This is a genomic window from Ruegeria sp. AB8, from assembly GCF_056542605.1.
Map to the genome: position 1 here is coordinate 56,508 of NZ_JBQGAB010000007.1, position 55,284 is coordinate 111,791.

Here is a 55,284-nt window from a genome sequence, read left to right on the forward strand (position 1 = left end):
GACCGACGGACAAACTGACGAGCGTCTCGCACGGCTGGCGATCCGCACTTCCGAGGAATGCCTGCCTTGGATGGAAGAACACGGGGTCCGGTTCCAGCCGTCGCTTTCGGGGACCCTGTCGCTGGCGCGAACCAATGCGTTTTTCATGGGTGGTGGCAAGTCCCTGGTCAATGCGTATTACAGGACTGCGGCAGGGCTGGGCGTTGAAGTGTTGTACGAGGCTGCCGTCACCCATCTGGAACTGAATAGCGACAGGGTCGAATGGGTCGACTATACCTGCGAGGGGCAGTCCCACCGCATCGCACCGAAGGCGATCATTGTTGCCTCGGGCGGGTTTCAGGCCGACACCGATTGGCTGACCCGTGCCTGGGGACCGGCGGCGCAAAACTTCCTGATCCGTGGTACGCCCTATAACCGCGGTGTGGTGCTGGCCGATCTGCTGGATCAGGGTGTCGATAGCGTCGGCGACCCGACCCAATGCCACGCCGTTGCGATCGACGGACGCGCGCCCAAGTTTGACGGTGGCATTGTCACCCGTCTTGACTGCGTGCCGTTCTCCATCGTCGTGAACAAGAACGCCGAGCGGTTCTATGACGAGGGCGAGGATGTCTGGCCCAAGCGCTACGCGATCTGGGGTCGTCTGGTGGCGGCCCAGCCGGAACAGGTGGGCTACGTGATCATCGACGCCAAATCGCTGAACCTGTTCATGCCGTCTGTTTTCCCGCCGCTTCAGGCTGATACTCTGGATGAACTGGCCGACATAATGGACTTGCCTGCCGGAAAGCTGAAGGCAACGGTCGCCGAATTCAATGCCGCCTGTGGCGACGGCAGCGGCTTCCATCCAACCGAGCTGGACGGAGTTTCCACATCCGGCCTGACACCACCAAAGACAAACTGGGCCCGCCCAATCTCGGAACCGCCGTTCTATGGCTACTCGCTGCGCACCGGTGTGACCTTCACCTATCTGGGGCTCAAGGTCGACGAGACGGCACAGTGTTCAACCCCTAACGGCAAGATCAGGAACCTTTGGGCGGCCGGAGAAACCATGGCGGGATCGATCCTGGGGCAGGGGTATCTGGCCGGGTTCGGCATGACCATTGGAACGGTGTTCGGACGCATAGCAGGACGTGAGGCCGCCGCTCATGCAAACTGAACTGATACAGGATGCCCGCCGTCAGGCCGAGATTTGCAATGCCTGCCGGTATTGCGAGGGTTACTGCTCGGTTTTCCCGTCATTGCACGCCGAGCGCGCGTTCTCGGATGGCGACATCACCCAACTCGCCAACCTCTGTCACAATTGCAGGGGTTGCTATTATGCCTGCCAGTACACCGCCCCGCACGAGTTTGATCTGAACCTGCCTGCTGCTTTGGCCGAGGTGCGCCGTGACAGTTGGGAAAGCTTCGCCTGGCCCCAGCCTTTGGCGCGTCGCTTCCACACCCAAGGAGGGGCAATTGTGCTTGCGCTGGTCCTCGGTTTTGCCGCGCTGTTTTGGGCGGTCCGGGCAATCGGGTCTTCTGGCGGCGACGGTTTCTATGCGGCTCTTTCCCACAAAGCGATGGTGGCGATCTTTATGCCCGCCTTCCTGCTGCCGCTGTTCAGCATCGCCATCAGCTTGCGCCGCTATTGGCGTGCGGTTGACGGAAAACCGATCCAATGGGCCGATCTGACGGCAGCGTTCAAACGCGCCGGAACGATGCAGGATCTTGCCGCCGGCCACGGCGAAGGCTGCAATTTCGAAGATGAAGACCGGTTCAGCCAGGCCCGCCGACACGTGCATCAGGCGATCATGTATGGGTTCCTGCTTTGCTTTGCCTCAACCTCGGTTGCGACAGTGATGCATTACGGCTTTGGCCTGCATGCACCCTACGGATTCTGGTCATTACCCAAGCTGCTTGGCGTCTCAGGCGGTATCCTGTTGACCATCGGCTGTGGCGGCATGGTCATGTTGAAGCAGAAATCCGATCGTGACCTTGGCGACACCTCCGCGTGGGGCGGAGAAATGGGCTTTATCCTGTTGCTGGGGTTTGTTGGCCTCAGCGGCCTTGTCCTTTACGTGCTCGGCTCGACCACAGTGATGCCCGCACTTCTGGCCATCCATCTGGGGTCGGTTCTGACCTTCTTCCTGCTGATGCCCTATACCAAGATGGCACATGGGTTCTATCGCCTCGCCGCACTTATCAGAGATGCACAGAGGAAGCGCGGCACATAAATGGTTCGCACCAGCCGCTGCTTGCGCCCTGGATCGAAGGTGGAAAGGGTCCGGTCAGCGGGCTCTGGTCCTGAACAGGAGCAGGAACACGAACGCCGATCCGATTGAGGTTGTCACGATCCCGACAGGCAATTCCTGCGGGGCCAGCAACAAACGGCTGATAATATCCGAGCCCGTCAGCAATGCCGCGCCGACGAGAGCTGCGGTCGGCAGCAGATGGCCATGCAGCGGCCCCGCGATTCCGCGGGCGATGTGGGGGACCATCAGACCGACGAAACCGATGACACCGGCGACCGAGACGAACACCGCCGTTGCCAGCGCCGCAACAAAGAACATGCTGAACCGCAGTCCGCGCACGGGTACGCCGAGGGTGGAGGCAGTAAGATCGCCGGTCAGCAGCGCGTCGAGCCAGCGGCTGCGGTAGAGAGAAAAGCTCAGGATCAGAAGCAGGCCTGCGCAGACCAGCGGAAACGTCTCCCAGCGGGCCAGGCCCAGACCGCCCAGCATCCAGAAAATCACGGAATGCGCGGCGCGGCTGTCGCCTGCAAAAATCAGGTAGTTGGTGATGGCCGAGAACAGGAACGAAACCGCAAGCCCGGCCAGGATCAGTTTTTCGGGCGCGCTTGTGCGTAAACCGTGAACCAGCGCCAGCACGATGCCCGACGCCACAAGCCCGCCGCAGAACGCGGCCAACGGCAGGGTCCAAAAGCCCAGCACGTCGCCGGTCACGGTGATCACAAACACGGCGCCGGCCGCCGCACCCGAGGACAGGCCGAACAGGAACGGATCAGCAAGATCGTTGCGCGTTGTGGTTTGCAGGACCACGCCGACGATGCCCAACCCGGCGCCGATTACGGCCGCGAACAGGGCGCGCGGCAGGCGCAAATCAAACACGATCCGGTGCAAAGGCGACATGTCCCCGTCACTCAGACCGGTTCCCAGCAAGACAGCGGTGAACGTGTCGGAAACCGGAATGGATGTGGTGCCGTAGATGGTTGAGATCAGCAAAAGGGCGGCCAGAACGACCGCCCCCAGCAGAAGTGTCAGGCCGAGTCGGCCCATATCAGTTGAGATCCGGATGCATGGCCTGCGCCATTTTCAGGATCGCCTCGATATTTGCCGGTCCCGGGGTCAGTTCCTCGTACCGCAGGCCAATCCAGGCTTCATTCTTGACAGCATCTGTCTGGGACATAACCGGATGCTCCTGCAGAAATTTGAAGGTATCCTCGGCGCCGTTGCCGGTTTGGTAATCCAGCAGCACCAGAAATTCGGGGTTGGCGGCCGCTACCGTTTCCCACGAGGTGCGGCCCCAGCTTGTATCCATGTCATGGGTCACGTTTTCACCGCCCGCTGCGGAAATTATCGCATCGGGAATGGCAAACTTGCCCGCGGTGAAGGGCGCATCAGCCGGACCATCCAACAGGAAAACGCGCGGTTTGGGCAGATCGGCGGTCCGGGTTTCGATCTCGGTCAGTTCTTCTTTCCAACCATCAACCAGTTCCTTCGCCTTGTCTTCGACCTGCATGACCTCGCCCAGTCGCAGAACGTCATCAAACAGCAGGTTCATGCTGGCTTCGGGGCGGTCCTTGTCCAGATGCACGCAGCTTTCGGACAGGATCAAGGTTTTGATGCCAAAGGGTTCCAGCGTGTCAGGTGTCACGTCTCCGCCCGGCTTCATCCCGTAATACCAGCCCGCGAAGAACATGTCGGGTTCGACGGCCACAAGGTTCTCGACCGTTGGGTATTTGGGCGCAAGCTCGGGAATATCGCCGCGCAGCGTATCGAATTCCGGGCTGGTTTTGTACCATCCGGTGATGCCGGTCAGCCCGACGATCTTGTCTTGCAGACCCAGCGCAAAGGCCATGTCGGTCATGTTCATATCGTGCACGACAATCCGCTCGGGTGCAGTTTCAAAAACTAGCGACTTGCCGCAATTGTCGACGGCAATTTCTTGTGCCGACGCACCGCCTGCCAGGGCTGTGGTCAGGACCACCGACCAGATCTGTTTCATTCAAAGATGCTCCTAGGGTTAGTTTGAGACCGAGGTTTTTCGGATATCCAGCGCCGGAATCACGCGGCCCTCATGGTGAAAGCACAGGTAGTCGACGCCAAAGGTTTCCCGGACCCGGTCCGAGGTCAGCACATCGGCCACGGGACCAAAGCCCGTGAGCCGCGCGGATTTCATCATGGCCACGTGAGTGGCGAATTCGGGGATCATGACGAGGTCGTGGACGATCATGACCACCGTTATGCCCAACTCGGCAACGAGCGACAGCATCCGCCCCTTGGCGTCGGGGTCCAGATGGTTTGTCGGTTCGTCCAAAAACAATAGTGAAGGGTTCTGTGCCAGAGCACGCGCGATATGCGCGCGTTGACGTTCGCCCCCGGAAAGTACGCCCATTCGTTTTTCCGCCAGATCACTCAGACCTGTCAGGTTCAAAACCCTGTCCAGTTCGGCGGCGTGGCCCTCTTTCGACCGGTCAGCCCGGATCGGGATTCGCCCCAAGGCCACATATTCCCGCAAAGACAATCTGCTATCCGGCAGCTCGTGCTGGCTGACAACAGCGATCATTCGGGCGCGCTGGTTGGCGGGCATGTGTTTCAGGCTGCGCCCATTGATCAAAACGTCGCCCAGCGCCAGTTCGGCTGTGCCGCACAACAGGTTCAGAAGCGTCGTCTTCCCGGCCCCGTTCGGCCCGGCAATTGCAAGGATGGCACCTTCTTCCAGTTCGAAAGACGCCGCTTGCAGCAGTACATCACCATTCAGCGCATAGTACTCGACGTCACGCACGGCAAGAAATGCAGAGGTCGTCATGAATGCTCCTCCAAAGTCATTCGGGGCAAACGGGAAAGGGTTTTGTCAAAAAGCGCGCTCGGCCTGTCGGACGCGCAGGTCCATCCATCGGCACTGTTCTGATATTGCAACGCGAATTCGGCCAAGGCCGCGATGTCATGCGGGGTCCGGATGTCGCCGAACAGGTATTGGGCTTTGCCGGCGGCCTGAAACCCAACAGTTGTCGGCTGCGCACACCCGGCCATGCAATCGACCGTGCGAATGGCAAACGCGGACGGCAGCGCATCTGACAAAGAAGAGCGTATTTTGTCCGCAGACAAATCACCGTTGCATGTCGAACAGATCAGAAGAACATGATCAGTGGCGTCTGACATGGTCCGCTCCACTTGTTGCCAAGCGCGGACAGAAGGTGCTGATCATGTAAACACGTGACTGACGTGCCATCTAAGCCTCCTTCCAGGGCGCCCCGCCCCGGGTTGGTTGAACATTGATGGCAGGTCTCCTGACTCGCGGGTCCTTGCTTGGCCTTCCTTCCCGGCCCATTCGGCCAGTGGGTGTTTGGCGTCGCTCACCGCTTACAGTTGCGGGGGCAGTTACGGACTTGGCCCACTGGGCCGCACCGTATTCCCTTTTCATCCCTCGGGTCTTCCTTCGGGAACCATCTTCTAGCTAAGTGCCTCAGACCCGGGCATGCGTCAATACAGAATTGTTGCCAGGACACTCTGTTCGGCGGCGGAGCGGCATCCATCGGTAACTGCCCGGGTGCCTCGCGTTCAGCGTGCCGGTTCAATTCTCCAGCAGTTTCAGAACCTGTTCGCGCTCGGACAAGACCAGCAACAGGGCAAGATCGCCCGGTTCGATCTGATCCAGTATTGTCCTGCTCGCCTCGACCGGGGAAGGCGCGCTCAGGATCTGCTCATCCCGAAGACCGTTGTTCATTGCCGCCTGCTTAATCAGCTTTGGAATCTCACCAAGGTTGCGTCCCCGCAGATAACCCTCAAGCTCGGCAGCGACGATCACATCCGGCTGGAACCGCAATGCCGTTTGCGTGACATCGATGATGTCCTGATCGGACCGGTCCCCGGCATGGCTTAGCAGTATGAAGCGGCGCTTTGCCGGAAGTCCGGACAAAGCCTCGCACACCGCTGCGACCGAATGTGGGTTATGCGCAAAATCGACAAAGACGCGGGCGCCGCTATGGGAAAACTCGTTGCACCGGCCCGGATTATCTTTGGCGTCTGGCTTGAAACCGGACAATCCCGTGCGAATGGCCTGCATCGGGATATCCAGTGCGCAGGCCAGACACAGCGCAGTCATTGCGTTGAGGATATTGTACCTGGCAGCCCCACCCATAGCGAGCGGTACATCGTGAACCGAAATCACCGGTTGTTCCGTGGAGCCATCGAAGAACACGATCATCTCGTCCCGCAGGAAGGCACAACAATGTCCTTGCTCGCGGGATTGTTGGATCAGTGCGTTTTTCTGGTCCAGCGAGAACCACCAGATCCTGCAGGACGTGTTCAGCGCCTCATCCCGGACAAAGGGGTCATCCGCGTTCAGGGCCAGAACGCCATCTTTCTTAAGGGTGCGATGCACGGCGAACTTGGCCTGCGCCAACTCCGGAACCGTGTTGACGCCGTACTGACCCAGATGATCATTGGCGACATTTGTGACAGCCGCAGCCGAGGCGGCATGGGTTGGAAGACCCCGGCGCAGGATTCCGCCACGGGCAACCTCCAGACAGGCGACTTCAAGCCGCCGGTCGCGCAGCAGCATGCGCGCTCCGCCGGGGCCGGAATAATCACCACGGTCGAGGATGTCGTCGCCGACGCGGACAAACTCGGTCGAGGTCAGCCCGGCAACCTTGCCCGCCGCCCGGGCGATCGCCTCAAGCAGCCGGGTCGTTGTGGTCTTGCCATTGGTTCCGGTGATGAAGGCGACGGGGATGTTGTGCAAGGCGTCCCACTCGACTTCATCAGGCGCAGGCAGAGCGTTCCAGGCCCAGGTCCGGCTTCCGACCCCGTGGCCGATCGAAATCTCGTCGTCGTCACACAGGATATCGACGCCCCGCGCCGACGCCGCCTGGATCAGGGCGATCAGGGCCGGATTTGCCTCTTTGGCCATGACGTCGCGGACGTTGGCGATCATCTTGTCGAAATCGCCGGGTGTTTCCCCGACCAGCGCCGCGGCACAGAAATGCCATGCGGTCTGGACCGCAAAGATCGCTGAATATAGCTGATCCATCGGCGCTGAAATCGCAAGGTTCACGCCGCCGGTGAATACCCGATATGTCAGCTTTTCTTGGTGCCAGCCGAGCGCATCCAGCACACGACGTGCATGATGCTGCCACAGCTCAATGACACGCGAAGACTGCTCTTGGTCAAAAAAGACGTCCATGATTGCGCCCGGGTGATCCCAGAGCAACCCGGGCCCGGTCAGCCGGCGCGCATCGTCTACCCGAAACGCGCCACTGGTCGCGCTGGGGATGGTCAGCGCGGTCTCAAGCTCTTCAATTCTGTCCATTCCGGTGCCCTCGGCTCAATCCGCGTCTTCGCTGATTTCGCGGGCCAGACGCACGCCGCGCTCGTCCCGGATCAGGGCCTGATCGCTATCGAACATGTCCTCGAAAGAGGTCTCAACAGGGGCAGGCTTGGCGATCGCTTCAGCTTCGGGCGCGTCGCCATCCGAATTGAAGTAGATGATCTGTTTCCAGCAGCGGGTGGTGTCGTCGCCGAATATCACCAGCAGATCGCCGGGAGCTGCCATTTCAAGACCCGCCGTCACCGCTTCGACCTCATCAGGGATGATTGTGATCGCCTCATCCGGCGTGCCGCCTGCAATCAACGCCTGCCGCAGCATCTGAGGAATTTCGTCATGCCCGCGTCCGCGACGGCGGTCGTCAGCCTTGCAGATGAAGTGGTCAAAATGACCGGCCAGCGCCGCGCCCGCATCCTCGACGTCCTCGTCACGACGGTCACCGGGCATCGATACGACGCACAGCCTGCGGCCCTTGATCTCTAGCTGGTCGGCCAGCGCCGCCATTGCCTTCAGGGCGGCGGGGTTGTGGCCATAATCCAGGATTACCTTGAACGGATGTTCGTCATAAACGTTCATCCGCCCCGGTGCCTGGAAATAGCTGGTGTCAAAGGTCCGCAGCCCGTGGCGGATATTGTCCAGATCAACGCCAAAACTATAGGCCATGGCTGCAGCAAACATGGCGTTCTGCACGTTGAAGATCGCCTTGCCTTCCAGTGTCGCCGGGATCAGGTGCGACCAGAGCACGGGGATATGCAGGCCATTGTCGTAGATGGTCAGCATGTCGCCGTTCATGCCTTTTTCCAGCACGATGGCCTTGCCGCCTTCCTTGATATGTTCTTTCACAAGACTGTGGCCGGGATTGGTCGTGACATAGAAGATCTGACTTGCCCCGGCATAATCCGCCATCTTCAGGCAGTTGATGTCGTCGGCATTCAGAACGGCCGTATCCGTGGCGCTTTCCACCACGACGCGTTTGACCACGGCAAGCTCTTCGACCGTGTTGATGCCACCCAGCCCCAGATGGTCGGCCGATACGTTCAGACAGGCGGCAACGTTCGAGCTTTGATAGCCCAGGCCCGAACGCACCAGCCCGCCACGCGCGGTCTCCATCACGGCGAAATCGACCATCGGATCGCGCAGCACGATCTGGGCCGACTTGGGCCCGGTCATGTCGCCCTTGACGCTCAGCTTGCCATCCACATAGACCCCGTCAGTCGAGGTCATGCCAACGGTCTTGCCGCTGGTTTTCATGATATGGTTCAACATCCGCGATGTTGTGGTTTTCCCGTTGGTTCCCGTGATTGCCGCAATGGGGATGCGTGTCTTGTCCCCGACCGGGAACAGCATGTCGATCACCCGACCGGCAACATCGCGCGGTTGGCCTTCGGACGGAGCTACGTGCATCCGGAATCCGGGGGCTGCGTTCACCTCGACAATCGCGCCGCCGATATCCTTGTAGGACTTGGTGATGTCGTCGATCAGAAAATCGACGCCGCCTACATCCAGCCCAACCGCCATGATGGCGCGTTCAGCCATGTCGCGGTTGTCGGGATGAACCACATCGGTCAGGTCGATGGCCGTGCCGCCTGTGGACAGGTTCGCGGTAGAGCGCAAATAGAAAACCTCTCCTTCCGGCAAAACGGTTTCTTCGGTCACACCGGCGTTTTCCATCAGGCGTTTGGCCTGATTGTCGATTTCCAGCATGGTCAGCACTTTTTCGTGCCCGATGCCCCGGCGCGGATCCTGGTTAACGATAGCGACCAGTTCCGCAATCGTATGCTTGCCATCCCCCATCACATGACCCGGAACCCGTTTGGCGACGGCGACCAGCTTGTTGTTCACCACCAGCATCCGGTGATCAAATCCTGTAATGAAGCTTTCAACCAGAATGGCGCGGCTTCGCGAGTGTTCCTTGGCCTCAGCAAAACCGGCCTCGACCTCGGATTCCGAGTTCAGATTGATCGATACTCCGCGGCCGTGATTGGCATTCAGCGGTTTGACCACCACCGGAAATCCGATCCGGCCAGCTGCTTTCGCGGCTTCGCGGGCCGAATAGACCATGCGCTGTTGCGGCACCGGCAGGCCCAGATCGTTCAGCAGATTGTGGGTATCTTCCTTGTCGCAGGAAATCTCGACCGAGATATGTTTGGTCTCGGACGTGATGGTCGCCTGAATACGGCGCTGATACTTGCCATGCCCGAACTGAACCAGCGATCCTTCGTTCAGGCGGATCCATGGAATGTCACGTTCTTCGGCGGCCTTGACCAACGACCCGGTCGAGGGACCGAATTCCTTGCGCTGGGCACGCAGAACAAAGCTGCGCAACTCGTCGTCCCAATCGAAATCGGGATCGAAATCATAGTCCAGGGCTTCCTTGAGGTTTTGCGGCAGCAGGTGCATCAGCAGGCGCATGGCCAGTTTCCCGGCATCAAGTCCCACGTCGCGCTGGCGGTATTCGTAGACCATATTGTACTGGCCGGGTTCGCCCGTGCCCCGCGTCCGGCCAAATGTCACATCCGTGCCGGCCACGTTCTGAACCTCGATGGCACAATGTTCCAGCACGTGACCCAGCCAGGTGCCTTCATCCTCGCGCAGACGGCGGATAAAGCCGCCGGGCTCGCGGTAGGAACAGCCATGCTCGGCAAGGCCGGGGAGGGCCGCGACCAATGCGTCGATGAATTCGGGGCCTATTCGGGCCGAGGGCCAATCTTCCAACAATCCCAGATCAATGACGTGTCGAATAACCGGAAAACTTGCCCAGACGTTGGGACCGACGAAGACATTGGTAGAGATTATTTTCATAAGGCTCCTCGTTTATTAATTGTTCATTTCCCCCCGGAGGCGTCCTCATCGCCGGACAAATCGGGCAAGGTGCAGAACGCCATATGCTCATCTGGCGGAAAGGCCTGGCGAGCCATCAGGTCATAACGGCACCCTTCGCCCAGAACGTCAAGCCGAAGACCCAAAAGGCTCAGTGCTTCGCCCCGGCGTGCATCCCACATCGACGAATGCGTCAGATGGCTGGCATCCACGACCGTGACCGTGCCGCTGCCAACAACCTCAAGGACGTTGTCGGGGCCGATAAAGGCGGCGGTGTCCTCGTCAATTCCAAGGCCGATCAGAAAAGGGTTGAAAGATGAGGCGGTTAGCAAACGCCCCAGCCGGTTGCGCTGGGTAAAATGCTGGTCGATGATCACCGCGTTGGTCAGGCCCATGCCCGGTGCAAGCGTGATGTTGCCTTCGGCGGGGGCCGAGTTGCTGCTGCCTCCGGCGACCATATGTTCGGACATGATCGACGCCCCGGCAGAGGTTCCGGCAACCGGCACGCCCGCCGCATTCCGGCGGCGGATTTTCTGCGCTACCAGCGTTCCGCCGAGAATCGCGGACAGGCGCAACTGGTTGCCACCAGTCATGAAAATGCCGGTCGCCCGGTCCAGCATTCCGGCGTAATCGGGGTTGTCACAGTCGGCGCGGCGCGAGATGGGCAGGAATTCGACCTGACCCGCGCCAAGCTCGGAAAAGATGCGGTTATAGTCCGGCCCCGTTTCTTCCAGCATCGAGGCGGTCGGGATCACAACGATGTCGGCATCCGCGCCGCCTGACAGCTCCACGAACTTGCGGTGGATCTGCATTTCCTTCACGCGGTCTTCGCCGCCACCAATCGGAATGATGAACCCGCGAGGGGTGTCTGCATCAACGGGTGCAGGGCACATGTCAAGATTACCTTCTTCGTCCTGATGCGGTGCAGCCGCCGGGGCCGCACAGGCGCTTATATTTGTTCATACATGCCGCGCCGGGCTATTAGGGCGCTGCGGACATGCCATTCCCCCCGCGCCATCACATGCCGTATGCCAAGTTTTTCGTCAAGAACCACCAGATCGGCGTCTTTTCCGGCGCTCAATCGGCCTTTTCCACGCAATTTCAGCAAGTCGGCGACATTTGATGTCAACGGGCGCAGAGCCTCATCCAGAGGTACGCCCATGCCCACCATCTCGGCCAGCGTTTCGGGCAATGTGTCAGACAGGCCAACGCCAAAACGGGTCAAGTTGCCCTCATGGTCGAACGCGGGCAGGCAGCCGCCACCATCGGAGCTGATGGTGAAGCGGTCTGTCCGCCCGCCGGCATCACGAAACTGAACATAGGCTTCGGCAGCGGAAATGCCCGGATCGACATGCGCGCAGGGAAAGGCCGTGGCATCAATGAAACAGCCATGACGGGCAAGGGCGACGGCCTGTTCGAACAGCGGCTTGTTGCGGTTGACATGGGTCGGATTGAAGACCCGGGCCGGAATTTCGCTGGTCTCGATCGCCTGTTCCAGCATCGAAAGCCCGCGCACGCCATCCCCCATATGGCAATGAACGATCCCGGCCTTGCCTGTCATCAACCCTGCAACATGCGCCTCGCTGGCAATGCGCAGGAACTCGTCCAGTGTCGGCTGGCTGGAGCGATGATCGCTGATCGCCAGTTCACCGACACCGATGACCGGGTCAAGGAACACGATGTCGCCACGGGCGGACCCGGTCAGCGTGGTCAGCGGGACGTGATAGCCGCCCGTGTGGCACCAGGCCGAAAGTCCTTCTGCGCGAAGACCGTAGGCCTGCTGCACCAGTGTCTGCGTATTGCGGGTCAGATCGTCGGTCCCCAAAACCCCAACGACCGAGGTGACGCCCGCCCGCGTGAACGAGGACAATACCATCGGCGGCACTCGGCTGGCAGGTCCGGTTTCGCCGCCCCCACCCGTGATGTGGGCATGGCCGTCGATCAGACCGGGCACAACCGGCGCGCCTTCGGCATCCAACACGTCAACCTGCAACGGCCCGCCCAGATCAGGCAGGTCCCGGCCCAGATAAACGATCTGTCCGGCAGCGACCAAAAGATGACCGATCCCAAAGGGCTCGGGTGTAAAAAGATTGGCATTCCTGATCAGGGTCAGCATATCTGTGGTCCGTCATATACAAAACGAACGTTCTTTATTTGACCCTTTCGCAAAGCTCAAACAGTTCCGTGCGATTAGCTGAGGATCATGTTCCGCCAGATTCAGTTCAGGAAGGTTTCGATTTTGTCCAGGGTGGCAACATTGACAGCCACCCCATCGGTCTTTGCCGCTGCACGCTTCGCGCCGCGACCGTCCCCCGGAAGATGGGCGCCCGACTGCGCCCTGATTGCATCTACCAACGCGCCTATCCCAGTGGCGAAACTGTCGCCGGATATGGCGGCGGGATCGATCGCAATAAAGAACTGGCCTGTCTTGGGCGGGCCGCCGGCGGTACCCGAAAACGGCGATGCATGGATGCCCAGTGTGGCTCCGGTCAGCGCGGCGGCCATGACCTCGGTCAGCAATGCAACGCCCACGCCCTTGTAGCCGCCGGACGGCGCCATCGAGCCTTTGAGGCCGACATTGGGGTCGGTTGTCGGGTTGCCATCGGGGTCCAGCGCCCAGCCGACGGGAATGGCCTTGCCTTCGCGCGCGTGTTTCATCACTTCGCTTTTGGCGATGGTGCTGGCGCTCTGATCAATCAGCAGCGATGGCTGCCCGTCCGGGCCGGGAACCGCAACCGAGAACGGGTTGGTGCCAACCACAGGTTTCGATCCTCCGGATGGTGCGATCGAAGCGGGGGCGTTGGTAAAGCCCAGACCCACCAGACCGGCCTGCGCCAGCCGATATGTATGATATCCCAGAACACCGCAGTTATAGCTGTTGCGGATTGCAAGCACTGCCACGCCCTGCTCGCGCGCAGCCTTTGTCAGCGCCTCGAACCCGAGATCGATGGCTGAATGTGCAAAACCCGTCGCCGCGTCGACGTTGATGACACCGGGGCGCGGGCGGGTCAGAACGGGCTCGGCCCGACCATCCACCTTGCCGCACTGCACATGCTCACAATAAATCGGGATATAGGCGAGGCCGTGGCTTGCAACACCATCCGCTTCGGTTGCAGCGGTGGCCACTGCCAGCGGGCGGGCGTTGGCCTCGGTGGTGCCCGCAGCGACAAGCGCGCGAAAGGCCAAATCTTCGATTTCTGCGAGGGTCAGGGTGCGGGTTTCGATCATGGGTTTCTCTTCAGTCATTGTCGGAAAGCCCGGCACCGGCACCCAGAACGCGGGAGGCATCGGTGGCGGGGGCGTAGGTGCGGTGGGCAAACCTGTTCAGGGTCTCCCAATCCCCTGGGTTGGGGGTGGCGCGGGATCGATGTGGCGCGATGCTGGTCAAATCGCCGCTTGGACGGATTTCAACGCGATCGGCACGATTGGGCAGCGCATCGTAGGTTGAAACAACGGCTCCGTCAGTAACAATCTCAGCGCCATCGCAGGTGATTGCAACACAAGTATCCAGTCGACGTGCGGCATAGGCCGCAAACGGCACCAGAAGGAGTGGGCATTCGACTTGCCGCAACATCATAGGGTCTGACTTCAGAATATGCGCGCTGTCGGACAGATATGCGCCGTTTGAAAGGGGACACGGACCGCGTTCGCCTGACCGGATCGTTTCTTGTTCCAGCAGCCGCGCCAGCGCTCCGGTACCGTCCAACCCCTGCGCGCATAGCCAGCGTGTTGCCTTGCCGGCTTCCTCGGCCAGTCCCCAACTGTAGCCCGCGCCGCGTGCGGCCCGTTTGGCTGTGGCTTCAACCTCGTTCAGGGAATAGCTCATTCCACAGCCTCCGGGTAAACCCACAGATCCGCCGTTTGAGGGGTCAATTCCTCGGGGTAGGGTGCGCCTGAATACATGCAGATGCGAACCCATCGGTCTGACCGCGGATCGAAATGGGTTGCTCCGAAAAACGAGAGTTTGGCACGCAACATGTCGATGGGCAGAACATCTGCACTGATCGTATTGTCACGGATTTCGCCATAAGGCGCGACGCATGACATCTGAGCCCGTCGAACCGTATGCCGGTGTTCCGGGTGTTGCAGCAGAAACTCAGCGATAGGTGCGTTGTCCTGCCAACTGGCAAGCTGCTGGCAGGCAAGTGCCGCATCACGTGCTGGTGCCAGCGGTTGTTCATAGTCCGAGATCGGCTCCTCGAACCGCTCACCCAATCTGGGTTCCAGCTTTTCTTCCGAGACATACCAAGCCCGTGCGCAATTCTGCGGGTTGGTCCAATCAACATCCAGTGCCCAGTCAAAGTTTTCGCGGATCAGCGAACGGACCTGTTTCACCGTCATCGCGCCGTCGATCAGATGCGCCTGCGTGTTGCTGTCGGCCATGCAGCTTGCCAATCCATCCACAAGCTCGGGGTAGGGTTCCATGATCAGCGAGACGACCAGTTCTTGACCTTCTTCGTTGAGCGTGTTCTCTGACCAGCGCACAAGCCGGTCCCAAGGATGGTTCTGCGTCAGGTCATCCTGTTCCAGATAGTCCGAGATGGCCTTCAGATCAGCGTTCAGAGTCGCCAGTTTTTCAATCTGTATCGGGTGATCCGACCGCCACCATGAGGTCGACAGCTTGCTGCGGTCAAAGATGTTCAGGAATTTTTGAACTTCGTCGCTGGATGCAGTTTCGATGCCGCGCACGCGGGCGATGGCCTCTTCCCGTGCCATGATCCAGTTGTTGAACAAGATCGGATGGTTGACGATAAACGGCGCCATTCCCAACCCTGTGGAATTGCCGATGCCCAGCCAGCGTGCGATTTGCGGGTCAAGCACCGCAGCCTGTCCATTGCCTTTGACATTCGCCATATGCTGTACCAGATCGCGCACAAAAACCCGGGTCAGGTAGACTGACAGCATCTCGATCTGGAACGGGCCACTAACTTCGGAACGATCTGCCGTTATTTCGCGATCGGCCGCGCCGAACTTGCCGGAACCGTAAACCGCCGTTGTCCGCATCAGATAGCCGACCTTGTAAATTTGCTCCAGTTCAGGCTGTTTACCGGCGGCAAGACTGTCGACAACATGGGTCCATAAGCGAACGGACCGGTTGGCCCGGGACAAGGACAGTTCGCTTTCGCTGACGCGCCCCGCCTCTTGCAGCGGGACATTCCTTGACAGTCGCGCGATATCCTCGGACGTCGGAACCCCGTCAAACAGTGTGAAAGTGGCATCCCACGCCTCGGCAATCACCCGGTCCGAGCGTTGTTCGGGCGGCAGGTCATGGGCAAACGCGACCAGAGAATACGCGCGCTCGGGACCGCAAGCTGTATAAACCGCATGGCCGACACCGTTGTCATCAATCTCAAAGACCGGGCGAGAGAAAACCCAGGCCTCCTCCGCCATGCGCCGCGTCAGTTGCCGCATGAAGCTGAGGCGACATTGATGCAGCGAGCCCAGGCGGGAAAGGCGCATCACCTTCGCAGGATCACGTCGCGCGATATGAGGGGCGGGGGGTGTCATGCGTGTTGGGGTCCGAAGCTTTCATTAAAGAACCGATACCAGTTACCGCCCATGATACCGGCAATTTCGTCTTCGCTCATGCCGACGGTACGCAATCCGGCCTCGATGTTGCCGAAATCGCGATTGTCGCGGAACCAGTCCGGCATCGGCGGAAAGCCGGGATTGCTGGCCGAGCCTTCGCCGTAATCGATCTCTTTCGTCCAGCGCCCTACACGCATCCATTCGACCACACTGTCGGGCTGATCCTGGCACAGATCGGTGCCGATCCCCAGATGCTGAACGCCGTATGTGTCGGCAGTACGTGCGATCATCTCACAGAAACTTTCAATCGTGCAGGCGGATTTGTCTTTCAGGTGATGAGGGTAGACCGAAAAGCCGAGCATCCCACCATTTTCCGTCACCGCACGAATAACCTCCGCGCGCTTGTTGCGCAGGGCCGGAGACCATTCGTGCGGATTGGCGTGAGTGATGGCAATGGGACGCTCGGACAGTTCGGCGGCCTCGATGGTCGACCGGTCTGCCGAATGGCTCATGTCGACCACAAGGCCTACGCGGTTCATCTCTTTGATGACCTGTTTGCCCATGCGGGTAATGCCGGTGTCTTCGGCCTCGTAACAGCCGGTCGCCAGAAGGGACTGGTTGTTGTACGTCAGTTGCATGAACCGCGCACCAAGGTCATGCAGGATTTCCACCAGCCCGATATCGTCCTCGATGGGGCTGGGGTTCTGAAATCCGAAGAACACTGCCGTCCGGCCGGTATCGCGGGCTGTGTCGATGTCGCTGGCCCAACGGCCTTTCATGATCAGGTCCGGATACTGCTCGAACCAGCGGTTCCACTTTTCAAAGTTCAGAACCGTTTCGCGAAAATTCTCGTGATACGAGATGGTGACGTGGATCGCGTCCACGCCACCTTCGCGCAGTTGGCGAAAAATCTTTTCCGACCAGTTGGCGTATTGCAGCCCGTCAATCCGCATCAGACGGGACCCGCGCTGATATAGGCTGTTTTGACGGTGGTGTAGAATTCGGCCGCCGCCTTGCCCTGTTCACGCGGGCCATACGAGCTGTCGCCGCGCCCGCCAAAAGGCACGTGATAGTCGGTTCCGGCGGTGGGCAGGTTGACCGTGACAACACCGGTACGTGCATTGCGGCGGAAGTGCGTGGCGCGGGCCAGCGACTTGGTGACAATGCCCGAGGTCAGGCCAAAATTGGTGTCGTTCACCACGCTCAGCGCTTCGTCATAGCTGCCAACTTTGATGACGCTGGTCAGGGGCGCGAACATTTCCTCACGGTTGATGCGCAAATCGTTGGTCGTGTTCAGGAACACGCCGGGGGACATGTAGAACCCGTCATGCGGCATGTCGAGCAACTGGCCACCACAGGCAAGCTCGGCGCCTTCGGATTTGCCAAGCTCCACATAGCTCAGGTTTTCCTTGAGCTGCTGCTGACTGACAACCGGCCCCATCTGCACCCCATCCTGCAGGGCATGGCCGACCTTCATGGCCTTCGCACCGGCCACGAGCTTTTCGACAAACGCATCATGCACACCGGCATGAACGACCAGACGCGAAGACGCAGTGCATTTCTGGCCAGTGCCGCCAAAAGCGCCGCCAAGCGCCAGTGTGACGGCCAGATCCAGATCAGCGTCATCCATCACCGCCAGAGCGTTCTTGGACCCCATCTCCATCTGCACCTTGGTCAGGTTCTGGATGGCGGCGGCAGCGATGCCCTTTCCGACCGGAACCGAACCGGTGAAAGAGATCGCGTTGACCTTTGAGCTTTCCACCAGCCGTTGGCCAATGGATCGGCCTGAGCCCATGACAAGGCTGAACAAACCCTTGGGGATGTCCTGTCGTTCGATGATTTCGGTCAGGGCCACAGCCGACGCCGGGGTGATGTTCGCGGGTTTCCAGACAACCGCGTTGCCATAACACAGCGCCGGGGCAATCTTCCAAGAAGCGGTCGCGGTTGGGAAATTCCATGGGCTGATGATCGCCACAACACCAACAGCTTCGCGGCGTACGTCAATCTCGACACCCGGCCGGACACTGTCTGCATTTTCACCGATCTGACGCAGGCATTCTGCGGCGTAATAAGTAAAGAACTGGCCTGCGCGATAGACCTCGCCCTTGCCCTCGGCCAGCGGTTTGCCTTCCTCTCGTGACAGCAGCGTGCCCAACTCTTCGGCGCGCGACATCAGCTCATTCCCGATATTCATCAGAACGGCTTGCTTGCGCTCGGGCAGATAGGCCTCCCATTCGGCCTGCGCAACGCGCGCATGATCCAGCGTCGCGTCCAGCTGGTCCGGGCTGGCCTGCGCGAACATGCCGACCAGATCGCTCAGGTCCGAAGGGTTGCGGTTTTCAATTTCGCTTTCTCCCGCCAGCCATTCGCCGGCGATCAGGTTCAGTTTGGTCACAATGCGCCCCAGAGTCGAAAAACAGGATTTCTGATAGGATGGCTTTTTGCAGCAACATCAGTCAAACTCAAATAAGTGAAGAAAAATTCAGGAATCTTGAACCGTGGCAATCAAGATCGAAACTTTGCGGTGTTTTTGCACCGTTGCCCAAACCGGTCAGCTGAATGAAGCCGCCGACAGGCTTGGGCGGACGCAATCCGCCGTGTCGATGACATTGAAGCAATTTGAGGAACACCTCGGCAAAAAACTGTTCGAGGGCGAGCGCAAGAACCGTCTTTCACCTTTGGGGCAGCAGGTGTTCGAGCTTGCACTGAAACAGGTTCGTCAATTCGATCAAACCGTGCAGAACATTGAGGCGGCAGCGGATGCCGAACACGGCCTGTTGCGGATCGTTTCGGTCCCGTCGGTTGCGGCGCTGGTTTTCCCAGCGGCGCTGGCGCATATGACGCAGCGGTTTCCCGGCCTCAAAATCGAGCTGCGCGATACGGATACGCAGCAGGTGCTCGACGCGCTGGTCGAAGGCAAGGCTGATATCGGAATTGCCTCGGGCCACCACGCACTGAACGGGTTCCGGGCGATTGCCCTGTTTGAAGACCTGTTCGGATTGGTTTGCGCGTCGGACCATCCGTTGATCAAAGCTGAAGCCGCACCGACAATTGATGATGTCGCATCGGCTCCGTTTATCCGGAACGCATTGTGCGGCCTGATCCGCTCGCCGCGATTTGTGCAGGCCATCGAAAGTGCGGATGTCACCATCCACAACACACACTCGCTTGTAACGATGGTGCGCACAGGCAGATGGGTGACGGTTCTTCCGCAAACCGTTGCCCGGTTCATCCCCGAGGCGACGGCCTTCCGGCCCATTTCGGACCTTGCAGACAAAAGGCAGGTCTATCTTTATGTCAGCGAACGGTCACGGTTTCAGGACATGACTGATGAGATCAGTGCCTTCATTCAGGGCCTTGATCTGGGAGGCGGGCAATGATGACGCGGAAGACATGATGACTACAAACGCACCACAGTCTTGCAATGGAGACCCCCGCCGATGCCTGCCTGCAGGACCGGCGGAAGTCTCCAAAAAAACTCAGGACTTATAGGGGTCAGACAGTGCCGGCAGAACGGTTCCGACGCAATCACCGAACCCGATGACATACCCATCCCCTTTGGCCGCACCTTTCAGAGTCAGTGTGTCACCGTCCTCGATGAAACTGCGTGTCTCTCCGCCGTCCAGCGTAAGTGGTTCCTTCCCACCCCAGCTGAGTTCCAGCAAGGATCCACGTTCGGCTTTTGTCTCGCCCGAAATCGTCCCTGACCCAAGCAGATCACCTGCATTCATCGGACAACCCGATGTGGAGTGATGGGCCAACTGTTGCGCAGCGGAATAGTACATCTCGTTGTAGTTCGTTCGCGCGATGGTGGTGGCTGCCTTGCCTTCGGGCGCCATCGTGACCTCCAGCTCGATGTCATAGAGCATCGGGCCGCAATCCTTGAGGTGATCCAACAATTCGAACTCACGCTCCGGTGTGTCACACCGGAAGGGTTCAAGCGCTGCCTTGGTGACGATCCACGGGCTGATCGAAGTCGCGGTGGCCTTGGCCTGAAACGGGCCCAGCGGCTGGTATTCCCATGCCTGAATATCGCGCGCGGACCAGTCATTCAGCAGGACATAGCCGAAAATGTGGTCATCTGCCGTCTGAACCGAGATCGGACCATCGGACGGAGTGCCGACAATTGCCCCCATTTCAAGCTCGATATCGAACCGGCGGCTGGGCAAAAATGTCGGCAGATCCTGATCGGGCGATTTGAGCTGCCCCCAAGGGCGGCGAATATCGGTGCCCGAAACCACCACGGATGAGGCGCGCCCGTTATAACCGATCGGGATATGCAGCCAGTTCGGCGGCAACGCATTTTCGGGGCCACGGAACATTGTCCCGACGTTGAAGGCGTGATTCCGGCCCGCGTAGAAATCGGTGTATTCGCTGACCGCAAAGGGCATGTGCAACTCGGCCTCATCCTGTCGCACCAACAGTGGCTGGACCTTTGCCTGTTCGTCCGACCCGTCGGCCAGCAGGGCGGTCAGCCGATCGCGCAATGCGCCCCAGACGGCCGGGCCTTCCTCCATCAGCGGGTTCCAAAAGGGCAAATCGAAAAGCGGCTCGTCACCCAGGTTGATCAGGCCTTCGGCCTCGGCAGAGGTGACGTCCAGGATCATGTCTCCGATGGCGACGCCGCACCGGGGTTCTTCACCCTCGGTCGAAAAGACCCCATAGGGCAGGTTGTTCAGCGGAAACGGGTGCGTCGCGTCATTGGCCGAAGCCACCCAGGATTTTTTCAAAGGCATGGTCTGTCCTTTTTTGTGTCTTGTGGCGTGATTCCGCCGTTATGCTGTCGGGCGGAGGGACTTCAACCCAAGCAGTATTGCCGCCAATATCATGAAAATGCCGCTCGCCCGGTCAAGCCAAAGCCGCGCCTGTCCCCTGAGCCGTCTGGCCAGCCAGCTTGCGCTGCCGCCATAGGCCGAAAGGAACAGGCCGTCCATGACCAGATAGGTCGCCGACAAAACGGCAAACTGCGGCCAGAACGGGTAGGCGCCGTCGATGAACAACGGGAAAAGGGCGGCAAAGAACACCACGGCCTTCGGGTTTGCCGCAGACGTGGTAAACCCTTGCGCCCAAAGTGATTTCCGGCTTGTTCTGACGGCTTTCTGAAGCGTCTTGCGTTCAGCCCGCAGGATGGATCGTGCGCCAAGAAAGACCAGATACGCCACGCCGAGCCATTTGATCACGGTCAGTGCCATGCCCGATGTGGCAATCAGCGTCGCCAGCCCAAGACCCGCCGCCAGCATTTGCAGCAGATTTGCCGTCAGATCCCCTGCTGTCGTGAACAGACCCCGGGAAAAGCCGTTGGCCGCCGAGTTTGACAGCATCAGCAACTGGCTCGGCCCCGGAGTGCTCATCAACAGCAGGACGGTTCCGACATAGGTGATCCAGATGTCCAGGCTCATGGCTGACTACTTCTTTCCAGGCGTTCCATCGAACTTTTTCTCAAGCGAAGTCCAGCAATCGATGTAGTCATCCTGCAAGGGCGCCTCGTTGGCTGCGAAGGGCGTCAGATGCTGCGGGAACCGCGTTTCGAACATGAAGGACATGGTGTTGTCCAGCTTGTCCGGACCCAGGTTGGAATTCGACGCTTTTTCAAAGGCATCCTTGTCGGGTCCGTGTGGTAGCATCATGTTGTGCAAGCTCATGCCGCCCGGAACAAAGCCCTGCGGTTTGGCGTCGTACTGACCGTAGATATTGCCCATCAGTTCGGACATGATGTTCTTGTGATACCAGGGCGGGCGGAACGTATCCTCCATCACCATCCAGCGTTCGCGGAACAGAACAAAGTCGATATTGGCCGTGCCGGGTTGCCCGGACGGAGCGGTCAGGACGGTAAAGATCGACGGATCGGGATGGTCGAACAGGATTGCGCCGACCGGGCAGTAATTGCGCAGATCGTATTTGTAGGGCGCGTAGTTTCCATGCCAGGCCACGACGTCCAGCGGGCTGTGCCCGATCTTTGTCGTGTGGAATTGTCCGCACCATTTGATGGTCACGGTCGACGCGGTTTCGCGATCTTCAAAAGCGGCGACAGGTGCCTTGAAATCGCGGGGATTGGCCATGCAATTCGCGCCAATGGGGCCACGGCCTGGAAGTTCAAACTTCTGCCCGTAATTTTCGCAGACAAAGCCGCGCGCCGGGCCTTCCAGCACTTCGACCCGATAAACCAGACCACGCGGCAGGATGGCGATCTCTTTCGGCTCCAGGTCAATGATGCCCAACTCGGTCGCAAAGCGCAGGCGGCCTTCCTGCGGCACGACCAGCAATTCGGAATCGGCGGAATAGAAATAGTCATCCACCATGGACTCGGTGACCAGATAGATATGGCTCGCCATTCCGACTTGCGTGTTTACGTCGCCTGCTGTCGTCATGGTGCGCATTCCGGTCAGCCAGGTCAGGTTCTCCTGAGAATGCGGGACCGCGTCCCAGCGATACTGACCCAGGCTGATCACATCCGGATCAACACAGGGTGCAGATTTCCAGTGCGGCAGGTCGATCTTTTCATAACGGTGTGAATGCTTGACCGAAGGGCGGATGCGATAACACCAGGTCCGCTCGGGCGGGTTGGCGGTAAAAGCTGTGCCGCTTAACTGTTCGCCATAAAGGCCATAGTTGCATTTCTGTGGGCTGTTCATGCCCTGCGGCAGCGCACCCGGCAAAGCCTCGGTTTCGAAGTCGTTGCCAAAGCCGGGCATGTAGCCCGCGTGGGTCCCGACCGGAGTGCTGGCCTGGGTCAGTTTGTGTGGATCAGTCGGACGGTTCATCCTGTGTTCCTCCATTTGCTGCTTGTCGGGTAATAGTTGATTTTGTAACTAACAAGTATGGCAAAGCCCGATTCACACAAAAAAGATGACTTTGATCTGCAGGAATTCCTGCCGTTTCTTCTGAACATGGCTGCGGAAGAGGTTTCGCTTGAGTTCCAGCGCATTTACAAAGGGCGGCACGGCATGCTGCGCACCGAATGGCGCGTGCTGTTCCATCTTGGCAACTTCGGGGAAATGACCGCTAAGGAGATCGGCCAAAGGGCCAAGGTGCACAAGACCAAGATCAGCCGGGCGGTTCAGCGGCTGGAAAAGCGCCGTTACCTGGCGCGCACCCAAAGCGACACGGACCGCCGGGTCGAGCATCTCAGGCTGACGGACGCCGGCACGCGCGTATATCGCGAACTGCGCGACATTGCCGAGCAATATGACGCAAAGCTTGCCAATGCGTTTTCCGATGACGAGGTTATCCTGTTGCGGCAAATGCTTCGGAAGCTGGCGGGAATGGTTTGAGCACTGGTAATTTGCCGTCCCTTACCCCAGATGATCAAGAGACTTGATACAGGACTTGAATATGACGGCCCCCGACACCGAAACGGCAAAAGCGGACTCTCTGATCGAATGGCTGGTCGACCGGGGGCTGGAAGGGGCCGGAAAAGAAGAGTTGCTGGACGGGTACTGCGCGCGACTGGTTGATCTGGGTGTGCCCCTCATGCGATTTCACGCGGCGCAATCCGCCCTGCACCCGGTGTATGGCGGCACAGGATACAGCTGGTATCACGGGCATGGCGGAGACTATCAGAAGTTCGAGTATTCCGAAGAACCCAGCCCGCAATGGCAGCAAAGCCCGCTTTATGCGTTGATGACAGAGGACATGCAGGACCTGCGTGAACGGCTGGTCGATCAGAACACGCCCAGCCGTTTTCCTTTGCTCAATGAACTGCGCGAGCAGGGTGCCACGGACTATTACGCAACAGGCGTGTCTTTCGAGCGTCCCATGCGCGAGGCCCTGAAAGAACCGGACACTTCGGTCGACGGAGTGCTGATGTCCTGGACCAGCGACGCGCCCGAGGGGTTCCGCGATCATGATCTGAACCTGATTAATTCCGTCTTGCCCCATCTGGGACTTGCGCTCAAATCGGCGTCCAATAGCCGGATGGCCAGGGATCTGATGCGCGTCTATCTGGGCCGGGACGCGGGTCGCCGGGTGCTGTCAGGGGAAATTCGCCGCGGTTCGCTACAGCAGATCGACGCCGTGATCTGGAACTTCGATCTTGAAGATTTCACCAGCCTGTCCGAGCAATTGCCCGGCCCGGAAATCATCGAAATGCTGAATGACTATCTGGCGGTTGTGGTGGCGGTCGTGCACGAATGCGGTGGCAATATCCTGAAATTCATGGGCGACGGGCTGATGGCCATGTTCGATGTCGGGGAAATCGACGAAGACGCCCGCGCCGCGCTTGCTGCCGTGGCGCTGTTGCAGGATCGAATGGCCGCAAGGAACGCGCAGCGGCAGGCAGAGGGTCTGCGCGTTGTTGGTTACACCCTGGCGCTGCACGCAGGTGAGATCCTCTATGGCAATATCGGAGCGGAAAACCGGCTGGATTTCACCGTGATCGGACCCGCTGTCAATCAGGCCGCCCGCATCTCCGGCATGCACCGGTCTCTGGGGCAGCGAATCCTGATATCAGACGACGTCGCCCGGGCCGCCGAGCCTTGCAGTCACGAGCTTGTATCGTTGGGCCGCTACATGTTGCGCGGTGTGACCGAGCCGAAAGAGCTGTTTACTGTCTACAGGGCCGCCGAATAACGGCGGCCCGTGGGATTGCGCCGGTCGTAAGATGTCATCCTTGTCCGGTCAGGTCCTGCGCCAACATCATGGCGTTGCCGTCCAAGTCGTAGAATGTGGCGGTGCTGACCATCCCCTCGATGGTTTCTGTGTCGCCGTCGAATTTGACCCCGGCCGTTTCCAGCGCGCCCCTTGCCGTTTTGATGTCGCTTACTCCAAATACAGGGACGGTGTTACCGGGCGCGGGTTCGGTCTGCTCGCCCAGTCCCAAGGTTACGCCGTCGGTCTTTGTCTGCATTTCGCTCCAGCCGGCCTCGTCAATGTGATGGATCAGCTCAAACCCAAGCATGTCGCTGTACCATTTGGCGCTGGCGTGACGGTCGCGGACTGAGATCGCAAGCGTGATCGTGTTTTCCAAAGAAACTGGCAGCATCGGTCTTTCCTACTATCTAATAATAAAGTAACTATACTTTATGGACACAAAGTCACTTGTCAAGCTTACGTCGCGGGCATGGTCGCTGAGCATTCTGGCAAAGCTGCACGCGGGCGTTCCGGGGCGGCAGGCACCGCTGATTGCGGCGACGGGGGCAGGCCGCAGTTCGTTTACCCAAAGCCTTGGGCACCTGATCGAGTTAGGGCTTCTTGAGAAAAACCCCGGCCACGGTCATCCACTGCGACCCGAATTCCGGCTGACGCAGAACGGTAGAGAAATGGCCGAGGTTGCAAGCAGAATTGTTAAGGCCGTGCCCGACGAAGACGACTTTGCCCTTCTGAGGCGAAGCTGGACCGTGCCGATTCTGGCCGTGACGCAAAAACCCCAGCGCTTTTCTGTCATAAAATCAGATCTGTCCACGATCACCGACCGCGCGCTGTCGAAGTCGCTCTATCTTTTGGAAACGCATGACTGGCTTAGGCGCGACATCGATGTCTCAGGCCGATCGCCCTTTCCGACCTACCTTGCCATCAATCGTGGCATCGAGGTCAACAAGGCGATCGCCCTGGCAAAATGATCAGGATGTTCAAGGCAGCGGTGAAGATGTGCCCCGTCAGAAGTCGATCTCGACCCCCGGCAGGTTCAGTTCCTTCATCATGTCGCGCAGCTCTTGTCGCGCGGCTATGTTCGAGATGTTCAGCTGTTTGACACCGATATCCTTGAGGTCCAGAAGGGTCAGACCGCGCGGAAACAGCTCGCGGAAAATCACCCGTTCGGAAAAGCCGGATGCAACCCGGAAACCGATCCGCTGAGACAGCATCTCGATCGCGCGCTGCATCTTTTCCTTGTTGACCATGCGCTGTGTGCCGACCCGGTTGCGGACCACAACCCAGTCGATGGGTTTCAGCCCGGCCTGCGCCCGCAGCTGACGCGCGTTCCATACCATTTCCGAATAGACCGACGGCCCGAGGATCTTTTCACCCTTCGAGTCGATCCTCGCCAACAAGTCGAAGTCGATGAAGCTGTCGTTCAGCGGCGTGATCAACGTGTCGGCCAACGAATGCGCCACCTGGCTGAGGCGCGTGTGCGAGCCGGGGCAGTCGATCAGGATGAAATCGCTGTCGCTTTCCAGTTCAGCAACGGCGGCGGACAGGCGGTGGTCATAGATATTCTCGCCCGGCTTCAGCGTGGCCGCATCGATTTCGGGCAGGTCGTGATGACGCGGGCTGGGCAGGCTCAGGTCCGAACTTCTGAGAAAGTTCAGGCGGTTTTCGAAGTAACGCCCAAGGCTGCGCTGCCGCAGGTCCAGATCCAGTGTGCTGACCTTGTGCCCCAGCCGCGCCAGCGCCGTCGCCACATGCATCGAAACGGTCGATTTGCCTGCGCCGCCCTTTTCGTTCCCGACCACAATGATATGTGCCATGCTTGTATTCCCAAGTCCCGCCGTGTTTGCCCACACGTTGTTTGTGGCCACTATATGTTGTGTTTAGTGGGAAGGAAAGAACCTCAAGCGGTGTATTGGCCTATTATTGGCGAGGAAACCGGAAAACAGCGCGGCCCGGGCGGGTTACGCCGTGCAACAAGACGGGCGGCTTGCACCGTTTCTCAGATTTGCCAAAGAAACGATGGGCCAGACAGGCAAAAACAGCGCGTGGTTGCGAAGGCCGTGACCTGCACTTTCCCAGTGGGCTTTCAAGGTCAGTCGATGCCGGTTTCGTGACTTGTATACCTGTGGCACCTGACGGACAGTGCGTCGCAAACAGCTAAGCAATCAGCAAAGGACATCCTGAATGATCGGATATGTTACCATTGGTGTTTCCAACATGGACAAGGCCAAGGAGTTCTATACTGCGCTTTTCGCGGACAAAGGCGCGAAGGTTCTGATCGATGCCGGTCGGATTGCGTTCATCGGCAACGATCCGACTGCACCCATGCTGGCGGTTTGCGAACCCTATGACGGCGAAACCTGCGCGTCAGGAAATGGCAACATGCTGGCCTTTGCCGCCGAATCCAAAGATGCGGTCACCACCATGTATGACAGGGCCATCAGCCTTGGCGCGACGGACGACGGCGAGCCGGGTCAGCGTGTGCCTGACCGCTTCTACGGCGCATATGTGCGGGACCCGGACGGCAACAAGCTGTGCTTTTACCTGTTCGGATAAAGCCCAACGCGCTCCACAAAAAAAGGCCGCCCAATGGGCGGCCTTCTGCATTCGGAACCGGTCAGGCTTAGAAGCCCAGACCTTCGTATTTTTTCTTGAACTTCGACACGCGGCCGCCGGCGTCCATCAGGCGCGACGAGCCACCGGTCCACGCGGGGTGCGAGGAGGGGTCGATTTCCAGAGCCAGCTGGTCGCCTTCGGCGCCCCAGGTGGATTTCATCTGAACCACGGTGCCATCGGTCATTTTGACGTTGATGACGTGATAATCGGGATGGATGTCTTTTTTCATCTTTCCGCTCCTTACGCCTCGGCGCCAGCCTTGGGCTTGTAGTTGGTGACTTCTGCGATACGCGCGGACTTACCACGGCGCGAGCGCAGATAGTACAGTTTGGCGCGACGGACGCGGCCACGGCGGACAACGGTGATGCTGTCAATGTTGGTCGAATGCAGCGGGAACACACGCTCCACGCCTTCGCCAAACGAAATCTTGCGAACGGTGAACGAACCGGCGATGCCGCTGCCACCTTTGCGCGCGATGCAGACGCCTTCGTAGTTCTGCACACGGGTACGCGACCCTTCGGTCACTTTAAAGCCGACACGGATGGTGTCTCCGGCTTTGAAATCGGGGATGTCTTTCCCCAGGGCGGCGATCTGTTCCGCCTCAAGCTGTGCGATCAGGTCCATCGCAGGTACTCCTATCTGCTCGTGGTTGGTCCACGAAGTTTGGGCACGGCCTGAGAGCTCTTGGTCTTCACCGGGTCCTGCGTACAGCCCGCCAGAGGTCAGATCGAATGTTCCTTTGGTCTGGTTTGCCGCATCGCGTCCGGGCCGAAGAAAGCGGGACGTCACGCTGCGAAACAAACCAAAACACCGGAGTCGCATGACGCGGCACCGGATTGCGCTGCTTTAGGCGTTTTGGTGCCCGGGATCAAGCATGAATTGTCAATTTCTGAAGGTGCCCGGTGTGCAAGCGGTAAGTTTCCGCCGTCACGCAATTGTAGCGTTGTCTTATCACGCAGATTTGTCATTCTGAACCCAACAATACGAGCAGATATTTCAGGCAGGTTAGAATAATGCGCTTAGTGGTCTTACTGGCACTCATCGGGCTGACACTTGTATCATGCGGGCGGCGTCCTCCGCCACCACAGGTGGTCGAGCACTTCGAGGTAACGGACCCGGAACCGCCATTGGTTATTCACCCTCGCTTTGGCGATGCGGACCCTCATGAGTGGGAGGGGCGGCAACCCGGAAGCTACCCGGTCCATGGGCTGGACGTGTCGCGCTGGCAGGACTCGATCGATTGGCGCACTGCCCGCTCTGCCGGGGTCAGCTTTGTGTTCATCAAGGCCACTGAAGGGGGCGATTTCGCAGACCCGCGCTTCAACGAACACAGGCAGGGCGCGCAGGCAGCGGGTGTGCCGTGGGGCGCGTATCACTATTATTACTTTTGCCGTCCTGCTGCCGAACAGGCCCGCTGGTTTATCCGCAACGTGCCCAAGGGCGCCGATCTGCCCCATGTTCTCGACATGGAATGGACGCCACATTCCAAGACCTGCACTTTGCGGCCCGATGGCAAAACAGTGCGGGCCGAGGCCGAGAAATTCCTGAATATTCTCGAGCGTCACTACGGGCGCAGACCGATCGTCTACACCACCGTGGATTTCTATCAGGACACCAATATCAGTCGCCTGCCCAAAACCGAGTTCTGGTTGCGTTCGGTTGCCGGGCACCCGCGAGATGTCTATCCGAATACGATCTGGCGTTTCTGGCAATACACCGGCACCGGGCTGGTCCCGGGGGTCCAGGGCAAGGTTGATATCAACACATTCAACGGAGAGCCGGAAATCTGGGCCCGCTGGAAGGCTGGAGGCAACTGAGTTTTCTTGGGGGGTGAGCTCCGGGCGTTCGCTTTTGCGAATTCCGGGTAACAGCAAAAGCACGGATGATCCGGTCAGGCTTGCCCATTTGGGCAGGCCTGTTTTGGTAGGTGTCTCAGCTATTTTCGTGCGAACTGCTTTCGCCTTCTGAAAGCACCAGAAAAGCGCCGAGCCCAAGAAGGACGGCGGGAACAATTGACAAAAAGCTCAGGCCGAAGGCCCATAAAATTCCGACAGCGGACAGGCCCATCAGGCCAGCTCCAACCTGCGCGTTCCTGCCGGCGATGCCTCCGCCCAGAAGGCCGGCGACCGGCAACACCAGCGACATGATGCTGTAGAACTGCGCGGATGACGCGCCCTGCTCATACCCGATGCCGCTGGACAACGAGCCGAGGGCGGATGAGGCGCTGTAGCCCACCGCACCGACCAATAAGGCGATAACACCGCCGATAATTCCAAGTATCATTCCAGTTTTCATTGTAATCTCCTGCTTGAAATTGTTGGGTCTGAAACCCTGTCCAAAAGCTAAGAGACCAACCGTCTCGCGGGCAATGATTTCGCAATGACAACTTTTGTAATCCGGTCAGGTATCCTGTGCCGATCGGGCTTGATAGCCGTACTTCCGGGGACTTGCCACGCGCATGCCGAGGCGGCGACGTTCCCCGCCACGGATGCCGTCAGGCAAGTGCACGCATCAATTCAAAGTCGGTTTGTAGCTTTCAACGGTGCCGCCGCCGATAAGGTGACTTAACCGGTTCTCGCGTTCCGTCCCGTAACTGTCGCCCAGCCAGAAGACTTCACCATCCGTCAGGTCACGGCGTTCAAAGCCGTGCTTGGCCAGGCAGCGGTCGACGCCGTCGATCTTGCCGTTTTCATAAATGGTGTCCTGATTCATCCCGACAATCGCCGGGCCCAGAACCACGCCGACCAGAATGACACCGGTTGCATAGCCACCGACAACGGCGCTGGTGCCGCCGGCCTCGGCATTGGCCGAGCAGCTCTGAACTGCCCTGCGGGCAAAGGCAAGATCGTGGCCGGGCTTTACGGGGATGGACGGTCCGGGATTGGCGGCACAAGCACTCACAACAAGCAATGCACCAAACAATAACTTTTTCATTTTACAAACTTATTCACTCTTGGGAGGTCGATTCCGACCGGTATTCTCCAAGCTGAGTACCTGCATTTTCTAGCAACCTCAAAGTGAATTGGTTCATTGCTGCTTTCTGCGACTTTCTGGTCACAATCGCGCGGATGAGACGGCCAAAGTGGGGGGGTGAACGCGTTCTTAGATGTCGATGGTCCGTGTACTAAAACTCAGTGAAAAGCCCGGGAGTATCGATTTGAAATGGCAAAAGCACAACATTCCTGTGAATGCTGCAATTCGGTCTTTTTTCCGACCAATTCTTAATAGATAAATACGCATCGGTAACGTGTAGTTTGTTGAAAGGTCGGGCGGGCAAATGAGAACCGGACAAAACGGTCGCAAAGCTATCTTGTGGACACAAACTGAAATCGACGGGCTTGAGGCTGCGCCTCTGGAATCGTTGACGGTAGGTGCGGCATGGTCCTGGCGCGGCGTGGCACGTCGGCTGGACGTGGCTGCCGAGATGATGCTGGGCAGGGCAGAAAGCGTCGGCAGCAGAGTTGTTGCTGAAAGCGTATATTCCTCTTCGGAGATACCCGGTGATGCGTTCGGCACTGTTGTTCTGACCAACGGTGCACGGCAATATCGAGCGGAGTTGATTGTCCCCGAAGGTGAAGACGCGCCGACGCTGGTTTTTGAACAGGATTTCCCCGAGCGGGATCAGGATTACTGGGTCAGCGACATCCGGGAAATCGGCCTGCCACTGGACGCCATCGATCACAGCAACAGCACAGTGATCGCATTTCCGGCACGGAACGGCCTTCTGTAACTTCCCCATTATTGGTGCAACAGGCCGGCTGTTTCCCTGCGGGTTGAAAAATCAAAGCCCCGAGACCTGTTGACTCTCCGAAATTCACGGATATAAGCGCGGCTTCATTGGTGTTGGTGGCCCCCGCAAGGGGATGCCTGTCATGGGGGAAACCTCAAGAGGACAACGCCCTTCATAGTGGCCCGAATGGGCCTCGACCTGAACGAAGGAGATCAGTCGTGACCAAACGCACGTCTGCCAAGTACAAAATCGACCGCCGGATGGGCGAAAACATCTGGGGTCGTCCGAAATCCCCGGTCAACCGTCGCGAATACGGCCCCGGCCAGCACGGCCAGCGCCGCAAGGGCAAACTGTCGGACTTCGGTCTGCAGCTGCGTGCCAAGCAGAAGCTGAAAGGCTATTATGGCGACCTGACCGAGAAGCAGTTCCGCCGCATCTACGCCGAAGCCGAGCGTGTCAAAGGCGATACCGGTGAAAACCTGATCGGTCTGCTGGAGCGTCGCCTGGACGCTGTTGTCTATCGCGCCAAGTTCGTGGCGACCGTGTTTGCTGCACGTCAGTTCGTGAACCACGGCCACGTCAAGGTGAACGGCCAGCGCGTCAACATCCCGTCCTACCGTGTCAAGGAAGGCGACGTGATCGAAGTGCGTGACAAGTCCAAGCAACTGGCCGTTGTTCTGGAAGCCGCTGCTCTGGCCGAGCGTGATGTGCCTGACTACATCGACGCCGACCATTCGAAAATGACCGCGACCTTCGTGCGCGCACCGGGCCTGAGCGATGTGCCTTACCCGGTCGTCATGGAGCCGAACCTGGTCGTCGAATTCTACGCGAAGAACTGATCTTCGCCGATCCCAAGTTTCAAAGGTCGCGCTGTTCTGCGCGGCCTTTTTTTGTTGGGAGCTCTGCCCCCATCGCGGCAGGCCGCGCTTCCCCCGGGATATTTCTGGCCAGATGAAGTGCGGATCAGAGCGGTAGCGGACGCCCCTCGGCAATCGCTTCCATGGCGAAATACGAAGTCACGCTGTCCAGTTCCACCTTTTCGATCAGGCGCTGGTAGACCTTGTCGTAAGATGCCATGTCCTGGGTCACCACTTTGAGTTGATAGTCATAGTCGCCGCCGATCCGGTGGAAATCCACCACTTCAGGGATGGTCAGGACGTGGCTGCGAAAAGCCTGCAGCCATTCCGTTGAATGGTGCCGGGTGCGCAGCATGACAAAGACAACTAGGCTGAGCCCCAGCTTTTCACGCGCGATCCGGGCACTGGAGCCTTGCAGCACGCCATCGTCGGTCAACGCCTTGAGGCGGCGCCAGCACGCATTCTGCGACAGGCCGACCCGGTCGGCCAACTCGCGTTGCGACAACGAAGCATCCCGTTGCAGCTCTTTCAGAATGCGTGTGTCTATTTGATCTAATTTCGAGGCCATTCCTGATCATATGACACAAAATAACGGAAAATGAAGCAAAATTAGGTGAAGTTTTTAGAACAAGGTTCAATCACATTGCTTCCAAAGGAATGGAGCAGATGCAATGACCTTGTCCGAATTTCGAGCAAACCTTCAGACCGCCGCTCAAGATTCATCCCTGCGTAAAGGGCTGATCGGAGAGAACGTTTTGATCCCTGGTCTGCATCGGGACGTACCGCTTGTCTATGCGGATTACGTGGCCTCCGGCCGTGCGTTGCGACAGGTCGAAAACTATGTGGCCGGGCATGTGTTGCCGTTCTATGCCAACAGCCATACTGAGGCCTCTTTTTGCGGATCCTATATGACACGTTTGCGCCGCGAAGCACGCGCAGAGATCGCCCGCATTGTAGGCGCAAGGGGAGAAGACGCGGTGATTTTTGCCGGGTCGGGCGCCACTGCGGGTCTCAACCGGCTGGTCAGTTTGCTGGGGATAGAGCAAGCTGACCAGCCGGTTGTCCTGATCGGGCCGTATGAACATCATTCGAATATTCTGCCATGGCGGGAAAGCAAGGCGCGGGTGATCGAAATTCCCGAAGGCCCGGAGGGTGGCCTTGATCTGGATGCACTGAAAGAGGCGCTGGTCGCAAACCAGGATGCGGATCTGTTGATTGGTTCGTTTTCGGCGGCATCAAACGTGACGGGCATCATCACCGATCCCGATCCGGTCACACGGTTGCTGAAGGAGCATGGTGCTGTGTCGGTCTGGGACTATGCCGGTGGCGGACCTTATCTGCCGATGGATATGGGGCCGGCGGACGCGCGCAAGGATGCGATAGTCGTGTCACCACACAAATTTCCGGGCGGGCCGGGGGCGTCGGGCGTTTTGATCGTGAACAGTCATGCGGTTCAGCGCACCTGCCCCAGCTGGCCCGGTGGCGGAACGGTCAGTTTCGTGTCGCCCTGGCGCCATGATTACAGCGAAGATCTTGCCACCCGGGAAGAGGCCGGAACGCCAAACGTCATCGGAGATATCCGCGCCGCGCTGGCCTTTATCGTCAAGGATGTCGTCGGCGCCGATGAGATCGCAAAGCGCGAGGCGCTTTACAATCAAATCGCGCTGGACGGCTGGCGTGGCAATCCAAACCTGACATTGCTGGGCGTGGACAACCCGCACCGCCTGCCCATCTTTTCGTTTCTCGTACGCGACAATTCCGGCCAGCCCGTGCACCAGCAGTTGTTTACCCGCATGCTGAGCGATGTGTTTGGCATTCAGGCTCGGGGCGGATGTGCCTGCGCCGGACCTTATGCGCACCGACTGCTGGGTATAGACCGTGCAACATCCGAGGTTTTGCATGCCGAATTGTCCGCAGGGAAAGAGATGAAGAAACCCGGCTGGGTGCGGCTGAACTTCTCGTACCTGATGACCGAAGAGACGGTTCAGTTCATCATCGACAGTGTTAATGACCTGTCGCACCGGACCGAAGAATTCGCGCCATTCTACGACGCTGATCCGGCAACGGCCCGCTTCCGGGCGGCATAAGGGAATTGCCGCTTTTCTCAATCCGTTGAGACGGGTATGAGGGGCTCGGATAACGGAGCCCCTCATGACCAAGATTACCCCGCAACCCGGCATCATGGACATCGCGCTGTATCAGGGCGGCCAGTCGCATATCAAAGGCGTGGCGGATGTCATCAAGCTGAGTTCCAACGAAAACCCCTTTGGTCCGGGCCCAAAGGCGATTGAGGCCGTTCGGGAAACTGCTGCCATGCTGCATCGCTATCCCAGCACGGATCATGCCAGTCTGCGCAGTGCAATCGGCGAGCGGAACGGGCTGGATGCGGCGCGGATCATCTGTGGCGTCGGCAGCGACGAAGTTCTTCAGTTCGTGGCGCAGGCCTATGCGGGACCGGGCGATGAGGTGATCCATACCGAGCATGGATTTTCCATGTACCCGATCATCGCCCGTATGGTCGGCGCGGACCCGGTCATGGTGGCCGAAACGGATCGCACGGTCGATGTGGACGCCATTCTGGCGGGGGTCACCGAACGCACACGGATCGTTTTTGTCACCAATCCAGGCAATCCGACTTCGACCATGATTTCCGAGGCCGAACTGACGAGATTGGCGGAAAACCTGCCCGAAAGCTGCCTGATGGTGGTTGATGGCGCCTACGCCGAGTTTGTCGATGGGTTTGATGGCGGCGCGGCATTGGTGGACCGTTTTGAAAATGTGATCATGACGCGGACCTTTTCCAAGATCTACGGTCTGGGCGGGCTGCGTGTCGGCTGGGGGTACGCGCAGCAGCCGATCATCGATGTGCTCAACCGGGTACGCCAGCCCTTCAACCTGTCGCAGACTGCGCTGGCCGCGGCAGAAGCGGCGGTGCGGGACACCGATTACATGACGTTTTGCCAGACCGAGAACGCCCGCCTGCGCGTTTGGCTGTCGGGTGAGCTGGCGAAGATCGGCGTTCCGTCAGACCGGTCTTGCACCAATTTCATCCTGGCGCGCTTTGCTGATCAGGCCGAAGCCGAGGCCTGCGACGACTACCTGAAAACTCAGGGTTTGATTGTTCGGCGGGTTGCAGGCTACAACCTGCCGAACGCGCTGCGGATCACCGTTGGCGATGAAGAGGCCTGCCGCCGTGTCGTGGCAGCAATCACCGCGTTCAAAGGGGGCGCCGCATGAGCCAGATATATGACCGGGTGGCGCTGATCGGGCTCGGTCTGATCGCTTCCTCGATGTTTTGGGCCATCAAGCGCGCTGGTCTGGCCGGCGAAGTCACGGGCTATGCACGGTCCGAAGCCACCCGTGATACGGCGCGGCGCATCGGGTTGTGCGACCGCGTGTGCGACACGGCGCGCGCGGCCGTTGAAGGGGCCGATCTGGTGGTGCTGTGCGTTCCCGTTGGTGCGATGGAAGCTGTTGCGCAGGATATCGCGCCGGTTCTGAAACCGGGCGCCACCGTGACGGATGTCGGTTCGGTCAAGCGCCACGTTATTCAGGCCGTGTCACCGCACGTTCCCGATGGCGTGCATTTCATTCCCGCCCACCCATTGGCCGGAACCGAGCATTCAGGCCCCGAAGCCGGGTTTGCGGAACTGTTCGACAATCGCTGGTGCCTATTGGTGCCGGTGGAAGACGCTGACCCTGTAGCCGTTACCCGGCTGCGTGCCCTGTGGGAGGGGATGGGCTCGAATGTCGATGAAATGGATGCCGACCATCACGATCTGGTTCTGGCCGTGACCTCTCATGCGCCGCACCTGATTGCCTATACGATGGTGGGCGTCGCGGACGATCTGCGGCGGGTCACAGATAGCGAGGTGATCAAGTACTCGGCAGCCGGTTTCCGGGATTTCACCCGGATTGCAGCGTCTGATCCGACCATGTGGCGCGATGTGTTTCTGACCAACAAGGACGCGACGCTGGAAATTCTCGGGCGCTTTACCGAAGAGCTTTTTGCCCTGCAACGTGCGATCCGCACCGGGGATGGCGAGCATCTGTTCGATTACTTCACCCGCACCCGCGCGATCCGACGCGGTATCATTGACGCGGGTCAGGATACGGACGCGCCTGACTTTGGACGTGGCAAGGCCCATTCATGACAAAGATCTGGGGGCGCATACTGGTCGGAACTGCGGTGTTGATCGCCACCGCAACCACGGCTGCGCCACCAGAACAATCGCTGTTTCCATTGACGCGCCCGGCGGCCTTTGCTGGGGGCGCAGTGATTTCCAAAGCGGCAGCAACCGTTGCGGCGCTGTCAGAGATGCGGCCCCAAACACGTCCGGAATCGCCTCAGGTTTTGGCTGCTGCTGCGCGACCATCGGATCTGCCGCTGCAGGGGCCGGACACGTCACTGATGCCGTACCTGCGCCCCAAAGAGTTGGAGCAACAGGCTTTTCTGAAGAAACGCAAACTGCGCAAGGGGTCCGTATGCGGTGACATCGCAATACAGGGCAAAGCGGTAGGCAAGGTGCCGGGCAAGATCAAGGCCTGCGGGATCAAGGATGCGGTCCAGATCACATCAGTTTCGGGCGTTGCGCTTAGCCGCCCGTCGACGATGGATTGCGGCACGGCGATCGCGCTCAACAAATGGGTCGACAAAGCCGTCATTCCCACCTTCAAAAGACGTGGTCCGGTAGTCGAGTTGCAGGTGGCGGCCCATTACGCCTGCCGCACGCGCAACAGCCAAAAAGGTGCCCGGATTTCAGAACACGGCAAGGGGCGTGCCATCGACATCTCGGGTTTCACAATGGCCGATGGTGAGGTTGTGACGGTTTTGAACGGTTGGCGTAAAAACCCCTCGCAAAAGCAGCTGATCAAGGTCTGGCGCGGTGCCTGTGGCCCGTTCGGAACCGTGCTGGGGCCAAACTCGGACAGGTATCACCGCGATCATTTCCACCTGGATACGGCGCGGTACCGCAGCGGTACGTTCTGCCGCTAGTTCAGGCGCGCTTACGGTTTCAGATTCAGTGCCAGCAGATCGGTCTGTGCGTGGATGTGATTGAAACTGTCCCGGGTCAGAACAGTTTGACCGTTCGCAAAATCAACGACGTGATCATAGGACTCAAACAGAATATCCCGCAGCTTTTCGTTTTCAGACGCATCCGGATTGGGGGTGTATTCCAGATAGACCGGGGGTTTGATTTCGCCCAGGGTTCGCAGCGCGCCTTGCAGCACCTGCAATTCATGCCCTTCGACGTCGATCCAGATCAGACGAAGATCCTGAAGCGATTGCGCCTGGGACGCAAGCAGTGAATCAACGGTGGTCACCTCCACCATGATCGCATTATCCTGCGCCTCTCCGATTTTCGAACCTCCACGGTTCAGTTCACTGGTGACGAAGGGCAACTGCCCGGTTTTGTCAGATGCGCCAACGCGCAGAATGGTCACTTTATCGTTCAGGTCGTTGATCTGAACGTTCCGGCACAGCAATTCGTGGTTTTCGGGGTCGGGTTCGATCGCAACAACCGAGTTGCAGTGCAGATCCCTGAAGAAATAAACTGTGTGTGTACCGATATTTGCACCGACCTCAAGCACGGAACCGCCTTCCGGGGGCTGGCCCGAACGGGTCAGATATTCGGCCAGTTCACGCACCGGTTCGCGACTGAACTCACCGAATTTCGTCAGGTGTTCTCCGATGACGTCATGAGGGTAATAGACTAGGCTGTGATCGTCGAAATTGCGAAAGAACAGAACGTCATCTTTCCACAACTGCCGCAGCAGTTCGCGCCTGATCTTCTTGTGTCCCAGCGCCCAGTTCGAAATCCGATTGGAAATGAGTGTTCTTAGTCCCATTGACCGTTCCCGTAAGCGCTGAATTCTGTTTCGTGTCTGCCCAAGGTATCGCCGGGCATCACCGCAATATCAACCGGGGTGCCGGTCCAAGGGGCAACGGGCCCAGTGCTACGAATCCGTCGCGGAAATTGAGCTGTAGGTCCAGCGCATTCGGATTTCCGCCCAAACCGGCCATAAAGTTCAGCGCCCGCGTGACCGGATCAACCGCCTGATCCGGCAAGGCACCGGCGGCGTTGGCCATGGCGATCATGTCGCGCCAGTTTTCGGCCTTGATGGCGATTTCGCCGGTTGGAATGCCCTGCGCGTCAACATCCAGCTCGCCAGCAGCAAACAGGCGCAACTCACCCCATCTGACTTCCGCCAGCCTCAGATCGATGGCTACCGGCTGTGGCCTGCTTTCCTCAAGCGCAGAACGGTCCCAGGACTTGTCAAAGGTGACGGTCATGTCCATCGCCAGCGTTTCAAATGCCTGCGGCAGCGATGTGGCCGACCGCATGAGGTCGCGCAGATCCATGCCGGGGCGAAAGCCGTCGATCCGGGCGCTGACCTTGTATGCTTCAGGCTGGCCAGACTGCTCCATAAGCAGATCAAGGGTTTCACCACCGGCCACCGCAGCAGCTTCGCCAGCGACAATCCACTTGTCCGCAGTCAGGGCCATCTTTTCCAGAACAAGTGCGACACCCGGCTGCAATTGCAGTTCTGCCTGCAAATCCGTTGCCTGAACGGTCGCCGTCTGGTCGAAATAGGACAGCCGTTGGGGCGTATCCGCAAACCGCAGCACCTGCCGACCGGGCCAGATCGCAGGGCTTTCGAACTCGATCCAGTCGGCGCTCCAGGCGGTGCCGTTGACCGGATCGGCCAGCCCCGGGTTGTTCAGCCGGGTCACGTGATGCGTCGGGTAACCCGCTGTTGCGACTTCGGAAAAATCGGCCTGCCAACCCAGTTCCTGTTGCTTGTCGAACCAGGCGGTGATCGCACTGCGCAGCCCATAACCGGCGATGAACCAATAGGCACTCCAGGCGACGGCAACAAATATGAGTACTCGTATCAGACGGCGCATGACAAATGGCCCTTTTTCCTGCGTCGGATTTGATGTTTATAGGCGCAAACGGGCAAGGACCAGTGTAATGACGATGTGGGTTTTCGGATATGGATCGCTGCTGTGGAATCCTGGGTTTCCGGTGGCGCGCAGCGAACGCGCAACCTTGCACGGATACGCACGCTCTTTCTGCATGAGTTCCATCCACCACCGCGGCACCGAGGACCACCCGGGTCTGGTGCTGGCGCTGGACGAGCAGACCGACGCCCATTGCAAGGGTCTGGCACTGGCGGTCGAAACGGGGCACGAGGAACGCACCCTGCACGAACTGCGCGAGCGCGAGCTGATTTCCTCGGCCTATGTCGAGAAGATGCTGGATGTGCATCTGGACTGCGGTACGGTGGTGAATGCCGTGACCTATGTGATCGACGGGGCCCACGTGCAGTATTGCGGCGGCATGCCCTTGGAAGAACAGGCTCAGATTATCGCCCATGCCGTGGGCGGGCGCGGTCCGAACACCGAATATCTGTACAATACGACCGAACATCTGGCCGAGATCGGTCTGCGCGATCCCGATCTTGAGTGGTTGTCGCAACGGGTGCGCAGCATTACCGCATAAACCCTTGGCGTCACCGGCGGAAGTTCGCTAGTTTCAGCGCAGAGCAGGCAAAAACCGGGAATGACGCGCATGGCGCAGGCACATCAGGGCGCGAGACCCCATTTCTCGCATCCCATCCGACAGATCGTGATGATGTTGATCGCGATTGGCCTGTCAGGGCTGGGTGTGTTCATGGCGCTGCCATACGTGCTGCCGGTGTTTCAGGCGAACCCCTATCTGAACGGGTTCATTCTGCTTGTTTTCGTCATCGGCGTTCTGGCCTGTTTCTATCAGGTGGGGCAGCTGATCGGCTCCGTCCGCTGGATCGAGGCATTTGTCGGCGGTGTCGTGCGCGAGGATGCCCGGACACCGCAGCTGTTGGCACCGCTCGCCTCGCTGCTGCGCGAACGCGGTGCGCGGTCGCAGATCAGTTCCAGTTCAACCCGGTCAATTCTGGATTCCGTCGCCGAACGGGTCGAGGAAGAGCGTGAGATCACACGCTATATCACCAACGTCCTAATTTACCTTGGCCTTCTGGGTACATTCTTTGGCCTTGCCACCACCGTTCCGGCCATTGTCGACACCATCCGCAGCCTGAACCCGCAGGAAGGCGAAGAAGGGCTGGCGGTGTTCAACCGTCTGATGACCGGGCTCGAGGCGCAGTTGCAGGGTATGGGCGTCGCATTTGGATCCTCGCTGCTGGGGTTGGCTGGCTCCTTGATCGTTGGCCTGCTGGAACTCTTTGCCGGGCACGGCCAAAACCGGTTCTACCGCGAGCTTGAGGAATGGCTGTCATCGATCACCCGCGTCGGGTTCGCGGCAAGTGAAGAAGGCGGCGCAGAAATCGCGGTTCTGACGCCGGTTCTGGATGCGATGTCCGAACAGATGAACGCGCTGCAGGATTTGTTTTCCGCGCAGGAAGCTGACCGCGCCGACCTTTCGGCCAAGATGGGTCAGCTGGTTCGAACCATCGGGGACATGAACCAGCGGCAGTCTGAAACCGAAGGTGTGACATCTGCTTTGGAACGCGTGGCCCTTGGTCAGGACGCGCTGCTGGATCACATGCGCGAACATGGCGCCGGCGACGGGATCGACGCCGAAAGCCGGATGCGCCTGCGGTCGATGGACGTACAGCTGCTGCGTATCCTCGAGGAAATCTCGGCTGGCCGTCAGGAAAGCATGAACGAGATGCGCAAGGATATCGAATTGCTTGTCAGGGCGCTGACCCTGCCCAAGGGCGCCGTGCGCAGCACACCGGAAGGCGAGTAAACCATGGCTCTGTCCCGCCGCACAGGTCAACGTTTCCAGGGTTCGGTCTGGCCGGGCTTTGTGGATGCGATGACCGGGCTGCTGATGGTTCTGACTTTCGTTCTGACCATCTTCATGGTGGTGCAATTCGTCCTGCGCGAGACTATTTCGGGGCAGGAGGATGAGCTGACCGCCCTGTCCGACGAAGTCGCCGCTTTGGCGGGCGCACTGGGGCTGGAAGAGCGTGAAAACAGTCGTTTGCAGGCCCGTCTGGGCGCGCTCAACGCGACCTTGACGCAGGCCGAAGATGACTTGTCACAGGCGCAGACCCGGATCACGGATTTCGAGGCTCAGGTCGCGGCTCTGCTGGTCGATCAGGAACAGGCGCGCGGGGCGATTGCTGATCTTCAATCCCAGCGCGAGGAATTGCTGAGCGAACAGGAGGCCCTGAACCTTGCGCTAGCCCAACGCCGGGCCGAAATCGACGCGCAGGCCGACGCTGCCCGTTTGGCTGCCGCCCGCCGTGAAGCGTTGGAAGCGCTCGTTGCTGACCTGGAGGCGAACGAGGCAACCCAAAGCAGCCGGATCGCTGAGCTTGAAGAAACACTGAGCGCGGAAGAGGCTGCGAAATTGGCCGAAGCCGCCGCCGCCGAAAACCTGCGCAACCGTCTTCAGGACGCCGATGCGGAGCTGACGGCGATGACCCTGGCACTTGAGGCGCAGCGCAAGGACGCCGAGGATACTCTGACCCTGCTCGCCGCGGCGCAGGCGGCCAAGGCCGAGCTGGAGCGTCGCTTTGGCGATCTGGATCCGGAAGAATTGAAGGCGCAACTCAAGGCCGCCCTGGCCGCGCAGACCCAGGCGCAAGCGGATGCCGAGGCGCAGAAGACACTGGCAGAAGAGCGGGCAACATTGCTGGCAGTGGCACGCAATACGATTGCGGATGAAAAAGAAATCTCTGCAGAAGCGCAGCGGCAAACGGCGCTTTTGAATCAACAGATGGCTGCACTGCGCGGGCAGCTTGGATCGTTGCAGGCCCTGCTGGATGACTACGAAGAGCGTAACGCATCGGCCAACATTCGCATCCAGACACTGGGGCAGGACCTGAACGCCGCCTTGGCGCGGGCGGCCTCGGAAGAACGCCGTCGCCGCTTGCTGGAAGAGGCCGAGCGGATACGGCTTGAGGCCGAAGCCGAAGCGCTGTCGGGTCAGAACCAGCAGCTGGCGGCGCAGGCCGAAGATCTGCAACGGTACCGGTCCGAGTTTTTCGGGCGCCTGCGCGAGGTTCTTGGGGATCAGGAAGGCGTACGGATCGAAGGCGACCGGTTCGTGTTCTCGTCCGAGGTTCTTTTCGACACCGGCTCGGCCGTCCTTTCCCCGGAAGGGCAATTGGAGGTCGCCAAGGTGGCCAATATCCTGCGCAGCGTGGCGGCGGAAATCCCTGAAGGTTTGAATTGGGTCATTCGGGTGGACGGGCACACCGACAACGTACCGCTGGCCGGGACAGGGCGGTATCAGGACAACTGGGAACTCAGCCAGGGGCGCGCCTTGTCCGTTGTTCGCTACATGGTCGACGCGCTGGGCATCCCGCCAGACCGGCTTGCCGCAAATGGCTTTGGTGAATTCCAGCCCGTCAATCCGTCAGATACGCCCGAAGCCCGCGCCCAGAACCGGCGGATCGAGCTGAAACTGACCGAGCGCTGATCCCTTTACATCACGTCAGCCCATGCACGCGGGCAAACGGATCGCGGGTCTTGTCCTTGTGCCAGGTATACTCACACCAGACCGACACCTTTTCGGCTACATCCGTTCCGTGCATCAGGGCAATGGCGCCCAGAGCCATATCCATTCCGGCGGAAACGCCGGATGAGGTCAGGAATGGCCCGTCTTCAACCCATCTGGCCTGGGGAACCCACTCGACGTCGGGTCCTTGCGCGCAGACCCACGAATAGGCCGCCTTGTTGGTCGTGGCGCGTCGGTTGTCCAATACTCCGGCCCTGGCAAGAAGGGCGCTGCCAGTGCATACGCTCAAGGTGAATTCCGCCTTATCCGAACCGTCCGCAATCCAATCCAACAAGCGTGAGTTGTTGACTTCCTTGCGGGTGCCAGCTCCGCCCGGCACAAAAAGAATGTCATAGCCCTGCGCTGCGTCGATCGTCGTGTCGGCAAAAGCCTTCAGTTTTTGATTGCTTTCAACCGGTCCACTGGTTTCCGCCACAAGCTCCAGGGTGAATTCATCGGAGAGCAAGCCGAACATCTCCATCGGGCCGAACACATCCAGCAACTCAAACCCGGGAAAAATCAAAGCGCCGATTTTGCGCATCCCTGTCTCCTGTCCTTTGAACGAAAATCGCCTGCCAATTTGGGTTGGCAGGCGATGGCTGTCGTTTCATTCTTCGGGTTAATCTGCCGTCAGCAGCGGAGGTTTGTCGCCCGGAATACGCGGCTGATCGGGGCCGAGGATTTCCAGATCCAGCTCGCCGTCCTTGACGGATACGCGGACCACACCGCCCTTGGCGAGTTTTCCGAACAGCAGTTCCTCGGCCAGTGGTTTCTTGATGTGCTCCTGAATAACCCGTCCCAACGGGCGGGCACCCATCTTGTCGTCATAACCCTTGTCGGCCAGCCATTCGGCTGCGTTGGGGGTCAGATCGATCGAGACGCCGCGATCCAAAAGCTGCGCCTCAAGCTGCAGGACGAACTTCTCGACCACCTGCAGGATGACCTCTTTCGGCAGCGGCGCGAACGATATCACCGCGTCCAGACGGTTGCGGAATTCCGGCGTGAACATGCGCTCGATTGCGGCGGTGTCCTCGCCCTCGCGGCGATCACGGGCAAAGCCGATGGCGGCCTTGGCCTGTTCCTGCGCGCCCGCGTTCGAGGTCATGATCAAGACCACGTTGCGGAAGTTCACCGTGCGGCCGTTGTGATCGGTCAGCTCACCGTGGTCCATCACCTGCAACAGGATGTTGAACACGTCCGGGTGCGCTTTCTCGATCTCGTCCAGCAGCAGGACGCAATGTGGATGCTGGTCGACGCCGTCGGTCAACAGACCGCCCTGGTCGAACCCGACATACCCCGGAGGCGCACCGATCAGACGGGAAACCGCGTGTTTCTCCATGTATTCGGACATGTCGAACCGCAGCAGTTCCACACCCAGCGTATCGGCCAGCTGTTTCGCAACCTCGGTTTTACCCACACCGGTCGGGCCGGCGAACAGGTAATTGCCGATTGGCTTTTCAGGCTCACGCAAACCCGCGCGTGCCAGTTTGATCGCGCTGGACAGCGCCTCGATGGCTTCGTCCTGACCAAACACCACCCGTTTCAGCGAAGCTTCCAGGTCTTTGAGAACCTCGGCATCATCCTTGGTGACGTTCTTGGGCGGAATGCGGGCGATCTTGGCGACCACCGCTTCGATCTCTTTCACACCGATGGTCTTGCGGCGTTTGCTTTCCGCGACCAGATGCTGGGCCGCACCGGCCTCGTCGATCACGTCGATCGCCTTGTCGGGCAGTTTGCGGTCATTGATATAGCGCGCCGACAGTTCCACAGCGGTTTTGATCGCATCAGCGGTGTATTTGATCTCGTGATGCTTCTCAAAATAGGGCTTTAGGCCGCGCAGGATTTTCACGCTGTCCTCGACCGAAGGCTCATTCACGTCGATTTTCTGGAACCTGCGGCTCAGCGCGCGGTCCTTTTCGAAATGCTGGCGGAATTCCTTGTACGTGGTCGAGCCCATGGTACGCAGCTTGCCGCCCTGCAGTGCAGGTTTCAGCAGGTTCGACGCGTCCATCGCGCCGCCCGAAGTGGCGCCGGCACCGATCACGGTGTGAATCTCGTCGATGAACAAGACCGCGTCAGGATGGTCTTCCAACTCGGTCACGACAGCCTTGAGACGCTCCTCGAAATCACCGCGGTATCGGGTTCCGGCCAGCAACGCACCCATGTCGAGCGAGTAGATCGTGGTGTTGGCCAGAACATCCGGAGCTTCACCCGCGACGATCTTATGCGCCAGACCCTCGGCGATGGCGGTTTTGCCTACACCCGGATCACCCACCAGCAGCGGGTTGTTCTTGCGACGGCGGCACAGCACCTGGATGCAGCGTTCGACCTCATCTGCGCGCCCGATCAGCGGATCGACATCTCCGGCCCGCGACTTGGCGTTCAGATCGACGCAATACTTGCCCAGCGCGCTTTCTTTTTGTTCGCCTTCACCCGCGCTAGACTGAACCTCTTCCTCAACCTGATCCGCGCCGGAAACGGGACGGTTTTCACCATAGGCAGGATCCTTGGCCACGCCATGTGCGATGAAGTTCACCGCGTCATAGCGGGTCATGTCCTGCTCCTGCAGGAAATAGGCCGCGTTGCTTTCGCGTTCGGCGAAGATGGCGACCAGAACGTTGGCCCCGGTGACTTCGGTCCGGCCAGAGCTTTGAACGTGAATCGCCGCGCGCTGGATGACACGCTGGAAGGCTGCGGTCGGCACCGCCTCGGATCCGTCAATATCCGTTACCAGATTTGACAGATCCTCGTCGATGAACTCGACAAGGGTGCTGCGCAACTCATCCAGATCGACGCTGCACGCCTTCATCACGCGCACCGCATCGGGTTCTTCCAGCAGCGCCAGCAGCAGATGCTCCAGCGTTGCGAATTCATGTCGCCGTTCGTTCGCCGCAGCCAGGGCCGCGTGAATGGCTTGTTCTAATGTGCTCGAGAATGAAGGCACGCGGGTGCTCCTCTGTCTTGGGTCAGAAGGGGGCGCATTAAAGGTCGGATCCCCATCCCAACCATGTCCTCATACTATTAGAGTTTGGTTGATCGTGGCGCGGCTTCAAGGGTTTTCTTGCTCTTGACAGTCACATTTCGTGTGACCGTGACCGAGACGTGGGGCAAATAGGTCCTAAAACCGGTCTTTTCTAGCCCGAATTTCGGCAAATACCGATACAGGATCGGCATTTTCCATCCCCAGTTGAGTCTTGATCCCCGGATCCGTGGCCCGCAGAAACGGATTTGTGGCCTTCTCAAGCGCCAGAGTCGACGGAACGGTTGGCTCGCCGGCAGCCCTTGCGCGGTCGATATCCTGCATGCGCTGCTGCAGCGCCGCGTTGTCCGGATCGACAGTGATCGCGAACTTTGCATTGGATTGTGTGTATTCGTGGCCGGAACAGACGATCGTCTCGTCGGGCAGGGCGGCCAGTTTTCCAAGCGAAGCCCACATTTGCGCAGGTGTGCCTTCGAACAGACGGCCGCAGCCCAAGGCCATCAGGCTGTCTGCGGTGAACACAGCCGTGCTCTCCGGCATGTAAAACGCGATATGTCCGATCGTATGGCCCGAGACGTCCAGCACATGAACGGGTTCGCCGCCGATTTCGAAAGTATCGCCTTCGCGCACCTGCAAATCCAGAGGCGGCAGGCGGTGGGCGTCAGCGGCGGCTCCGATCACTTTGGCAGGGTGATGTTCGAGGATTCCGGCCAGACCATCTACGTGATCCCAGTGGTGATGGGTCAGCAGGACATGAGACAGTTTCCAGCCGCGGGCCTCAAGCGCGGCCAGGATCGGTCCAGATTCAGGCGCGTCGATCAATGCGGTCTGGCCACTGGCCGCATCATGCGCCAGAAAGGCGTAATTGTCGCTGAGGCATGGGATGGTGACGATCTCAAGAGGCATGGCCTTTTGCCCTTTCGTTGCTAGACTGCCGACAGCTAAGCCGATTGACCGGGTGTCCGCAATGCATCTTGATGTGCAGGATCTGAGGAATTTCTACTACCGCAGCACTTTGGGACGTGCCGCGCAGGCGGCGATCCGTGGTCGAATGGTCGAGCTGTGGCCCGAAGCCAAGGGGCAGACTGTTGTCGGGTTTGGATTCGCCGTGCCCTTGTTGCGCCCCTATCTGAAGGATGCGCGGCGTGTGATCGGGCTGATGCCCGGCCCGCAGGGTGTGATGCCCTGGCCCGCAGGAATGCCCAACGTCTCGGTCCTGACCGAAGAGACGCTTTGGCCCATCGAAACCGGTCATGTGGACAAGCTGGTGGTTATGCACGGTCTGGAAACCTCTGAGCGGCCCACCCAGTTGCTGGAGGAATGTTGGCGCGTGTTGGGGCCGGGGGGGCGTATCCTGTTTGTCGTACCCAACAGGGCGGGTCTGTGGTCGCGGTCCGACCGGACGCCGTTTGGATTTGGTCGCCCGTATTCCGCATCGCAGCTGGAATCCCAGCTCAAGGCCCATCATTTCGTTCCGGAAACGCATTGCTCGGCTCTTTACATGCCGCCATCCTATCGACGGTTCTGGTTGAAATCCGGCAATCTGATCGAAAAGACGGGGCAACGTCTGCCGACAATTATGGCGGGCGGCGTTCTCATGGTCGAGGCGACCAAGCTTATCCGGCCGCCAAGTGGCACCGTGACCAAAGATGCGGTCAAACGCCCGATCAAGGCGCTGGACGGCCTGCTCAAGCCGGCCTGACAGAACAGGTGATGGACACCCATGTCTGGTGCCCAAATCTGAGGGAAATAGGCCACAGGAATCGCCAAAAGCTGCAATTTGGTAACATTTTTCACCCCTTCAGACGTGTCCAAAGGGTCGCACTTTGCGTAAGTGCATGAAATAAAACAATTTGTGGATAACATCGTAATCACTATACTATATTGCGAGGTTGGAACACCTCTGCTACATCCCCGGTGATTTTGATCCCCGCCCTACAAGGACGGGGTTTCTTCACGCCCCCGGGGTAGCTGCCGCACGCGAATTCGGGGCCCAAAATATCGGAAGGGTGGACGTGTCCGAACCAGCTTCGATTTCCACAGGCATCGCCGAGCGCTATGCCACCGCAATCTTCGAGATTGCCAAAGAGAATAATGACCTCGCAGGTCTGGAAACCGGCATCAATGATCTGGCAGCAGCTTTGGGCGAAAGCGCCGATTTGCGCGACCTGATCGCCTCGCCTCTGGTTTCACGCGCCGAACAGGAAGGCGCAATTACCGCAATTGCCGCCAAGATGGGGCTGAACTCCATCCTGCAGAACACGCTGGGTCTGATGGCGCAAAAGCGTCGCCTGTTCGTTGTGCCGCAGCTGGTGCAGGTTCTGCGCGACATGCTGGCGGACGAGCGCGGCGAAGTGACCGCCGATGTCGCCTCGGCCAAGGCGCTGACCAAGACGCAAATGGAAAAACTGTCCAAGACGCTGTCCGAGCGTGTGGGCAAGACCGTGACAATCAATGCGACTGTTGATGAAACCCTCATCGGCGGTCTTGTCGTTAAAGTGGGCTCGAAAATGATCGACAGTTCGATCCGTTCGAAGCTGAACTCCCTACAGAATGCAATGAAAGAGGTCGGATAAATGGGAATCCAAGCTGCAGAGATTTCTGCAATCCTGAAGGACCAGATCAAGAATTTTGGTCAGGAAGCCGAAGTGGCCGAGATCGGCCGCGTGCTGAGCGTCGGTGACGGGATTGCCCGTGTATACGGCCTGGACAACGTGCAAGCCGGTGAGATGGTCGAATTCCCCGGTGGCATCATGGGCATGGCGCTGAACCTGGAAAGCGACAACGTTGGTGTCGTTATCTTCGGTTCCGACCGTGACATCAAAGAAGGTGACACCGTCAAGCGCACCAACTCGATCGTGGACGTTCCGATCGGTGACGAACTGCTGGGCCGTGTTGTGGACGGTCTGGGCAACCCGCTGGACGGTAAAGGCCCGATCAACGCTTCCAAGCGCGGCGTTGCAGACGTGAAAGCCCCCGGCATCATCCCGCGTAAATCGGTGCACGAGCCGATGGCAACCGGTCTGAAATCGGTTGACGCGATGATCCCGATCGGCCGCGGCCAGCGTGAGCTGATCATTGGTGACCGTCAGACCGGCAAAACCGCCGTTGCTCTGGACACCATCCTGAACCAGAAAGTCTACAACGACGCAGCAGGCGACGACGAGTCGAAGAAGCTGTATTGCGTTTACGTTGCGATTGGCCAAAAGCGTTCGACCGTTGCGCAGCTGGTGAAGAAACTGGAAGAGTCCGGCGCCATCGAATACTCGATCGTGGTGGCCGCAACAGCGTCCGACCCGGCACCGATGCAGTTCCTGGCGCCTTACGCCGCCACCGCGATGGCCGAGTACTTCCGTGACAACGGCCGTCACGCGCTGATCATCTATGATGACCTGTCGAAACAGGCCGTGTCTTATCGTCAGATGTCGCTGCTGCTGCGCCGTCCGCCCGGACGTGAAGCCTATCCTGGTGACGTTTTCTACCTCCACTCCCGCCTGCTGGAACGTTCGGCGAAGCTGAACGAAGATTTCGGTGCGGGCTCGCTGACCGCTCTGCCGGTTATCGAAACTCAGGGTGGTGACGTTTCGGCGTTTATTCCGACCAACGTGATCTCGATCACCGACGGCCAGATCTTCCTGGAAACCGAATTGTTCTACCAGGGCATCCGTCCTGCCGTGAACACCGGTCTGTCGGTTTCGCGTGTGGGCTCGTCGGCCCAGACCAACGCGATGAAATCGGTTGCCGGTCCGGTTAAGCTGGAACTGGCCCAGTACCGCGAAATGGCTGCGTTCGCGCAGTTCGGTTCCGACCTTGACGCCGCAACTCAGCAGCTGCTGAACCGTGGTGCGCGTCTGACTGAGCTGATGAAACAGCCGCAGTACTCGCCGCTGACCAACGCGGAAATCGTCTGCGTCATCTTCGCAGGCACCAACGGCTACCTCGACAAGATCGACGTATCGGATGTTGGCCGCTACGAGGCCGGTCTTCTGGCGCACCTGCGCGGCAAGCACGCCGACCTGCTGAAGTGGATCACCGACGAAGATCCGAAGGTCAAAGGCGACGCGTCCGACAAGATCAAGGCAGCGATCGACGAATACGCCGCAACCTTCGCTTGATAGGGGGTTCCGATGCCTAGTCTGAAGGACCTTAAAAACCGGATCGAGTCGGTCAAATCGACCCGCAAGATCACCAAGGCCATGCAGATGGTCGCGGCAGCAAAACTGCGCCGCGCCCAGGAATCTGCCGAAGCCTCGCGCCCCTATGCCGAGCGGTTCAATGCCGTGATGGCGGGGCTGGCGGCTTCGGTCGGGGGCAGCGACAGCGCCCCCAAGCTGCTCCGTGGTACGGGCAGTGATGATGTCCATCTGCTGGTTGTGATGACAGCTGAACGCGGCCTGTGTGGCGGCTTCAACTCGAACATCGCCAAGCTGGCCCGTCAAAAGGCGGAAGAGCTGCGCCTGAATGGCAAGACGGTCAAAGTTCTGACCGTCGGCAAGAAAGGCCGCGACGCGCTCAAGCGTGATTTTGGCGATCTGTTCGTTGGACATATCGACCTGAGCGAGGTCAAGCGTCTGGGATATTCCAACGCGCAAGACATCGCCAAGGACGTCCTGTCTCGTTTCGACGGGGGAGAGTTCGACGTTGCCACGATCTTCTACTCGAAGTTCGTCAACGTTGTGACCCAGATCCCGACGGCACAGCAGGTCATTCCCGCCTCGTTCGAGGACGAAGCGGCAGGTGACGACAGCGGTGCCATTTTCGACTACGAGCCCAGCGAAGAGGCCATTCTGGCCGACTTGCTGCCCAAGGGGGTTGCGACCGCGATCTTCTCGGCTCTGCTCGAAAACGGAGCGTCCGAACAGGGTGCACGGATGTCCGCGATGGACAACGCGACACGTAACGCGGGTGAAATGATCGACAAGCTGACGATCCAGTTCAACCGCTCGCGTCAGGCCGTGATCACCAACGAGCTGATTGAAATTATTTCCGGCGCCGAAGCGCTGTAAGAAAACCGGAGACGAAACATGGCGAATGCAAAAGGCAAAGTCACACAGATCATCGGGGCCGTCGTCGACGTGCACTTCGACGATCAGCTGCCTGAAATTCTGAACGCGCTGGAAACCACCAACAACGGCAAGCGCCTGGTGTTGGAAGTTGCTCAGCACCTGGGTGAAAACACTGTCCGCACCATCGCGATGGACGCGACCGAAGGTCTGGTCCGTGGCGAAGAAGTGACCGACACCGGCGCACCGATCTCGGTTCCCGTAGGCAACGCCACTCTGGGCCGCATCCTGAACGTGGTCGGCGAGCCGATCGATGAGAAAGGCCCGGTTGAGGCGACAGAAGCCCGCGCGATCCACCAGCCCGCACCGACCTTTGCCGAACAGTCGACCGAATCCGAAGTTCTGGTCACCGGCATCAAGGTTGTTGACCTGCTGGCCCCCTACGCAAAGGGCGGTAAAATCGGCCTGTTCGGCGGCGCCGGCGTTGGCAAGACCGTTCTGATCATGGAACTGATCAACAACATCGCAAAAGTGCACTCGGGCTTCTCGGTGTTCGCGGGAGTTGGTGAACGGACCCGTGAAGGGAACGACCTGTACCACGAGATGATCGAATCGAACGTGATCAAGCCCGACAACCTGTCGGAAAGCCAAGTGGCCCTGGTTTACGGTCAGATGAACGAACCTCCGGGAGCGCGTGCGCGTGTTGCTCTGACCGGTCTGACCCTGGCCGAGCAGTTCCGCGACCAGTCCGGTACCGACGTTCTGTTCTTCGTCGACAACATCTTCCGCTTTACGCAGGCGGGTTCCGAGGTTTCGGCTCTGCTGGGCCGTATTCCTTCGGCGGTGGGGTATCAGCCGACACTGGCGACCGACATGGGTGCCCTGCAGGAACGCATCACCTCGACCAAAGCTGGTTCGATCACCTCGGTTCAGGCGATCTACGTGCCAGCGGACGACCTTACCGACCCCGCGCCGGCAACTTCGTTTGCGCACCTGGATGCGACCACCGTTCTTAACCGGGCGATCTCGGAAAAGGGTATCTACCCGGCGGTTGACCCGCTCGACTCGACCTCGCGTCTGCTCGACCCGGCCATCGTCGGTGAAGAGCACTACAAGGTTGCGACCGACGTTCAGCAGATTCTCCAGCGCTACAAGTCGCTGCAGGACATCATCGCCATCCTCGGCATGGACGAACTGTCGGAAGAGGACAAACTGACCGTGGCCCGTGCCCGCAAGATCGAGCGCTTCCTGTCGCAGCCGTTCGACGTGGCCGAAGTCTTCACCGGTTCTCCGGGTGTTCAGGTTCCACTTGATGTCACCATCTCGTCGTTCAAGGCCGTTGTGGCCGGCGAATACGATCACCTGCCCGAAGCGGCCTTCCTGATGGTCGGCGGCATCGAAGACGTGATCGCCAAAGCCGAGAAGATGGCTGCAGCGGCTGCCTAAGGAGAAACCCTGATGGCAAACACGATGCAATTCGACCTCGTCAGCCCCGAGCGGAGCCTTGCTTCGCTCGCGGTGACGGCGGTCCAGATTCCCGGCGCGGACGGAGACATGACGGCAATGCCCGATCATGCCCCCACCATCACCACACTGCGCCCCGGTCTGCTGAAGGTTGAGGCGCCCGAAGGGTCCAGTGAATATCTGGTCACCGGCGGGTTTGCCCAGATCAACGGCGACAGCTTGTCGGTTCTGGCCGAAAAGGCCATTCCGGTTTCAGAAGTGACCCGTGCGCATATCGACGATCTGATCGCCGAGGCCCGCGAGTCGCACGAAGCGGCAAAAGGTGGCGACGATCAGACCATCGTCGACGACGCGGCCAAACTGCTGGCCGACATGGAAGCGCTTGGAACGCATATGAGCCTGTAACGCGGGCTTGATCGCTTATGAATTAGAACGGCCTCGCGTTTGCGGGGCCGTTTTTTTGTCGTGCTTTTGCCCGATTGCCGGAATAAGTTGCGGGAATTCAAGAACAACGACGACAGAATGAAAACTTTTCAAACCCATCCGATTGGCATTGATCAAGGCGAGGCCCTGTTGTTTTCCGATTTTGCCAATGGCGGTGAAATGTGGACAGGTGAGGGGGCGCGGGAACGCCGGACGACCGTCGCATTCAGCCAACCGTTTCGCTCGGCGCCGATGGTACAGATCGGCATTTCGCTGTGGGATGTGGACACGTCCTCGGCGCTGCGCGCCGAAATCAAGGCCGAGAACATTACGCCCGAAGGGTTCTGCGCCGTCTTCCGCACCTGGTCGGATACGCGCGTTGCCCGCATCCGCGCCTCGTGGACCGCGATTGGCGAGGTGCCGCACGAGGATGACTGGCATATATCCTGAGCGCACCTTCAGAACGGAAGCCGCGCTCTTGTCGTCAAATGCTCACCTGAAGCCCGTTTCTTACGCGTCGGTGCCTTCGATCATGTCCACGCGTGTTGCGTGGCGGCCACCTTCGAACGCGGCCCCCAAAAACGCGTCCACGATATCCAGCGCCTGACCTTCGCCAATGACGCGCGCGCCCACGGACAGCATGTTGGCATCATTGTGCTGCCGGATCATCCGGGCCGAGAATGTGTCGGAACACACACCGCAGCGGATGCCCGGAACCTTGTTTGCCGCCATCATGATGCCCTGACCGGTGCCACACAACAGGATGCCAAGAGCACAATCGCCCGAGGCGACGCGCTCGGCAGCGGCCTTGCCATGCAGGGGATAATGTGTGCTTTCCGGGGTGGTCGGGCCGATATCCACGACCTCCCACCCGGCGTCCGCGATATGTGCGGCGATTGCCTGGCGCAGTGCGATGGCGGCATGGTCACTGGAAAGGGCGACGCGTTTGTTGTCAGTCATGAAAAGGCTGTCCGTTCTGAGATGCGCGTGTAAGAAAGGCGGGCCCTGTCCAGGCGCCCCTTTCCTGTCAGTTCATCTGATACAGGGATTCGTAGATTGGTGTCAGTGTCTTGTCTTCGAACAGCGAAGAAACACTTGTGCCGTTCCAGATGTTCAGGATCGCCTGGGTAAAGATCGGTGCCGTCGGGACAATCCGGATGTTCTTGGCCTTGGCGATTGCGTCGGTGGGCTGGATCGTGTCGGTCAGAACCAGCGACTTCATGACCGAGTTGGTCACACGTTCGACCGCCGGGCCGCTCATGACGCCGTGGGTGATGTACGAGTGAACCTCTTTCGCGCCGTTATCCAGCAGCACCTGCGCCGCTTTGCAAAGCGTACCGGCAGTGTCGCACATGTCGTCCACGATCAGGCAGATCTTGTCCTTGACGTCGCCGATTACGGTCATCTCGGCCACTTCACCGGCTTTCTCGCGGCGTTTGTCCACGATCGACAGGGGGGCGTTGATCCGTTTGGCCAGTTCGCGCGCACGGGCTACGCCGCCGACGTCGGGCGACACCACCATGATTTCATCCAGGCTGTCCTTGAACTGGTGTTTCACATCCAGGGCAAAGATCGGCGAGGCATAGAGGTTGTCCACCGGAATATCGAAGAAACCCTGAATCTGGGCCGCGTGCAGGTCCATGGTCAGGACCCGCTCGATTCCGGCGCCGGTCAGCATGTTGGCGACCAGCTTGGCAGAGATCGGCGTACGCGCCTTTGTGCGGCGGTCCTGACGGGCATAACCGAAATAGGGGATCACGGCAGTGATCCGCTGGGCCGACGACCGACGCAGGGCGTCAGCGATGATCAGAAGTTCCATCAGGTTGTCATTGGCCGGGTTCGAGGTCGGCTGGATGATGAACATATCCTCGCCGCGCACATTCTCGAACACTTCGACGAAGATCTCGCCATCGTTGAACCGTTCGACCCGCGCATCGACCAGCCCCTGATCGACGCCGCGGTAAAGGCTCATGCGGCGGGCTATGGTTTTGGCAAGCGGAAGGTTGGCGTTCCCAGCGATTAGCTTGGGTTCGTGAAGTGTCGGCATCGGCTGAGGTCCCCGGGCAGCAATGGCAATGTGACAGATTCGTGATGTTGACACCGCTTAGCATGGCCTTACCGTTCCGCAAAGGTAACGCAGCGGAGAAAGTGCACATGACCCAGATTGACTACTATTTTGCGACACTCTCGCCCTATTCCTATCTGGCCGGAACCCGGCTGGAAGAGATCGCGGCAAAGCACGGTGCGACGATCAACTACAAGCCGTTGGACATTATCGCTCTGTTCTCGCGCACTGGTGGGGTTCCGCCGAAGGATCGGCACATCTCTCGCATCGAATACCGGGCTCAGGAATTGCTGCGCCAGTCCAGAAATCTGGGAATGGAATTCAACCTGCAACCCGCGCACTGGCCAACGAATATGGCCCCCTCATCCTACGCCGTGATCGCCGCCGTTCAGGACGGGTCCGGCGATGTCGGGCAGCTTTGCCATTCAATCCTGCGTGCCTGCTGGGCCGAGGAAAAGGACATCGCTCAGGATGATGTGATCCGCGATTGCCTGTCAAAGGCCGGGTTCGATCCCGGACTTGCCGACAGCGGCCTGCTTGTGGGTGCGGAAACCTACGCCGCCAATCTTGAAGAGGCCGTCGATCGCGGCGTGTTCGGCGCGCCGTTCTATATCACCCCGGATGACCAGAGGTTCTGGGGGCAGGACAGGCTGGACGAACTGGACCGGCACCTGGCGACGCTGTAGGCATGACAGGCCGTACTGTGCCGCAAGAAGTCTTTGTGCGAACATTGGGCAAGGGCGCGCATCAGATGCTCGCCCTGCACTGCACCATTGCCCATTCCGGCGCCTGGTCGGGCCTTGCAGCTGCGCTGGGCGGGCAGGCAAGCATGATTGCGCCGGACATGCTGTCACACGGCCGCAGCCCCGATTGGGACGGGCGGGGCGACTTTTTTGACCGGATGACCGAACTGGCGGCCAGCCAGCTGCAAAAACCGATGGATGTGATCGGCCACTCCTTTGGTGCGATGATCGCGTTGCGCCTAGCGGTCGAACACCCCGACCTCGTGCGCCGCGCTATTCTGATTGAGCCGGTCTTTTTTGCCCTGGCAAAGCTGGATGCCCCGGACCTCTACGATCAGCATGAGCGAGATGCAGAACCCTTTGTTTCCGCGCTCGCCACAGGCAACGCATCGCAGGCAGCCCGCCTGTT

Annotated in this window: 56 protein-coding genes and 1 riboswitch (2 of these 57 running past the window's edge); of the genes, 26 read left to right on the forward strand and 30 right to left on the reverse strand. The window is 59.4% G+C overall.

Annotation, left to right across the window (positions count from 1 at the left end):
• Together tcuA and tcuB are read left to right on the forward strand one after the other, a co-directional pair.
• On the forward strand, nucleotides 1-1,153 hold the 3' portion of the coding sequence (gene tcuA, locus ACR0CG_RS08915; protein ID WP_480524220.1) for an FAD-dependent tricarballylate dehydrogenase TcuA. 242 nt of this gene lie to the left of the window's left edge; the window shows 1,153 of its 1,395 coding nt (coding positions 243-1,395); the start codon falls outside the window, past its left edge; its stop codon occupies nucleotides 1,151-1,153.
• Nucleotides 1,143-2,210, forward strand: coding sequence for a tricarballylate utilization 4Fe-4S protein TcuB (tcuB, locus tag ACR0CG_RS08920; RefSeq protein WP_480524222.1), 1,068 nt, complete (start codon nucleotides 1,143-1,145; stop codon nucleotides 2,208-2,210). The genes tcuA and tcuB overlap by 11 nt, the downstream gene beginning before the upstream one ends.
• 54 nt (nucleotides 2,211-2,264) lie before the next feature.
• On the opposite strand, the gene ACR0CG_RS08925 is transcribed toward tcuB, so the two are convergent.
• From ACR0CG_RS08925 to ACR0CG_RS08985, 13 genes are all read right to left on the reverse strand, one after another.
• Nucleotides 2,265-3,272: an iron ABC transporter permease gene (locus tag ACR0CG_RS08925; protein WP_170681002.1), complete on the reverse strand. Its 1,008-nt coding sequence runs from the start codon at nucleotides 3,270-3,272 to the stop codon at nucleotides 2,265-2,267.
• A 1-nt stretch (nucleotide 3,273) separates the two neighbouring features.
• Nucleotides 3,274-4,221, reverse strand: coding sequence for an ABC transporter substrate-binding protein (locus ACR0CG_RS08930; RefSeq protein WP_480524224.1), 948 nt, complete (start codon nucleotides 4,219-4,221; stop codon nucleotides 3,274-3,276).
• Between the two features lie 18 nt (nucleotides 4,222-4,239).
• A complete protein-coding gene (locus ACR0CG_RS08935) occupies nucleotides 4,240-5,025 on the reverse strand; it encodes an ABC transporter ATP-binding protein (protein ID WP_480524225.1) in 786 nt (261 codons plus the stop codon).
• Nucleotides 5,022-5,378, reverse strand: a complete 357-nt coding sequence (locus ACR0CG_RS08940; RefSeq protein WP_480524227.1) for a DUF1636 family protein — start codon at nucleotides 5,376-5,378, stop codon at nucleotides 5,022-5,024. The genes ACR0CG_RS08935 and ACR0CG_RS08940 overlap by 4 nt, the downstream gene beginning before the upstream one ends.
• 101 nt (nucleotides 5,379-5,479) lie before the next feature.
• Nucleotides 5,480-5,682: riboswitch (cobalamin riboswitch) on the reverse strand.
• 108 nt (nucleotides 5,683-5,790) lie between these two features.
• Entirely contained in the window at nucleotides 5,791-7,527 is a 1,737-nt protein-coding gene (locus ACR0CG_RS08945) for a Mur ligase family protein (protein ID WP_480524229.1), read from the reverse strand.
• A gap of 15 nt (nucleotides 7,528-7,542) precedes the next feature.
• Nucleotides 7,543-10,344, reverse strand: a complete 2,802-nt coding sequence (cphA, locus tag ACR0CG_RS08950; protein ID WP_480524231.1) for a cyanophycin synthetase — start codon at nucleotides 10,342-10,344, stop codon at nucleotides 7,543-7,545.
• A 23-nt stretch (nucleotides 10,345-10,367) separates the two neighbouring features.
• Complete coding sequence (locus ACR0CG_RS08955; protein ID WP_170614806.1) at nucleotides 10,368-11,255, reverse strand: cyanophycinase; 888 nt, start codon at nucleotides 11,253-11,255, stop codon at nucleotides 10,368-10,370.
• Nucleotides 11,256-11,311: 56 nt separating this feature from the next.
• A complete protein-coding gene (gene iadA, locus ACR0CG_RS08960) occupies nucleotides 11,312-12,478 on the reverse strand; it encodes a beta-aspartyl-peptidase (protein ID WP_480524232.1) in 1,167 nt (388 codons plus the stop codon).
• 101 nt (nucleotides 12,479-12,579) lie between these two features.
• A complete protein-coding gene (locus ACR0CG_RS08965; protein WP_480524234.1) occupies nucleotides 12,580-13,590 on the reverse strand; it encodes an Ldh family oxidoreductase in 1,011 nt (336 codons plus the stop codon).
• A gap of 10 nt (nucleotides 13,591-13,600) precedes the next feature.
• Complete coding sequence (locus ACR0CG_RS08970; RefSeq protein ID WP_480524236.1) at nucleotides 13,601-14,188, reverse strand: DUF3726 domain-containing protein; 588 nt, start codon at nucleotides 14,186-14,188, stop codon at nucleotides 13,601-13,603.
• Nucleotides 14,185-15,870, reverse strand: coding sequence for a hypothetical protein (locus ACR0CG_RS08975; RefSeq protein WP_480524238.1), 1,686 nt, complete (start codon nucleotides 15,868-15,870; stop codon nucleotides 14,185-14,187). Before ACR0CG_RS08975 ends, ACR0CG_RS08970 begins: the two co-directional genes overlap by 4 nt.
• On the reverse strand, nucleotides 15,867-16,844 hold the full coding sequence (locus ACR0CG_RS08980; protein WP_170614801.1) for a membrane dipeptidase: 978 nt from the start codon (nucleotides 16,842-16,844) through the stop codon (nucleotides 15,867-15,869). Before ACR0CG_RS08980 ends, ACR0CG_RS08975 begins: the two co-directional genes overlap by 4 nt.
• Complete coding sequence (locus ACR0CG_RS08985) at nucleotides 16,844-18,286, reverse strand: aldehyde dehydrogenase family protein (RefSeq protein ID WP_480524239.1); 1,443 nt, start codon at nucleotides 18,284-18,286, stop codon at nucleotides 16,844-16,846. The genes ACR0CG_RS08980 and ACR0CG_RS08985 overlap by 1 nt, the downstream gene beginning before the upstream one ends.
• A 103-nt stretch (nucleotides 18,287-18,389) precedes the next feature.
• Between ACR0CG_RS08985 and ACR0CG_RS08990 the strand changes: the two genes are divergently transcribed.
• Nucleotides 18,390-19,271, forward strand: coding sequence for a LysR family transcriptional regulator (locus ACR0CG_RS08990; RefSeq protein ID WP_480524241.1), 882 nt, complete (start codon nucleotides 18,390-18,392; stop codon nucleotides 19,269-19,271).
• A gap of 99 nt (nucleotides 19,272-19,370) precedes the next feature.
• Here the strand turns inward: ACR0CG_RS08990 and fahA are convergent, their stop codons facing one another.
• Genes fahA through hmgA form a run of 3 tightly spaced genes read right to left on the reverse strand, consistent with a single transcriptional unit; the run spans nucleotide 19,371 to nucleotide 22,652 of the window.
• On the reverse strand, nucleotides 19,371-20,627 hold the full coding sequence (fahA, locus tag ACR0CG_RS08995; RefSeq protein WP_480524243.1) for a fumarylacetoacetase: 1,257 nt from the start codon (nucleotides 20,625-20,627) through the stop codon (nucleotides 19,371-19,373).
• A gap of 39 nt (nucleotides 20,628-20,666) precedes the next feature.
• The gene (locus ACR0CG_RS09000; RefSeq protein ID WP_480524244.1) at nucleotides 20,667-21,290 is read right to left on the reverse strand and encodes a LysE family translocator; all 624 of its coding nucleotides are present in this window, start codon (nucleotides 21,288-21,290) and stop codon (nucleotides 20,667-20,669) included.
• A 6-nt stretch (nucleotides 21,291-21,296) separates the two neighbouring features.
• Nucleotides 21,297-22,652 (reverse strand): homogentisate 1,2-dioxygenase, encoded by a 1,356-nt coding sequence (gene hmgA / locus ACR0CG_RS09005; protein WP_480524246.1) that lies wholly within the window; start codon nucleotides 22,650-22,652, stop codon nucleotides 21,297-21,299.
• Between the two features lie 57 nt (nucleotides 22,653-22,709).
• Here hmgA and ACR0CG_RS09010 point away from each other — a divergent pair, with 57 nt between their 5' ends.
• The gene (locus ACR0CG_RS09010) at nucleotides 22,710-23,162 is read left to right on the forward strand and encodes a MarR family winged helix-turn-helix transcriptional regulator (RefSeq protein WP_480524248.1); all 453 of its coding nucleotides are present in this window, start codon (nucleotides 22,710-22,712) and stop codon (nucleotides 23,160-23,162) included.
• A 61-nt stretch (nucleotides 23,163-23,223) separates the two neighbouring features.
• Nucleotides 23,224-24,459 carry an adenylate/guanylate cyclase domain-containing protein gene (locus ACR0CG_RS09015; protein ID WP_170815751.1) on the forward strand — a complete coding sequence of 412 codons (1,236 nt, stop codon included), beginning with the start codon at nucleotides 23,224-23,226 and terminating at the stop codon, nucleotides 24,457-24,459.
• Nucleotides 24,460-24,493: 34 nt separating this feature from the next.
• Here the strand turns inward: ACR0CG_RS09015 and ACR0CG_RS09020 are convergent, their stop codons facing one another.
• Entirely contained in the window at nucleotides 24,494-24,871 is a 378-nt protein-coding gene (locus ACR0CG_RS09020) for a VOC family protein (protein ID WP_170614793.1), read from the reverse strand.
• Nucleotides 24,872-24,911: 40 nt separating this feature from the next.
• On the opposite strand from ACR0CG_RS09020, the gene ACR0CG_RS09025 reads away from it, so the two are divergent.
• A complete protein-coding gene (locus tag ACR0CG_RS09025) occupies nucleotides 24,912-25,448 on the forward strand; it encodes a winged helix-turn-helix transcriptional regulator (RefSeq protein ID WP_480524250.1) in 537 nt (178 codons plus the stop codon).
• 36 nt (nucleotides 25,449-25,484) lie between these two features.
• On the opposite strand, the gene ACR0CG_RS09030 is transcribed toward ACR0CG_RS09025, so the two are convergent.
• Nucleotides 25,485-26,294, reverse strand: a complete 810-nt coding sequence (locus ACR0CG_RS09030) for a division plane positioning ATPase MipZ (RefSeq protein ID WP_170614791.1) — start codon at nucleotides 26,292-26,294, stop codon at nucleotides 25,485-25,487.
• Nucleotides 26,295-26,661: 367 nt separating this feature from the next.
• Here ACR0CG_RS09030 and ACR0CG_RS09035 point away from each other — a divergent pair, with 367 nt between their 5' ends.
• Nucleotides 26,662-27,033, forward strand: coding sequence for a VOC family protein (locus tag ACR0CG_RS09035; RefSeq protein ID WP_480524252.1), 372 nt, complete (start codon nucleotides 26,662-26,664; stop codon nucleotides 27,031-27,033).
• A 67-nt stretch (nucleotides 27,034-27,100) separates the two neighbouring features.
• Here ACR0CG_RS09035 and rpmE read toward each other — a convergent pair whose 3' ends face one another.
• A complete protein-coding gene (gene rpmE, locus ACR0CG_RS09040; RefSeq protein WP_170428949.1) occupies nucleotides 27,101-27,322 on the reverse strand; it encodes a 50S ribosomal protein L31 in 222 nt (73 codons plus the stop codon).
• Nucleotides 27,323-27,333: 11 nt separating this feature from the next.
• The gene (gene rplS, locus ACR0CG_RS09045; protein WP_170328369.1) at nucleotides 27,334-27,717 is read right to left on the reverse strand and encodes a 50S ribosomal protein L19; all 384 of its coding nucleotides are present in this window, start codon (nucleotides 27,715-27,717) and stop codon (nucleotides 27,334-27,336) included.
• 389 nt (nucleotides 27,718-28,106) lie between these two features.
• Between rplS and ACR0CG_RS09050 the strand changes: the two genes are divergently transcribed.
• Complete coding sequence (locus tag ACR0CG_RS09050; RefSeq protein ID WP_480524254.1) at nucleotides 28,107-28,910, forward strand: glycoside hydrolase family 25 protein; 804 nt, start codon at nucleotides 28,107-28,109, stop codon at nucleotides 28,908-28,910.
• Nucleotides 28,911-29,025: 115 nt separating this feature from the next.
• Here ACR0CG_RS09050 and ACR0CG_RS09055 read toward each other — a convergent pair whose 3' ends face one another.
• On the reverse strand, nucleotides 29,026-29,388 hold the full coding sequence (locus tag ACR0CG_RS09055; RefSeq protein ID WP_480524256.1) for a hypothetical protein: 363 nt from the start codon (nucleotides 29,386-29,388) through the stop codon (nucleotides 29,026-29,028).
• 216 nt (nucleotides 29,389-29,604) lie between these two features.
• Nucleotides 29,605-30,027 carry a hypothetical protein gene (locus ACR0CG_RS09060; protein ID WP_480524258.1) on the reverse strand — a complete coding sequence of 141 codons (423 nt, stop codon included), beginning with the start codon at nucleotides 30,025-30,027 and terminating at the stop codon, nucleotides 29,605-29,607.
• A gap of 343 nt (nucleotides 30,028-30,370) precedes the next feature.
• Between ACR0CG_RS09060 and ACR0CG_RS09065 the strand changes: the two genes are divergently transcribed.
• On the forward strand, nucleotides 30,371-30,823 hold the full coding sequence (locus tag ACR0CG_RS09065; RefSeq protein ID WP_480524260.1) for a hypothetical protein: 453 nt from the start codon (nucleotides 30,371-30,373) through the stop codon (nucleotides 30,821-30,823).
• A gap of 218 nt (nucleotides 30,824-31,041) precedes the next feature.
• A complete protein-coding gene (rpsD, locus tag ACR0CG_RS09070) occupies nucleotides 31,042-31,662 on the forward strand; it encodes a 30S ribosomal protein S4 (RefSeq protein WP_170614785.1) in 621 nt (206 codons plus the stop codon).
• Between the two features lie 124 nt (nucleotides 31,663-31,786).
• Here rpsD and ACR0CG_RS09075 read toward each other — a convergent pair whose 3' ends face one another.
• On the reverse strand, nucleotides 31,787-32,248 hold the full coding sequence (locus tag ACR0CG_RS09075) for an Lrp/AsnC family transcriptional regulator (RefSeq protein ID WP_480524263.1): 462 nt from the start codon (nucleotides 32,246-32,248) through the stop codon (nucleotides 31,787-31,789).
• Between the two features lie 103 nt (nucleotides 32,249-32,351).
• Between ACR0CG_RS09075 and ACR0CG_RS09080 the strand changes: the two genes are divergently transcribed.
• From ACR0CG_RS09080 to ACR0CG_RS09095, 4 genes are all read left to right on the forward strand, one after another.
• The gene (locus ACR0CG_RS09080) at nucleotides 32,352-33,767 is read left to right on the forward strand and encodes an aminotransferase class V-fold PLP-dependent enzyme (RefSeq protein WP_480524265.1); all 1,416 of its coding nucleotides are present in this window, start codon (nucleotides 32,352-32,354) and stop codon (nucleotides 33,765-33,767) included.
• A gap of 64 nt (nucleotides 33,768-33,831) precedes the next feature.
• Nucleotides 33,832-34,917: a histidinol-phosphate transaminase gene (gene hisC / locus ACR0CG_RS09085; protein ID WP_480524266.1), complete on the forward strand. Its 1,086-nt coding sequence runs from the start codon at nucleotides 33,832-33,834 to the stop codon at nucleotides 34,915-34,917.
• Nucleotides 34,914-35,834, forward strand: a complete 921-nt coding sequence (locus ACR0CG_RS09090; RefSeq protein ID WP_480524268.1) for a prephenate/arogenate dehydrogenase family protein — start codon at nucleotides 34,914-34,916, stop codon at nucleotides 35,832-35,834. Before hisC ends, ACR0CG_RS09090 begins: the two co-directional genes overlap by 4 nt.
• Nucleotides 35,831-36,676 carry an extensin-like domain-containing protein gene (locus ACR0CG_RS09095; RefSeq protein ID WP_480524270.1) on the forward strand — a complete coding sequence of 282 codons (846 nt, stop codon included), beginning with the start codon at nucleotides 35,831-35,833 and terminating at the stop codon, nucleotides 36,674-36,676. The genes ACR0CG_RS09090 and ACR0CG_RS09095 overlap by 4 nt, the downstream gene beginning before the upstream one ends.
• An 11-nt stretch (nucleotides 36,677-36,687) precedes the next feature.
• Here the strand turns inward: ACR0CG_RS09095 and ACR0CG_RS09100 are convergent, their stop codons facing one another.
• Together ACR0CG_RS09100 and ACR0CG_RS09105 are read right to left on the reverse strand one after the other, a co-directional pair.
• Complete coding sequence (locus ACR0CG_RS09100) at nucleotides 36,688-37,530, reverse strand: FkbM family methyltransferase (protein WP_480524272.1); 843 nt, start codon at nucleotides 37,528-37,530, stop codon at nucleotides 36,688-36,690.
• 58 nt (nucleotides 37,531-37,588) lie between these two features.
• Nucleotides 37,589-38,590, reverse strand: a complete 1,002-nt coding sequence (locus tag ACR0CG_RS09105; RefSeq protein WP_480524273.1) for a DUF2125 domain-containing protein — start codon at nucleotides 38,588-38,590, stop codon at nucleotides 37,589-37,591.
• Nucleotides 38,591-38,657: 67 nt separating this feature from the next.
• Between ACR0CG_RS09105 and ACR0CG_RS09110 the strand changes: the two genes are divergently transcribed.
• The 3 genes from ACR0CG_RS09110 to ACR0CG_RS09120 all read left to right on the forward strand — a co-directional run bounded on the left by ACR0CG_RS09110 (nucleotide 38,658) and on the right by ACR0CG_RS09120 (nucleotide 42,119).
• Nucleotides 38,658-39,188: a gamma-glutamylcyclotransferase gene (locus ACR0CG_RS09110; protein WP_480524275.1), complete on the forward strand. Its 531-nt coding sequence runs from the start codon at nucleotides 38,658-38,660 to the stop codon at nucleotides 39,186-39,188.
• Nucleotides 39,189-39,257: 69 nt separating this feature from the next.
• Complete coding sequence (locus ACR0CG_RS09115; RefSeq protein WP_170619555.1) at nucleotides 39,258-40,436, forward strand: biopolymer transporter ExbB; 1,179 nt, start codon at nucleotides 39,258-39,260, stop codon at nucleotides 40,434-40,436.
• Nucleotides 40,437-40,439: 3 nt separating this feature from the next.
• Nucleotides 40,440-42,119: a peptidoglycan -binding protein gene (locus tag ACR0CG_RS09120; protein WP_480524277.1), complete on the forward strand. Its 1,680-nt coding sequence runs from the start codon at nucleotides 40,440-40,442 to the stop codon at nucleotides 42,117-42,119.
• Between the two features lie 10 nt (nucleotides 42,120-42,129).
• On the opposite strand, the gene ACR0CG_RS09125 is transcribed toward ACR0CG_RS09120, so the two are convergent.
• From ACR0CG_RS09125 to gloB, 3 genes are all read right to left on the reverse strand, one after another.
• Nucleotides 42,130-42,738: a DJ-1/PfpI family protein gene (locus ACR0CG_RS09125; RefSeq protein ID WP_480524279.1), complete on the reverse strand. Its 609-nt coding sequence runs from the start codon at nucleotides 42,736-42,738 to the stop codon at nucleotides 42,130-42,132.
• Between the two features lie 78 nt (nucleotides 42,739-42,816).
• Nucleotides 42,817-45,141 (reverse strand): ATP-dependent Clp protease ATP-binding subunit ClpA, encoded by a 2,325-nt coding sequence (gene clpA / locus ACR0CG_RS09130; RefSeq protein ID WP_480524281.1) that lies wholly within the window; start codon nucleotides 45,139-45,141, stop codon nucleotides 42,817-42,819.
• A gap of 174 nt (nucleotides 45,142-45,315) precedes the next feature.
• Entirely contained in the window at nucleotides 45,316-46,083 is a 768-nt protein-coding gene (gloB, locus tag ACR0CG_RS09135; RefSeq protein WP_480524283.1) for a hydroxyacylglutathione hydrolase, read from the reverse strand.
• A gap of 61 nt (nucleotides 46,084-46,144) precedes the next feature.
• On the opposite strand from gloB, the gene ACR0CG_RS09140 reads away from it, so the two are divergent.
• The 7 genes from ACR0CG_RS09140 to ACR0CG_RS09170 all read left to right on the forward strand — a co-directional run bounded on the left by ACR0CG_RS09140 (nucleotide 46,145) and on the right by ACR0CG_RS09170 (nucleotide 52,517).
• Nucleotides 46,145-46,879, forward strand: coding sequence for a class I SAM-dependent methyltransferase (locus tag ACR0CG_RS09140; RefSeq protein WP_170807897.1), 735 nt, complete (start codon nucleotides 46,145-46,147; stop codon nucleotides 46,877-46,879).
• Nucleotides 46,880-47,192: 313 nt separating this feature from the next.
• Entirely contained in the window at nucleotides 47,193-47,753 is a 561-nt protein-coding gene (locus ACR0CG_RS09145) for a F0F1 ATP synthase subunit delta (RefSeq protein ID WP_480524285.1), read from the forward strand.
• Complete coding sequence (gene atpA, locus ACR0CG_RS09150) at nucleotides 47,754-49,292, forward strand: F0F1 ATP synthase subunit alpha (RefSeq protein ID WP_170614769.1); 1,539 nt, start codon at nucleotides 47,754-47,756, stop codon at nucleotides 49,290-49,292. It begins immediately after the preceding gene.
• Nucleotides 49,293-49,304: 12 nt separating this feature from the next.
• Entirely contained in the window at nucleotides 49,305-50,183 is an 879-nt protein-coding gene (locus ACR0CG_RS09155) for a F0F1 ATP synthase subunit gamma (protein ID WP_170614768.1), read from the forward strand.
• 18 nt (nucleotides 50,184-50,201) lie between these two features.
• On the forward strand, nucleotides 50,202-51,626 hold the full coding sequence (atpD, locus tag ACR0CG_RS09160; protein WP_170614767.1) for a F0F1 ATP synthase subunit beta: 1,425 nt from the start codon (nucleotides 50,202-50,204) through the stop codon (nucleotides 51,624-51,626).
• A gap of 12 nt (nucleotides 51,627-51,638) precedes the next feature.
• Entirely contained in the window at nucleotides 51,639-52,049 is a 411-nt protein-coding gene (locus ACR0CG_RS09165) for a F0F1 ATP synthase subunit epsilon (protein ID WP_170817178.1), read from the forward strand.
• A gap of 117 nt (nucleotides 52,050-52,166) precedes the next feature.
• A complete protein-coding gene (locus ACR0CG_RS09170) occupies nucleotides 52,167-52,517 on the forward strand; it encodes an H-type lectin domain-containing protein (RefSeq protein ID WP_170614765.1) in 351 nt (116 codons plus the stop codon).
• 60 nt (nucleotides 52,518-52,577) lie between these two features.
• On the opposite strand, the gene rpiB is transcribed toward ACR0CG_RS09170, so the two are convergent.
• A complete protein-coding gene (gene rpiB, locus ACR0CG_RS09175) occupies nucleotides 52,578-53,027 on the reverse strand; it encodes a ribose 5-phosphate isomerase B (RefSeq protein WP_480524288.1) in 450 nt (149 codons plus the stop codon).
• Between the two features lie 67 nt (nucleotides 53,028-53,094).
• Nucleotides 53,095-54,114, reverse strand: coding sequence for a ribose-phosphate pyrophosphokinase (locus ACR0CG_RS09180; RefSeq protein ID WP_170614763.1), 1,020 nt, complete (start codon nucleotides 54,112-54,114; stop codon nucleotides 53,095-53,097).
• A gap of 107 nt (nucleotides 54,115-54,221) precedes the next feature.
• Between ACR0CG_RS09180 and ACR0CG_RS09185 the strand changes: the two genes are divergently transcribed.
• Nucleotides 54,222-54,818 carry a DsbA family protein gene (locus tag ACR0CG_RS09185; protein ID WP_480524291.1) on the forward strand — a complete coding sequence of 199 codons (597 nt, stop codon included), beginning with the start codon at nucleotides 54,222-54,224 and terminating at the stop codon, nucleotides 54,816-54,818.
• A gap of 2 nt (nucleotides 54,819-54,820) precedes the next feature.
• Nucleotides 54,821-55,284 carry the 5' portion of an alpha/beta fold hydrolase gene (locus tag ACR0CG_RS09190; protein ID WP_480524293.1) on the forward strand. 361 nt of this gene lie beyond the right edge of the window, so only the first 464 of its 825 coding nucleotides appear in the window; the start codon lies at nucleotides 54,821-54,823; its stop codon lies off the right edge, out of view.

What these genes read in the sequence shown, in the direction of transcription:
- tcuB (WP_480524222.1), top strand. Translation starts at nt 1,143, where the DNA reads ATGCAAACTGAACTGATACAGGATGCCCGCCGTCAGGCCGAGATTTGC.
- ACR0CG_RS08925 (WP_170681002.1), bottom strand. Translation starts at nt 3,272, where the DNA reads ATGGGCCGACTCGGCCTGACACTTCTGCTGGGGGCGGTCGTTCTGGCC.
- ACR0CG_RS08930 (WP_480524224.1), bottom strand. Translation starts at nt 4,221, where the DNA reads ATGAAACAGATCTGGTCGGTGGTCCTGACCACAGCCCTGGCAGGCGGT.
- ACR0CG_RS08935 (WP_480524225.1), bottom strand. Translation starts at nt 5,025, where the DNA reads ATGACGACCTCTGCATTTCTTGCCGTGCGTGACGTCGAGTACTATGCG.
- ACR0CG_RS08940 (WP_480524227.1), bottom strand. Translation starts at nt 5,378, where the DNA reads ATGTCAGACGCCACTGATCATGTTCTTCTGATCTGTTCGACATGCAAC.
- ACR0CG_RS08945 (WP_480524229.1), bottom strand. Translation starts at nt 7,527, where the DNA reads ATGGACAGAATTGAAGAGCTTGAGACCGCGCTGACCATCCCCAGCGCG.
- cphA (WP_480524231.1), bottom strand. Translation starts at nt 10,344, where the DNA reads ATGAAAATAATCTCTACCAATGTCTTCGTCGGTCCCAACGTCTGGGCA.
- ACR0CG_RS08955 (WP_170614806.1), bottom strand. Translation starts at nt 11,255, where the DNA reads ATGTGCCCTGCACCCGTTGATGCAGACACCCCTCGCGGGTTCATCATT.
- iadA (WP_480524232.1), bottom strand. Translation starts at nt 12,478, where the DNA reads ATGCTGACCCTGATCAGGAATGCCAATCTTTTTACACCCGAGCCCTTT.
- ACR0CG_RS08965 (WP_480524234.1), bottom strand. Translation starts at nt 13,590, where the DNA reads ATGATCGAAACCCGCACCCTGACCCTCGCAGAAATCGAAGATTTGGCC.
- ACR0CG_RS08970 (WP_480524236.1), bottom strand. Translation starts at nt 14,188, where the DNA reads ATGAGCTATTCCCTGAACGAGGTTGAAGCCACAGCCAAACGGGCCGCA.
- ACR0CG_RS08975 (WP_480524238.1), bottom strand. Translation starts at nt 15,870, where the DNA reads ATGACACCCCCCGCCCCTCATATCGCGCGACGTGATCCTGCGAAGGTG.
- ACR0CG_RS08980 (WP_170614801.1), bottom strand. Translation starts at nt 16,844, where the DNA reads ATGCGGATTGACGGGCTGCAATACGCCAACTGGTCGGAAAAGATTTTT.
- fahA (WP_480524243.1), bottom strand. Translation starts at nt 20,627, where the DNA reads ATGCCTTTGAAAAAATCCTGGGTGGCTTCGGCCAATGACGCGACGCAC.
- ACR0CG_RS09000 (WP_480524244.1), bottom strand. Translation starts at nt 21,290, where the DNA reads ATGAGCCTGGACATCTGGATCACCTATGTCGGAACCGTCCTGCTGTTG.
- hmgA (WP_480524246.1), bottom strand. Translation starts at nt 22,652, where the DNA reads ATGAACCGTCCGACTGATCCACACAAACTGACCCAGGCCAGCACTCCG.
- ACR0CG_RS09010 (WP_480524248.1), top strand. Translation starts at nt 22,710, where the DNA reads ATGGCAAAGCCCGATTCACACAAAAAAGATGACTTTGATCTGCAGGAA.
- ACR0CG_RS09015 (WP_170815751.1), top strand. Translation starts at nt 23,224, where the DNA reads ATGACGGCCCCCGACACCGAAACGGCAAAAGCGGACTCTCTGATCGAA.
- ACR0CG_RS09020 (WP_170614793.1), bottom strand. Translation starts at nt 24,871, where the DNA reads ATGCTGCCAGTTTCTTTGGAAAACACGATCACGCTTGCGATCTCAGTC.
- ACR0CG_RS09025 (WP_480524250.1), top strand. Translation starts at nt 24,912, where the DNA reads ATGGACACAAAGTCACTTGTCAAGCTTACGTCGCGGGCATGGTCGCTG.
- ACR0CG_RS09030 (WP_170614791.1), bottom strand. Translation starts at nt 26,294, where the DNA reads ATGGCACATATCATTGTGGTCGGGAACGAAAAGGGCGGCGCAGGCAAA.
- ACR0CG_RS09035 (WP_480524252.1), top strand. Translation starts at nt 26,662, where the DNA reads ATGATCGGATATGTTACCATTGGTGTTTCCAACATGGACAAGGCCAAG.
- rpmE (WP_170428949.1), bottom strand. Translation starts at nt 27,322, where the DNA reads ATGAAAAAAGACATCCATCCCGATTATCACGTCATCAACGTCAAAATG.
- rplS (WP_170328369.1), bottom strand. Translation starts at nt 27,717, where the DNA reads ATGGACCTGATCGCACAGCTTGAGGCGGAACAGATCGCCGCCCTGGGG.
- ACR0CG_RS09050 (WP_480524254.1), top strand. Translation starts at nt 28,107, where the DNA reads ATGCGCTTAGTGGTCTTACTGGCACTCATCGGGCTGACACTTGTATCA.
- ACR0CG_RS09055 (WP_480524256.1), bottom strand. Translation starts at nt 29,388, where the DNA reads ATGAAAACTGGAATGATACTTGGAATTATCGGCGGTGTTATCGCCTTA.
- ACR0CG_RS09060 (WP_480524258.1), bottom strand. Translation starts at nt 30,027, where the DNA reads ATGAAAAAGTTATTGTTTGGTGCATTGCTTGTTGTGAGTGCTTGTGCC.
- ACR0CG_RS09065 (WP_480524260.1), top strand. Translation starts at nt 30,371, where the DNA reads ATGAGAACCGGACAAAACGGTCGCAAAGCTATCTTGTGGACACAAACT.
- ACR0CG_RS09075 (WP_480524263.1), bottom strand. Translation starts at nt 32,248, where the DNA reads ATGGCCTCGAAATTAGATCAAATAGACACACGCATTCTGAAAGAGCTG.
- ACR0CG_RS09080 (WP_480524265.1), top strand. Translation starts at nt 32,352, where the DNA reads ATGACCTTGTCCGAATTTCGAGCAAACCTTCAGACCGCCGCTCAAGAT.
- hisC (WP_480524266.1), top strand. Translation starts at nt 33,832, where the DNA reads ATGACCAAGATTACCCCGCAACCCGGCATCATGGACATCGCGCTGTAT.
- ACR0CG_RS09090 (WP_480524268.1), top strand. Translation starts at nt 34,914, where the DNA reads ATGAGCCAGATATATGACCGGGTGGCGCTGATCGGGCTCGGTCTGATC.
- ACR0CG_RS09095 (WP_480524270.1), top strand. Translation starts at nt 35,831, where the DNA reads ATGACAAAGATCTGGGGGCGCATACTGGTCGGAACTGCGGTGTTGATC.
- ACR0CG_RS09100 (WP_480524272.1), bottom strand. Translation starts at nt 37,530, where the DNA reads ATGGGACTAAGAACACTCATTTCCAATCGGATTTCGAACTGGGCGCTG.
- ACR0CG_RS09105 (WP_480524273.1), bottom strand. Translation starts at nt 38,590, where the DNA reads ATGCGCCGTCTGATACGAGTACTCATATTTGTTGCCGTCGCCTGGAGT.
- ACR0CG_RS09110 (WP_480524275.1), top strand. Translation starts at nt 38,658, where the DNA reads ATGACGATGTGGGTTTTCGGATATGGATCGCTGCTGTGGAATCCTGGG.
- ACR0CG_RS09115 (WP_170619555.1), top strand. Translation starts at nt 39,258, where the DNA reads ATGGCGCAGGCACATCAGGGCGCGAGACCCCATTTCTCGCATCCCATC.
- ACR0CG_RS09120 (WP_480524277.1), top strand. Translation starts at nt 40,440, where the DNA reads ATGGCTCTGTCCCGCCGCACAGGTCAACGTTTCCAGGGTTCGGTCTGG.
- ACR0CG_RS09125 (WP_480524279.1), bottom strand. Translation starts at nt 42,738, where the DNA reads ATGCGCAAAATCGGCGCTTTGATTTTTCCCGGGTTTGAGTTGCTGGAT.
- gloB (WP_480524283.1), bottom strand. Translation starts at nt 46,083, where the DNA reads ATGCCTCTTGAGATCGTCACCATCCCATGCCTCAGCGACAATTACGCC.
- ACR0CG_RS09140 (WP_170807897.1), top strand. Translation starts at nt 46,145, where the DNA reads ATGCATCTTGATGTGCAGGATCTGAGGAATTTCTACTACCGCAGCACT.
- atpA (WP_170614769.1), top strand. Translation starts at nt 47,754, where the DNA reads ATGGGAATCCAAGCTGCAGAGATTTCTGCAATCCTGAAGGACCAGATC.
- ACR0CG_RS09155 (WP_170614768.1), top strand. Translation starts at nt 49,305, where the DNA reads ATGCCTAGTCTGAAGGACCTTAAAAACCGGATCGAGTCGGTCAAATCG.
- atpD (WP_170614767.1), top strand. Translation starts at nt 50,202, where the DNA reads ATGGCGAATGCAAAAGGCAAAGTCACACAGATCATCGGGGCCGTCGTC.
- ACR0CG_RS09165 (WP_170817178.1), top strand. Translation starts at nt 51,639, where the DNA reads ATGGCAAACACGATGCAATTCGACCTCGTCAGCCCCGAGCGGAGCCTT.
- ACR0CG_RS09170 (WP_170614765.1), top strand. Translation starts at nt 52,167, where the DNA reads ATGAAAACTTTTCAAACCCATCCGATTGGCATTGATCAAGGCGAGGCC.
- rpiB (WP_480524288.1), bottom strand. Translation starts at nt 53,027, where the DNA reads ATGACTGACAACAAACGCGTCGCCCTTTCCAGTGACCATGCCGCCATC.
- ACR0CG_RS09180 (WP_170614763.1), bottom strand. Translation starts at nt 54,114, where the DNA reads ATGCCGACACTTCACGAACCCAAGCTAATCGCTGGGAACGCCAACCTT.
- ACR0CG_RS09185 (WP_480524291.1), top strand. Translation starts at nt 54,222, where the DNA reads ATGACCCAGATTGACTACTATTTTGCGACACTCTCGCCCTATTCCTAT.